Raw genomic sequence first — 57,671 nt, 5'->3', positions numbered from 1 at the left:
CGGCAAGCATTCAAGAAATGATGAGTCAACAAGAATTAATTTTAAATCATGAATTCTTTCCCCTGATTTTGGGTCTCGTTTTGTTAGGGGCTTTTACTAAGTCTGCTCAGTTTCCATTTCACATTTGGCTTCCGGATGCTATGGAAGCTCCTACTCCAGTCAGTGCATATTTACACTCTGCTACAATGGTTAAAGCCGGTATATTCTTAGTCGCCCGCTTTTTTCCAATGCTTTCAGTTTCCGAATGGTTTTTCATTATTGTATCTACAGTTGGTATCTTCACCTTATGCTGGGGATCCTATATGGCTGTGCGACAAACTGATTTAAAAGCAATTTTAGCATTCTCAACCATCAGTCAGCTTGGTATGATCATGGCAATGCTTGGATTTGGTACTGACCTTGCTATATTTGCTGCTGCGTTTCATATTCTTAACCACGCGACCTTTAAGGGCAGTCTTTTTATGGTAGCTGGAATTGTGGATCATGAGACCGGATCAAGAGATATTAGACGCTTAGGCGGCTTAATGACCTTCTTACCAATTACGGCTACGTTAGCATTAGTAGCCTCATTCTCGATGGCAGGGGTACCATTGCCGATTTTCAATGGTTTCTATAGTAAGGAAATGTTTTTCGAAGCCGTATATGATTTAGACGGTTCTGTTGCAGGTATTACTGCTTTACTGCAATCATTATTCCCTTACCTGGCTGTATTCGGGAGCATCTTTACTTTCGTTTACTCCATGTACTTTTTCTTTGGAACATTTAGAGGAAAGAACAACGTAGAAGAATTACCAAAGAAACCACATGAAGCTCCATTAGGAATGCTTGTATCCCCGATGATTTTAGTAGTGGGAGTAATTGTGATTGGTTTAATCCCAGATTTGATTAATAAGCCTTTTATTGAACATGCAGCCTCAGCTATAGGTGGCGCTGAAATCGCCAAAGACATTTATTTTTGGCATGGAATCTCTCCAGCTTTTATCATGTCAATAACAGTAATAGTATTCGGTACAATTTTATTCTTAGTCCGTCCTAAATGGACATCGATTTATAATGTTGTACCAGGAGTTTTAAGTTTAAACAAATTTTACGACGGGCTTGTTGACCGGACAGAGAGGTACTCAACATATATCACTAATGGTTATATGAACGGTTCATTAGGTCGTTATGTTCGCTTAATTCTAGCTGCTATATTAATTGTCACTTTTGGTGTTATGACGTTTACAGGCGGGTTTACAGTAGATACAAGTAATGTATCAGATATAACTGTTCATGAGCTTCTCATTGCTGTAGTGATGGTCATTGCAGCTTTCGGTACTATTGTATCGAATAATCGCATTGCAGCGATCCTTATCTTAGGTGTAGTGGGCTACGGTTTAGCAATGCTCTTTGTCGTTTATCGCGCACCTGATCTTGCTTTAACTCAGCTAATTGTTGAAACAGTTACTGTAGGCTTATTTTTACTAGTGTTTTATCATTTGCCTAAACTTGAGAAAACTAACGAATCTTCAATAACGAAATCTCTTAACATTATTATTTCTGTTGCGTTCGGGTTATTAATGACAATGGTTGCCATTTCTTCTCACAGTTCCAAGATGTTTGAAGCAATGTCGAGTTATTTCGTAGATAATTCCTATAAATTAGGTGGCGGAGATAATATTGTAAACGTCATACTAGTGGACTTTCGTGGATTAGATACGTTATTTGAAATTGCTGTACTAGGTATTGCAGCGATGGCGATCTTTTCATTAATTCGATTACGCGGAAAGAAAAAGGAGGAGTAAAACATGGAATTAGTTATGGCCGCTCTTGCCGGAATATTATTTATGACCGGCGTTTATAACCTCCTCCAAAAACAACTGCTCCGAATTGTGATAGGTACCGCCCTAATTTCTCATGGGGCTCACTTATTTATATTAACGATGGGAGAATTAAAAAGAGGGGCGCCTCCTATATTAACGGATGGAATTGAACAGTATACTGACCCTCTTCCTCAAGCTTTAATTCTTACGTCCATCGTTATCAGTTTTGGGGTGACAAGCCTGCTGCTCGTATTAGCTTACAGAGCTGCAAAGATAAATGGCACAGACAATATGGAGCAACTGAGGGGTAACGACTATGAGTAATTTATTAGCTTTAACGATTATATGGCCGTTAATCGCGGGAATTATTGCAGCTTTTCTAAACAATAAAAAACGAATAGTGCGACCTCTATCGCAGGTTTTTGCTGTTCTTAACTTAGTTTTAGCTGGTGTTGTGTTATACTTGGTTTCTATTCACGGCACGGTTGTGTTAGAAACTGGCAGCTACGAGGCACCATTTGGAATTGTAATTGTAGGAGATCTATTAGCTTTAACGTTAGTATTAACTACTAATATAATAGCTACTGCATGTGTGTTTTACGCACCTAAATCCTTAACTGAACAACAGGAATCGTTTTACTTCTACAGTTTTTTCTTTATGCTCATTTCAGGTGTCAGCGGAGCCTTTCTAACAGGTGACTTATTTAACCTTTTTGTTTTCTTTGAAGTTCTTCTCATGGCATCTTATGGACTTATTGTATTAGGTAACGGAAAAGCACAGCTTCGGGAATCTTTAAAGTATGTGCTGATCAATCTTTTTTCATCTATGTTGTTTGTTACAACCATCGCTTTTCTTTATTCGGTGGTAGGTTCAGTAAATATGGCTCAAGTATCTCAACGAGTTCAGGAAGTTGAACAACAAGGTGTACTTACAACGATTGCGATATTGTTCTTTTTTGTGTTTGCTACTAAAGCTGCCGTTTTCCCATTATACTATTGGCTGCCAAGACCTTACATTGTACCCAATCCGGTAGTGTCAGCTTTATTTGGTGCGCTGCTTACCAAAGTCGGTATTTATTCCATTTTAAGAGTATTTACCCTTATCTTTGTAGGCGAAGTAGATATCACTCATACAATTTTCATCTACCTTGCAGCCTTTACCATGATTTTTGGAGTTATCGGTGCTTTATCCACTCATAATATTAAACTCATTGTAGCTTATAATATCATCCCGGCTGTTGGATTTATGATGATGGGTATCGGCATCTTCTCTGAAGTATCACTAAGTGGTACAATCTATTATTTAATAAATGACATGGTTATTAAAGGAGCTCTATTCCTTCTGGTTGGCGCTATCGCCTATGTTGCTGGAACATCTGATTTAAGAAAAATGAATGGCCTTATTCACCACTATCCTACGCTTGGATGGTTCATGTTTGTTTCCACATTAGTATTGGCGGGTATTCCACCATTTAGTGGTTTTGTAGGAAAGCTGCTTCTTATTCAAGGTGGTTTAGCCAACGAAGAAATTATGGTTGTTATTGCTTCACTTGTATCAAGTCTGCTTATTTTATTCTCTATGATCCGCATTTTTATCAGAGGGTTTTGGGGAGAAAAGACAGATGCTCCGCCACACCCTGAACGCAGCGCCGCTGCCGGCAAGATGATATGGCCGATCGCTGTTCTTCTCTCAATCACTGTACTGTTAGGTGTTGGGGCTGAATGGTTTTATCCTCCTGTGGAATGGATGGGAGAATATTTAATGGATCCGCAAATGTATATCGATTCTGTGATAAAGGAGTAGACTATTTCATGCCATTTCAAATTTTGCTCAATATTATTATTGCAGTAATGTGGATGTTTTTAAGCGAGACATATAACTTCACTTCATTTTTAGTGGGCTATATTATTGGGATTCTAATGCTGTTTGTACTCCAGCGTTTTATACCTGATACTTTCTATATTAAGAGGGTGTTCAGTGTAGTAAAACTCATTATGTTATTTGTCCGAGAACTTTTGTTATCAAACATAGATATCGTGAAGCTGGCCTACAAGCCTAATCTAAATATACAACCAGGTATTTTCGCTTTACCGATTGATCTTAAAAGCAACTGGGAAATTACATTACTTGCAAATTTAATATCTTTAACGCCTGGTACATTATCACTAGAAATAAGTGAGGATTATTCTAAAATATATATTCACGCTATGGATGTTCCTGATGTGGAACAATCTATCAAGGATATAAAAGAAACTTTTGAAAAAGCCATTATGGAGGTGACCCGATAATGGAAGAGTCCGTTAGCTTCACAAAGACATTGATCGATATTTCGGCCACAATTGCCATTATAGGTGTCTCCCTTTCTGTAATGATTTTACTCTATAGAGCAATAAAAGGACCTACTAATCCAGATCGAGCTGTTGCTCTGGATGTCATTGGAGTTAATATTATGGCTTTAGCGGGAGTTATCGCCATTTTGCTTGTCTCCACACAGTTTAATGATGTAATTCTTTTAATCGGGATATTACTATTTATTGGTACAATTGCATTGGCAAAATTCTTAGAAAAGGGTGTTATTATTGAACGGGACATGGATTAGTATCATCTTTGATTTGCTCATTTGTATATCCCTGCTTCTAGGCACCTTCTTTCTTATTTCAGGCTCACTTGGGGTATTAAGGTTCCCGGACGTTTACACACGTCTTCACGCGGCTACTAAGAGCTCTACACTAGGGGTTGCTGGAATTTTAATTGGTGCTTTCCTCTTTATGTATGTAGAGCACGGGGTGGTCAGTGGAAAACTTCTCTTAGGAATCTTTTTTATCTTATTAACTGCTCCTGTATCCGGGCATATGATTGGCAGAGCCGCTTATCGAAGCGGGGTTCAATTATGGGATAAAAGTATCAACAATGAACATAAAGACGTCTATCAGCAAACTAAAGAAACAAGTAAGTAAGCAGCCTTTCAACGGCTGCTTTTTTATTTGGCTTCGTACAGGCACGAGAGAGCTTAAACCCACATACACTTGTCATAGGCAGATGCCCAAAATCCAAGGAGGTGTGTGCGTTTGAGCAGCTTAATTGCTTCAATTCTATATTTTTTTAAGGAAGCTTTATTTTTTGTCTCGTATGTGAAGAATCAAGCTTTTCCAAACCCTTTACCTAAAGAAGAAGAAGCGAAACAACTGCAATTGATGAAAGAAGGAAGCAAAGATGCAAGAGATAAACTAATTGAACATAATTTAAGACTTGTTGCTCATATCGTAAAAAAGTTTGAAAACACGAAAGAAGATTTCGAAGATTTGATTTCTATCGGGACAATTGGCTTGATTAAGGGAATTGAAAGCTATTCTACTGGGAAAGGGACTAAACTGGCTACTTATGCAGCGAGATGTATCGAAAATGAAATATTAATGCATCTTCGTTCCACAAAAAAGATGAATAAAGACATCTCTTTGCAAGATCCAATCGGTCATGATAAAGAAGGTAATGAATTAAATCTGCTCGATATCTTGCAAGCAGATGTTGTTGATATTGTAGAAGAAATTCAGCTTCATATGGAGATTGAGCAAATTAAAAAGTATATTACTGTACTTGATGACCGAGAAAAAGAAGTTATTGTTTTTCGTTACGGATTAAATGATGAAGACGAAAAAACACAGCGAGAAATAGCAAAAGAGTTAGGTATTTCTAGAAGTTATGTATCACGAATAGAGAAAAGAGCTCTAATGAAGATATTTCATGAGTTTTACAAACAAAGCAAATATGGGAATTCGTCGTAGACTTCCCCAAAATAAAAGCCACTGCGTTTTTGCAGTGGCTCTCGTTATTCTTCTCCCAGCTTTCGTTGCCAGTGATTTATTTTTTTTATAAAAATAAAAGCAGTAATTAATAAGACTGCTATAACTGCAAATAGATAATAATATGCGTTGGTCTTGTATTCATATAAGCTAATGATGACTCCAACGTACATATATCCACTTAGAATAAGGAGAGTCAACGTAAAGCGTCGGTAGTCTGCCAACTTCTTTTCTAATTGCTTGTTAGAATCCATTAACCCACCTCCTGTACGTTACTGATTGTAACATAGCAGCGGGATGATACCTGATGGTAATTTCTACTACTCTATTTCATCTAACATGCTTAGAATCATATTTGCTGCATTGTTTGCTGCTTTAGGCAAGAACTGATCAAATGAAATGGATGATTCTTTTCCAGCAATATCAGAGAGCGCGCGTATCACAACAAACGGTGTTTCATATTTATAACAAACTTGAGCAATCGCAGCAGCCTCCATTTCAGCTGCAATCATTTCTGGAAATTTTCCACGCACAAAGTTCACCCGGCTCTCTTCTTGCATGAAAGAGTCACCTGTCGCTATAATACCTCTTTTTGCTTTCGCATCCGTTGTTTTAACTGCCTTCATAGCCAGCTCAATTAAATCCTTATTTGCAGGATACATAGCTGGCAGCCCCGGGACTTGACCATATTCATATTTAAAGGCTGTGACATCTACATCATGATGTGTGACTAAAGAAGATATTACAACATCCCCGACTTCTAGATCTTTAGCGAATCCACCGGCAGAACCAGTATTAATCACACGATTGATCGAAAAACGTTCATGTAATATAGTTGTAGCGATTGCAGCGTTCACTTTTCCGATTCCTGATTTCAATAAAACCACAGAATGATTATGCAGTTCTCCTTCTATAAAGACACTATCAGCGGCGTGGTGTACTTCTCTTACTTTCATTTTACTTTTTAGTAATTCGATTTCTTCATCCATAGCCCCAATTATTCCAATTGCCATTTCACGTCTTCCCCTTCCACATCTGAACCCCTAGTTATAAGGATTATTATTCAATTCTTCAACTTGAACAGGACGATAACCTTCGCCATCTACCCACTCAATTAATACTCTGTAAACGGGATCCTGTGATTTTTCAGAAATGACTGCATTGACTCTTTCATTGCCGGCATTCTCTACTCGCCACTCAATCATGTTTGCAGAATCCACACCTGTTGCTACGCTTGCAGCTTTTATTATTTCATTCCAATCTTGAGAACCTTGTTGGAAAGTAGTTGTATGATTCCCTGAAGTATCTTGTTCAGTCCCAACGGGGTCCCAGTCCTGTGTAATTACACGGTCCACGTTCTCTTCAGAACCTTCCTCTACTTCCCGATTATCGTCTTCTTCCTCTGAAGATTCTTCTTCCTCGTTTTCGTTTTCTTCCTCTTCATCAGAACTTTCTTTTTCTTCTTTTTCTTTTTCTTCCTTTTCTTTTTCTTTCACTTCTAATTCCTGGCTATCTTCTTCACTTTCTTCTGAATCTTCGGTACTATTTTCTTCATTCTGTTCTTCATTTTCAGATTGAGTTGCTGTGTCTTCAGACTGCGGTCCACTTCCTCCGGTAAAAGTAAACAAACCTATATATACCATAAGCAATATTACTGCTGCGGCAGTTAATATAAGCGTGATTTTTTTTGTTTTGTTTCTTTTTTCAAATCTGCCGGATCTTGATGATCGCGTATGATTATTTTTCATTTCTTAATCCTCTCCTCTATAAAATTCATTATAGTTCATTCGTAGCGTTCATCCAACCTTAGACGGTTTAATATATAATCAAATAGAAAAGACAGGGGCTCACCCCCTGTCCTTACTGTAAAGTAACTGTAATAATCTTCACGTTAATTTCTCCACCTGGTGTAGCTACTGTCACTTTATCTCCTACTTCATGACCAATAAGGCTTTGTGCCATTGGGGAATCGTTTGAAATTTTCCCTTCAAACGGATCCGCTTCCGCACTACCTACAATGGTGTAGGTTTCTTCATCTCCATCAGGAAGTTCTTGAAATGTAACTGATTTACCCATAGAAACACGATCAGGGTTATCATTATCACTTTCAATAATAACAGCATTGCGAATCATATTCTCAACGGATTGAATACGAGATTCCACAAAAGCTTGTTCATCTTTGGCGGCATCGTATTCTGAGTTTTCAGAGAGATCTCCAAATCCACGTGCAATTTTAATACGCTCTACAACTTCTTTTCTTTTTTCATTTTTCAAATATTCTAGTTCTTGTTCTAGTTTTGTTTTGCCTTCTTCTGTCATGTAAAAGCTTTTTTCTTGGGCCATACCAACACGCTCCTTCTATCCGACAATGTTAATTGATTGTATTCAGGGTTTGATCCCTCTGAATTATTTACTCCAATTTGGACTTTGATGAGTAGTCGTACTTTTTGTCCATAAACTGCTTGTACACTTATATCTAATATAATTACATGCTGAGGGTGGATCGGAATTAATATAATGTATACATGCGTCAGGGTATCTAGAACTACTATCAAAAACTATGCCAGATTTTTTAAAACTTTTCAACTATTTTATTTGCTTAATTTCTGACCTTTTTCACGAAGCACTGTTTGAATCTTTGTTGCCATTAAATCAATAGCCACATGATTCTGTCCACCTTCAGGAATAATAATATCAGAATAACGTTTTGTTGGTTCAACAAATTGCAAATGCATCGGACGTACTACATTTATATATTGATCAATGACCGAATCTAACGTTCTTCCTCGTTCATTAATATCCCTCATCATACGTCTAATAATTCTTACATCGGCATCGGTATCAACGAATACTTTAATATCCATAAGATCTCGTAACCGCTCATCCTCTAGAACAAGAATTCCTTCCACAATTATAACCTCTTTTGGTTCTACTACTACCGTTTCGTTTGAACGTGTATGGATTTTATAATCGTATACAGGCTTCTGTACTTGTTGCTCATTAATAAGCTGCTTTAAATGATCAATTAATAAATCATTATCAAAAGCGAGAGGATGGTCATAATTTGTTTTTAACCTTTCCTCTAACGGGAGGTGACTTTGATCTTTATAATAATAATCCTGTTCCAACATCAAAATTGTCTTATCTGTAAATCTTTGAATAATTGAGCGGGTTACACTCGTTTTCCCTGACCCCGTTCCCCCAGCTACTCCAATTACTACAGGTTTATCTTTCATGTTATGGTTCTCCTTTCACCATCTCTGTATTTATGCTTTTACTGTTATTGCTACTCCATCACCAATAGGAACTATAGAAGTATGATAATAATTGTTATCTTTTAGTAATTGATTAAAGGTACGTACTTTACAAGCTAACTTTTGTAAACGTTCAGGTGCCTCCTCAGGATGCGCAACTGCCCCTTTAAACAACACGTTATCAGACACAATAATGCCACTGTCTTTTAAGAGAGGAGCATATAAATTAAAAAATTCTTCATATTTTCCTTTTGCCGCATCTATAAAAATCAGATCAAATAATCCAGAATTAACCACTTCATCTTTTACATCTAATGCATCGCCATGAATTAAATGAATTTGTTTTTCCTTGTCAAAAGTGTTAAAGTTCTTTTTTGCTTCTTCATAACGGACAGAGTCACGTTCAATGGTTATGATCTCTGCTTTCTGATAAGCTTCTAGCATTCTTAAAGCAGAATAACCAATGGCAGTCCCAATTTCAAGGATTTTACGTGGTTTATGAATTCGAATAAGCTGCATTAGAAAATCAATTCCTAAAGGTTCCATGATGGGTATTTTATGTTTAGCTGCGTATATTTCTAGATCTTTTATCTCTTTTGAAACAGGGGGCAGTAAAGATTGTAAATATTCTTCATTTTTCACAAATACTGACTCCTTTCTATCATCTACATCGCTTTACAACCCTATTATTTTAACATAAAAAAAAGAAGGAATGCGAGAAGTTGTTCGCATTCCTTGAAAAATTATTCAGGTGTATCGTCAGGTAAAGGCGTATCTTCATTATTATTATCAATATGTTCTTCTCTAAGCTTTTTGTGTTCCTCAAAATCCTCAGCATAGAAAATTTCACCTTCACTATTAGCCAGGAAGTACAAATAATCATTATCTGACGGGTTTATTGTTGCTTCCAATGAATTCGCATTAAAGCTTGAAATTGGACCAACCGGCAGCCCTTCATTTTGATACGTATTGTAAGGAGAATCAACTTCAAGATCCTCAAACAACACCCGGTCTTTATGTTCTCCAAGGGCATAAAGAACTGTAGGATCCGTTTGCAGCATCATATCTTCATCCAGTCGATTATAGAAAACTCCAGCAATATCTTTACGGCTATCTTCATTAGGGGCTTCGTTTTCTACTAAGGAAGCCATAGTTAATATCTCGTGAATCGTCAAGTCGCTTTCTTCAATCTCTTCACTTCTTTCTACTACAGTCGCTTCTGTTCTTGAAATCATTTCTTCAATAATTTGTTCAATTGTGGGATCTTCTACAAAATAGTCATAGGTGGTGGCAAACAAATAGCCTTCGAGAGGATAGCGTATATCCTCGTTAAGTACTTCATCACTCAATATAGCAGGATAATCTTCTATTAATTGATTAATGTACTCTTCATCATTTGCTTGTTCTAAAAATTCTTCTTTTGTAAAATCGAATTCCTCGGCATATAATTCAGCTATTTGTTCTAAATTCCGCCCTTCAGGAATGGTAACTCTTACAGTTGGTTCTTTTACAATTTTTCCAGTTTTTAAAGACTCAATTATTTCATCTAATGTCATAGATGCTGTGAAGCTGTAATCGCCTGCTTGAAAACCAGTTTCATTTTTAAACTTTGTGTAAAACCTAAAGATCAACTCGTTTTTTATTACATCATTATCTTTCAAAATACTCGCTATTTGAGATGTAGATGATCCAATAGGGACTTCTACGTTGATTTGGGATTCATCGTCAGGATCCACAGGCTGTAAGGATGACTTAATATATAAATAGCCTGAAATTAGAGCGATGATAAGTAAAACAGCTATTACGGCCAAAACGATAGTGACTATTTTCCGAACTGTACTCGCTTCTTCGCTTCGTTTTTTTAATTTTTCTTTGTAACTTTTCTTAAAATCTGACACCCAAGCTCCTCCTTCCGCCCGATTCATTATACTACAAATTATGAGCTTTTTTCTATGAATTTAGACATATTTCACGTTTTCGTGGTAATTGTTAATTCTTTATTAAAAAATGCGGATTAAAAAAGACTTGCAGTAAAATTACTGCAAGTCTTAAATGATTTTTATGTTAGATCCTCTTCAGTTAGAGTGTTTAACATCTCTTCAACCATTTCCCACTCTTCGTCTGATTCAATCTGATAGAGCGCTAAATCGTCTTCTTCGTTCCCTTTTTCTTCATATCTAAAAGCGAAAACTTCAACCTCATCGCCTTCTTTTTGTTCTGCCGGTACGACAGCAATATAAGACTGTTCTGTTTGTTCTACATCAAAAGTGAATAAAACTTCAAATAAATGTTCTTCTCCGTTTTCGTCCGGGATAATAATTCTCTCTTCTTTTTCTAGTGCCATGTGGTGGCCTCCTTTATTGTTTTGCATCCAAATAGCTTTGCAATATGATAACTGCAGCCATTTTATCAATAACTTTCTTTCGCTTTTGCCTGCTTACATCAGCGTCCAGCAATACTCGTTCTGCAGCCATAGTGGTGAGACGTTCGTCCCAATATCGCACACTAACTTTAAATTCCTTTTCAAGCCATTTTCCAAACCTTTGACTTGCCTCACCTCTAGGACCGATTGTTCCGTTCATGTTTCTTGGCAATCCTACGACTGCTTCAATGATGTCGTTCTCCTCGATAACCTTGCGTAGAGGCTCTTTGGCTGTCGTATAATTGTTCTCGTCCCATTTTAGCGTAGTCAGCCCTTGAGCTGTCCAGCCAAGTGCATCAGAGATGGCAAGACCAATCGTTTTTTCCCCCACGTCCAGTCCTAGTTTCTTCATTAACTATCCTCTTTATTATGTTCTAAATAAAATTTAACTAACTCTTCGATTAGTTCGTCTCTTTCCATCTTTCGAATTAGGTTCCTTGCATCGTTATGACGCGGAATATAAGCCGGATCGCCGGAAAGCAAATACCCTACAATTTGATTGATTGGGTTGTAACCTTTTTCCTGCAGTGAATTGTGAACAGAAAGTAACAGGGTTCTTACATCTTCGTCAAATGGTTCTTCTGAGAAATTAAAGCGCATTGTTTTGTCCATTGAACTCATCATTTGTCACCTCGCCCGAATTAGTCTTTGTTCTATTATATACCTAGTTTCTACCTTTTGTAAAAACTAGGCATGTTGCTTAACGTATTCTTTAGCGTATTCTAGGGCTTCTGAGATTTTAGAGGAATCTTTCCCTCCAGCTTGGGCCATATCTGGACGGCCGCCCCCACCGCCTCCGCAAATCGAGGCAGCTTGTTTGATTAGGTTACCTGCATGATAGCCTTTGTCAATTAAGTCTTTAGATACCCCTGCAATTAGTTGAACTTTCTCACCGTTGGTTGCAGCTAACAATAGAATTCCTGAATTAACTTGCTGTTTTAGGTCATCCATCATCGTTCGTAGTGAGTTCATATCTTTTACATCAACTTGTTTCGCGAGAACATTTACGCCATTAACTTCTTCTACATCGTGTAGAATCGATGAAGCTTCCATATTGGAAAGTTTTGAAGCCAGAGAATCATTTTCCCGTTGAAGTTCTTTTATTTCTTGATAAAGTGATTGAACTCTTTCTGGGATTAGTTCTGGTCTAGTTTTCAGCAAATAACCAGCTTCCTTTAGAACCGATTCTTTTTGACTCATATACTCATATGCACCTTTACCGGTTACTGCTTCAATCCTCCTTGTTCCAGCTCCTATTCCTGCTTCACTTACTACCTTGAATACTCCTATTTCAGCTGTATTAGAAACGTGGCAGCCCCCACAAAGTTCTAAACTATAATCTCCAACTTGAACCACTCGTACTTGCGCTCCGTATTTCTCACCGAAAAGAGCCATTGCGCCCTTTTCTTTTGCTTCTTCAATACTGCTATGTTCAATAACTACCGCGAGCGACTCCCAGATTTTCTCGTTTACAATTCTTTCAATTTGGTTTAACTCTTCTTCACTAAGGGAGCTGAAATGTGAGAAATCAAAACGAAGACGCTCAGGCGATACTAAAGAACCAGCTTGATTGACATGCTCTCCTAGAACATCCTTTAGTGCTTGATGTAACAAATGAGTGGCCGTATGATTTTTAACGATATAAGAACGTGTTTCTTGATAGACAGAAGCTTTAACATGGTCTCCTTTATGAACCGTTCCTTCTTTTACATACGCTTCATGCATGTGTTGTCCATTCGGTGCTGTTTGCACGTTTGTTACTTCCAAAACCGCTTGTTCGCTTTGCACAATCCCTTTATCTGCAATTTGACCTCCGCTTTCAGCATAGAAAGGAGTGTAATCCAAGAAGAAATAAACAGTCTCACCCTCACTTGCAGAACCGCTTATTTGATTATCGAGAATCAATTCGACTACTCGACCTTCTGCCTTCAAGCGGTCATACCCAACGAACTCACTTGCGACCTGCACATCGCCTAAGACTCCAGTTTGAACTTGCATACTGTCAGACTTTTGTCGTGCACTTCTTGCTCGTTCACGCTGTTTCTTCATTTCTTCCTGAAAGCCTTCTTCATCAATCGTAAAACCAGCTTCTGATACGTACTCTTCTGTTAACTCTTTCGGGAATCCAAAAGTGTCATATAATCGGAATACTTCTTTACCTGGAAAAATATTGCTCCCTTTTTTGGTTTCTTCTTTCATTATTGTAGACAATATGGCCAGACCTTCATTTAAAGTTTCATGGAACCGCTCTTCTTCTGTTTTAATAACGTTTTGAATAAAGTCCTGTTTCTTTTGTATATCTGGATAGAAGTCATTCATAATTTCAGCTACTTCTGGTACTAGCTTGTACATAAACGGCTCATCAATCCCAATTTGTTTAGCAAAACGAATTGCACGTCGCAGCAGGCGTCGCAGTACGTAACCTCTTCCTTCATTGGATGGTAGAGCTCCATCACTAACAGCAAAGCTTACCGTTCGCATATGATCGGCAATTACTTTAAACGCTGCATCTTGCTGCACATCTTCCTCATACTTACGTCCAGAAATAGCTTCAGTAGCTTTAATAATAGGTAGGAATAGGTCGGTTTCGAAATTAGTAGGCGTGTCTTGAATGACACACACCATACGTTCAAGTCCCATTCCTGTATCAATGTTTTTCTTAGGTAGAGGCGTATACGTATCATCTGGATTATGATTGAACTGGGAGAAAACTAAATTCCATATCTCAAGGTATCGTTCATTCTCTCCACCAGGATAAAGTTCAGAATCTTGAGGGTCATTCCCATACTTCTCTCCACGATCATAGAAGATCTCTGTGTTCGGTCCACTCGGCCCTTCACCAATATCCCAAAAATTTTCCTCCAGACGAATAATGCGTTGTTCTGGTACGCCGATTTTATCTCTCCAAATAGCATAGGCTTCATCATCTTCAGGATGAACCGTTACTGAGAGCTTTTCAGCATCAAATCCAATCCAATCATCACTAGTTAGAAATTCCCACCCCCACTCAATTGCTTCCTCTTTAAAGTAATTTCCGATAGAGAAATTCCCTAACATTTCAAAGAAAGTATGGTGTCTAGCTGTAAAGCCTACATTTTCAATATCATTGGTACGAATTGATTTTTGCGCATTTACAATCCTCGGATTCTCCGGGATAACTCTTCCGTCAAAATATTTCTTTAATGTGGCAACCCCGCTATTAATCCATAATAAGGAAGGGTCTTCATGAGGAACGAGTGATGCACTAGGTTCAACACTGTGCCCTTTTTCTTTAAAAAAATCTAAAAACATTTGTCTTACATCTGCTGAAGTTAATGATTTCACCTAAATTGCCTCCTTCATTAATTGATCTATCTTTATATGAACAAAAATATCCCGTCCCTGCACATTGGCAGGGACGGGATTGTAATCCGCGGTACCACCCTGATTATAGACATTCAGCGTCTATCACCTTAGACGTAAGTAACGGTACGTAAAACCGGCGGTGATTAACCGCACTCTGGAATAGCTTTCAACAAAGCTAGATTATTTCTCTTTCAGCCTGTGGAGAAATTTCTCTTTAATCCGCCTCTTGTTTACTTATTTCCTTCATCGTATTGATAAACGTTCATATAGTAATGGATAGCGTCATTATAGATAATTTGCGCTTATCTGTCAATGTTCATCCGTGCTTGATAAAATTCTTCAATTATTACTTTCAGGCAGGTTAATACAGGTACAGCCACTACCATTCCCGTAATTCCTGCAAGCTCACCCCCAGCTAACAAAGCAAAGATAATGAGGAGGGGGTGAGTGTGAATGCTTTTCCCCATAATATAGGGGGACAATAAATTCCCTTCAATGAGCTGAATAACCACAATAGCAATAACTGTAATGATTAAGGTTTTAATGGATAAAGTAATTGCTACAATAAGTGCTGGCACAGCACCAATAAGAGGCCCAAAGTAAGGGATAATATTAGTTATGCCGGCGACAACACCTAGTACAAGAGGATAAGGTAATCCAGCTGTCCAAAAGCCTAACGTCGCTAAAACTCCTACAAACAAACTAATTAATAATTGACCTCTTATATAACCACCTAGTGATTGATTGAGTTTCTTCGTTAAGTGAACGGTTTCCCTCTTCCACTTTCTTGGAATAAGACAGAGCATAGCGTTCATTATGGAGTGGTGGTCTTTTAAGAAATAAAAAGTCATTACAGGGATAACGGCTACAAGTACAATCACATTAAATATGCCGGACATACCAGCGATAATAGCCATTAACCTTGCATTCATCCAAGATTCCAGCTTGGCAAAGCTCTCTTCTAAACGTTCGTGGATGCCGTCTGGAAAACGTTCTGTTTGTTCATACATTTCTTTAGTCCAGTTCTCGTAAGCTTCTATTAAGTTTGGCAGTTGCTCATTTAATAGTTTGATTTGCTGAACTAAGTGGGGGTATCCGCGATATACTCCATAACCCACGAGCAGGAAAAAAGCTAGAAAAATAAGCAGAATTGAAATGGACCTTTTTAATCCTAACTCTTCTAAATATCGTACGAGAGGATGAAGCAGCATAGCTAAAACAATGGCAATAATAAAAGGCAGAAAAATCCTTCCTATTAACACTACAACGTGATCATAATGAGGAAACAGCCATGCTAAAAAAAGCAACATTAGTAAAACAGCGAAAAAGATGGATAAACGTATTCCCCACTTGATAATTCGCTTATTCATTATGATCCAGATTGATAGAAAATATCATTCAAAGAACTTAAACTGCCATCTTCTTCTATCTGATTTATATTAATTTTGCCTTTTTCCACGGAAAGCTCCAAACAACAATTCCAGCAGTAATAATGATCATTTCCAATGCGTCCGAGGTTTTTACTATCACAGTTTGGACATTTCATAGGTCAGACTCCTTTTTCCTGCTAGTCTGTCCCTGAAAATGTTAATTTATACCTTACATAAAATCATAAGGTGATAGTTCCGCTTCTTCCTCGTCCTCCATAACCTGAGGAACCGCATCTGACTGCAGCTTCTCAGCTAACGCAGTGAACCTTAAGTTCGTGTCCGTTGTTTGCACACCTTCAAGGAAAGCTCGTTCATCTCCACAAATTATTAGTGAATGCTTTGACCTGGTGATAGCTGTATATAATAGGTTTTTTCTCAGCATCCTCTTAAATCCTCGCACAACAGGTAGAATAACAACTGAGAATTCACTGCCTTGAGATTTATGAATAGATGTACAATACGCGTGCATGATGTTATTTAAATCCTTTTTTGGGTAAACGACTTCTTTCCCATCATACTCCACTACTACTTGTTCGACCTGATCTACGTTCTCTTCCGCTCGAAAAATAGCTACAATTTCACCAATATCCCCATTAAACACATGATCCTCTGGCTGGTTGACTAATTGGATCACTTTATCGCCTTTCCGATAAGTGATTTCTTTATAAACCAAATCTCTTTTTTGTTTACTTTTTGGATTGACTGCTTTCTGAATCTCTTCATTGAGCTTATGGATTCCTACTTCAGTACGGTACATTGGTGCGAGTACTTGCACTTCTCTTAATTCAATTCCTTTTTCTATTGCCTTTTGTACAATACTTGTTACTAAACTTTTCACCTGCTGCTCTCCTGCTGAAATAAAGTTGAAATCCTTATCCTTTCGAAGAGAACTTGCTTTGCACTCATTATTTTTTATTTCATGAGCCAACTGAATAATTCTTGAACCTTCTTTTTGACGATATACCTCAGTTAACTGAACAGAAGGAACATATTCAGATCTAATAATATCCGTCAACACTTGCCCAGGCCCAACTGAAGGAAGTTGATCTTCATCACCAACAATCAATACTTGCATACCTTGAGGAATGGCTCTAAACAATTGATTAGCTAACCAAATATCAACCATGGAGAATTCATCGATGATGAGTACTTTTCCCTCCAATTGATTATTTTGATTCTTGTCAAAGCTCTGATGACCATCCCACCCTAGTAAGCGATGAATCGTACTGGAAGGTAGCCCGGTTGATTCTGTCATTCGTTTTGCGGCTCGTCCTGTAGGCGCAGCCAACACAAATGGAAAAGGTTCGCCTTGTTCATAATCCCCCGGGTCAGTAGAAGTATCATTCAGCTTAGCGTAAGCTTGGATGATCCCTTTAATTACCGTAGTCTTTCCTGTACCAGGTCCTCCTGTTAATATCATCACCTGAGAATGCAGTGCTTTTTCGATCGCTCGGAATTGATCTTCACCGTAACTCATCGTTTCCTGCTCTTCTAAATCCCCAATTATTTTCAATAAATCTGCCTGGGTGTACTCTTCTTCTACTTCATTCTCAGTAATTCGTTCTAACTGATGACAAAAACCGTTTTCTGCGTGATAAAGAGAAGGCAAATAGACTCTTTCCTCCTCAATAAAAACAAACCGTTCTTCTGCTAACTCTAGGATTTGCTTAGATAATTCATCAAATGTAATCCCTTGTGAGTTTCCGCCATTTAAAAGTCCATCCACTTGCAGTAAACAATTCTCCGTCGGTAAATAAACATGGCCAGCGGATAAACTTTGCTGCAAAATGTATAGACAAGCGGCACGAATCCGGGTGGGGTGATCCTCAGGTAACTCTTGCACTTTAGCCATTTCATCTGCCCGATGAAAACCAAAGCCTTCTACATTAAAAACAAGCTGATAAGGGTCTTCTTCGATTATAGCTAAAGTTTGATCTTTAAAAGCTTCGTATATCTTTTGAGAAAGCTTTAAACCAAATCCATATTTATTAAGCTGAATCATAACATGTTCAAATCCCTGATGTTCTTTAAGAGAATCGATAAGCTGCTGTTTCTTTTCTTTCGCCAGCTTAGGAATCCGATCTAGCACTTCAGGTTCTTGAAGGATTTTAGAAATCGCCTGCTCTCCCAGCTCTTCTACAATGCGCTCTGCTGTTTTCTTACCTATACCATGAAATAAATCACTAGATAAGTAAACAACAAGACCTTCTTTTGTTTCAGGCATAATGCGCTGATAGAATTCTACTTGATACTGCTTACCGAACTTTTTATGTTCTTGAAAATCGCCTTGGAAGTAATAAGTTTCACCGTCTTCTAAAGGAGGAAAATGACCTTTGATTACTAAGCTTTTTTCCGAGAAATCTTCGTTTGTTTCAATGACGTGTATTGAAGCGATCGAGAAGTGCTCTGCTTCATTATGGAAGATCATCCGGTTCAATTCACCCTTCACAAAAGGTGTTTCATTTTCAGTTGTATCAGAAAAAAGCGTTCGTTCTTCCATTTTCAAGCTTCTCCTTTTTTGTTATTCACCATTTAAAGCTTGCTCGATTTTAGCTTTTCCATGAGAGGCCAGCATATGATCCTTATTACATTCTAGAGCTTTATCAAAATAATCAAGAGCCAGGGCAGCGTCTTCTTTATGCAAGGCGGCTACGCCTAAATTGTAGTAAGCATCACTATGGTTTTCTTCTAATTGTAGCACAGTCTTCATCGTTTCTTCAGCACCTTCAATTTGTCCATTTTGCGCTAAGCATAGTCCGTATTGAAACTGTATATCTACATCATCTGGATCCAGTTCTACTGCACGTAATAAATAAGGAAGTGCTAATTTAACATACTCTTGATGAACGAACGTCATGCCTAGCATAAAGTAAGCATCTGCTTGGTCCAGGCCTTTTTCTATAGCTTGCAAAAATTCGTTTTGCGCTTTAGTGAAATTTTCCTGTTCATAATATACAGTACCTAATCCGTAATAAGCCGTCGCCGCAGTATCATCTAATTCGATCGCCTTATTATAAAAGCGTTCAGCTCGTTCAAATTCATTTAAATGCATTAATAAATTTCCAAAATTAATATACCCAACAGGCTCTTTTGGGTTTTCTTCGATCGATTCAGTAAACAGCTTTGTCGCTTCTTCAAATTTTTGATTTTGCATAAGTTCAATAGCTTTTTCTAGTTTATTCATTGGTCTCCTCCTACTTAAAACAGCCATGCCCATAACATAATGGACATGGCTTAGTTGAATTATTTTATCCTACATAATCGAGCGTTTTATTTTCTTTTACTACTTGATCAATGGTACCCCCGCCAAGGCATACTTCTCCATCATAAAACACAACCGCTTGACCAGGTGTAACAGCTCGTTCGCATTCATGAAACTGAACATTATAGGTGCCATCACCGTTTGGTACCACAGTTACTGGACTGTCGTCTTGACGATAACGGAATTTAGCTGTACATTCAAACGGACATTCAGGAATTTCCCCTTTCGCCCAGTTCATATTGGCTGCGATTAAACCATCAGAATATAGCGCTTCATGATGGTATCCTTGACCTACATAAAGAATGTTCTCTTTCACATTTTTCCCAACAACAAACCACGGCTCTCCTGCTCCACCGATGCCTAAACCTTGACGCTGACCTAAAGTGTAGTACATTAAGCCATCATGCTGCCCTTTCACTTCACCCTCAAGAGTCTGCATTTCTCCAGGCTGAGCTGGAATATATTCGCTTAAAAATTCTTTAAAATTACGCTCTCCTATAAAACAAATACCAGTGGAGTCTTTCTTTTTAGCTGTTGCTAGGTCATGTTCTTCCGCAAGTCGTCGAACTTCTTTTTTCTCTAAGTGACCTAATGGAAACATTACTTTAGCAAGTACGTCTTGAGTCAATTGATTTAAAAAATAAGTTTGATCTTTGTTGTCATCAATGCCGCGAAGCATTTCGTAGGAGCCGTCAACTTTTCGGACTTGAGCGTAGTGTCCCGTAGCTAAATAATCAGCTCCTAAAGCTAAAGCATGATCTAAAAAGGCTTTAAACTTAATTTCTTTATTACACATTACATCAGGATTCGGTGTACGTCCTGCTTTATATTCGTCTAGAAAATACGTAAATACTTTGTCCCAGTATTGTTTCTCAAAATTCACAGCGTAATAAGGAATATCTAACTGATTACACACTCGAATGACATCTTCATAATCTTCCGTAGCTGTACAAACACCATTTTCATCCGTGTCATCCCAGTTTTTCATAAATATACCTACAACATCATAACCCTGCTGCTTGAGCAGCAAAGCAGAAACAGATGAGTCAACTCCTCCGCTCATTCCGACTACGACACGCGTATTTTTAGGTTCTTTCATTTTATTTCACCCTCCTAACTCAGTCTTTTTATAATTTGACTGATTCTCTTTGCTGCATCAACTAACTGTTCTTCGTTATTCGCTATACCAAAGCTAAACCTTATAGAATTTGTTGTTCTTTCATCTTCAGTCCCATACATTTCTGATAAAACATGGGAAGGCTCTACAGACCCAGCCGTACAGGCGCTGCCGCTTGATGCGGCTATTCCAGATAGATCAAAATTCGTAAGCAGAGTTTCCACATTCATCCCTGGAAAACTAATATTAATGATCGAAGGTGCACTCATTTTTTCAGTACCATTGATAGAAAAATTCACCTGTTCGCTCTCTAGTGTATCTATAAAAATATCTTTATAGCGCTTGAACATTTCTATTTTTTCCAGACGATCATTTTCCATGATTTTAACTGCCTTTTCAAATCCTGCTATACTTGGGAGATTTTCTGTACCTGCTCTGCGTTTACGCTCTTGTTCTCCTCCATGCTGTTGAGCATGAACGACAGTTCCTTCTCTTATATAGAGAAAACCCGTCCCTTTAGGACCATTGATTTTATGGCTTGATACCGCTAATAAATCGACAGGGAGAATTTGAGTATCTATCTCATATAACCCATAAGCTTGTACAATATCTGAGTGAAAATAAGCCTGATGGTCCTTAACTATTTCAGACAGCTCCTGAATCGGCTGAATCACACCTGTCTCATTGTTTACCATCATCACTGTAACTAATATTGTATCCTCTTTTATTAAGTTGTGAAGATCTTCAGATTTAACACGCCCGTCTTCATAAACAGGTAAATAACTAACTTCAAACCCTTGAGCCGTTAGATATTCCACAGCATGTAATGTCGCATGATGTTCAATCGGTGTAGTGATAATATGTTTTCCTTTGTGTTGATTCGCTATAGCAGTACCAATAACAGCTAAATTATCGGCTTCTGTTCCTCCACTAGTAAAAATGATTTCTTTTTCATCTGCATTTATGCTCTTGGCCACTGTTCTTCTAGCCTCATCTAAAAGTTTTCTTGATTTCCTTCCATACATATGCACACTCGAGGGATTCCCGAATGATTCTTTAGATGAGGACATCATAATATCAATGACTTCTGGATGAACTGGAGTGGTAGCTGCATGGTCTAAATAAATAGAATCCATTATCTCCACCTCCTAATTAAATATAAAACATATACGCATCTTGCGTTTGGTCATCTACATGATCTTTAAGATCTTCTAACGTTGTCGTGTCAAGTACGTCTTTAACAGCATCTCTCACTCTTTTCCATAAAGCTTGTTTTGCGGGCTCCTCATCTTCTATTCCTTCGACCGGGGTAATAGGACCTTCTAGTACTCGAATAACATCACCAGCCGTAATCTCATGGGGATCTTTTGTAAGCATATATCCACCATAAGCCCCCCGTACACTTTTCACTAAGCTTGCATTTCGCAAAGGAGCTATCAGCTGTTCTAAATAATGTTCTGATAACTCATTGTCTCTAGCAATTTGTTTTAATGAAATTGGACCATCTCCATACTTTCTAGCTAATTCGATCATTATGGTCAGGCCGTAACGACCTTTCGTAGAAATTTTCATATCCTTCACCTTTCTTTATTAAGAAGTTCAATAGTTGTTTTGATAACGGAAGAGCGTAACCAACAAAGGTTCCCAGAAATAGTGCAATAAAGACTGTGCCTATTCCTACAGGTCCTCCTAACATCCAGCCTGCTAAAGCAACAGTAATTTCAATTCCGTTACGTACCGTTGAGACCTTCCACTGCAGCCAATCGGTTAAGACTAACATTAAACTATCTCTTGGACCTGCCCCCATATCAGGAGCTACGTATAATCCAATACCTAATGCAATAATAATTGTCCCTAAAATAAACACTATAATTTTAGATAGCAGCCATTCAGGTTGTGGAAGCACCCAATTAAATAAATCAATAAAAACACCGATTAAAATCATATTTAAAATAGTACCTATTTGAGGGATTTTTCTTATAGCGACTGAACTAAAAATTACTATCACTATCCCTGCAATAACTGACCAAGTACCAACTGTTAATCCAAATTGTTTATATAAACCATAGTGAAATACATCCCATGGACCAATACCAAAGTCTCTTACTTGCATGGTTAACGATATTCCGAATCCTAATACCACTAAACCTACAATAAAAAAAGACCAGCGCAACCCGGCATTCGGGCGACTTGACCGATCATTCTTCATAGCTGACCTCTCCTATCTCATTATACCAAACGCTATTATAGCATGAACAGCAAGTCCCTTGCATTTTAACAGCTTTAGACATACGCTTAACGTGATTACCTATGTAAAGGAGCTGTCCCTCATGAGTGTTCAACCTTTAGCCTATCGAATGAGACCCTCATCTATTGAAGAAATCATAGGCCAAAAACATTTAATATCTGAAGGAAAAACAATAAATCGAATGGTTAAAGCAAACAGACTAGCTTCTATGATTTTATTCGGGCCGCCGGGAACAGGCAAAACCTCTATGGCTACTGCTTTAGCAAAGCATTTACAATTGCCCCATAAAACACTTAATGCAGTTACCGATAAGAAGAAAGATATGGAAATCGTAGTTGAAGAAGCAAAAATGCATGGAGCAATGGTCCTTATTCTGGACGAAGTTCACCGATTGGATAAAGCTAAGCAGGATTTTCTGCTCCCCCATTTAGAAAGCAACCGATTAACTATGATAGGGTGCACAACAAGCAACCCCTATCATTCAATCAATCCGGCAATTCGAAGCCGTTGTCATTTGTTTGAGCTCTATCGATTGGAGATAGAAGATATAAAAGAAGCCATTAACAAAGCTCTGCAGGACAAAAAAGAAGGGTTAGGGCATTTACCCCTACAGTTAACTAAAGAGGCAATTGACCACTTAGCATTAAGTGCTAATGGAGATCTACGAGCTGCTTTAAACGGCTTAGAATTGGCTGCTTTTTCAACACCAGAGAATAAAGAACAGAAAATCGTAATCGATTTAAATACAGCTGAAGAATGTATGCAGAAGAAAAGCTTTTCTCATGATAAGGACGGTGATGCTCATTATGATGTTTTATCAGCTTTTCAAAAGTCGATCCGTGGCAGTGATGTGAATGCTTCTCTACACTACCTTGCACGACTTATAGAAGCCGGCGACTTAGACAGTATAGCACGGCGGCTCGTTGTAATCGCATATGAGGATATTGGTTTAGCGAATCCCCAAGCCGGACCGCGAGCGCTGGCGGCAGTTGAAGCAGCAGAGCGATTAGGATTCCCAGAAGCAAGAATCCCTTTAGCCAATGCTGTAACAGAACTAGCCCTCTCACCTAAATCAAATAGCGCTTATAAAGCATTAGACGCTGCCTTAGCAGATATTCGTAAGGGTAATAGTGGAGATGTCCCTATTCATTTAAAAGATTCACATTATAAAGGAGCAGCATCGTTAGGGCGCGGAACAGAATACAAATATCCTCCCAACTATCCAAACTCCTGGGTGGACCAGCAATACTTACCCAATTCGCTTAAGTCCACAAATTATTATGAACCGAAAACTACAGGGAAATTTGAGCAAGCACTAAAACAAGTATTTGATAAAATTAATCAACAAAAATCGTAATCAAGTATATTATTTGTCTTCTTTGGTCACAATAGTAGCAAAATCTGACAAACTATTGTTCTAATAGTTCAACAGGAGGGTTATTATGCCAAAGGTAAGACAAGATGCTTGGTCTCATGAAGACGATCTACTATTAGCCGAAACGGTACTCCGTCATATTAGAGAAGGAAGCACTCAATTAAAAGCATTTGATGAAGTTGGAGATGTACTTAATCGTACATCAGCTGCTTGTGGTTTTAGATGGAACGCTGAAATTCGCCAGAAATATGAACAAGCTGTTGACCTTGCAAAGAAACAGAGGAAAGAGAAGAAGCGTAATGAAGCTTCATTTGCCCAGCCTGTCATGACAGCACAGCCACAAGTTAATAAGTCGCATGAACCGCCTAAGAAGAGTCAGGCAACCGTTATGGATCTGTCCCAGGTTATTTCTTATTTAGAAACACTTCAAGACAATGATTATAAACAAACGACTTTAAATGAAGAGATTCAGAAACTTGAAGAGGAAAATCAAAACCTTATTCAAACAAATCAAAAGCTTCAAAGTCAATTAGACTCATTAAAAGAAGACTACCAAGCCTTTATTTCAATTATGGATCGTGCTAGAAAAATGACAATGTTTGATGAACAGGACATTGTAAGTAAGCCGTTTTTCCGAATGGAAAAAAACGGGAACCTAGAACATTTAGCAAAATAGAAAGTGCGAGCTGTGTAAGCTCGCACTTTCTTTTCTTTCACATATAAAACAAAAAAACCAATCCCAATTGTGCCGTTGCATCATGAGTTTTGAACCCGCTCCAGGCAGGTGGGTGCCTTGCTTCACATTTCTTGCGTCCTCTGAACGTAATAAAGAGGCGTGCATTCCGTGTGAAGACGGCAGGCTCCCGTCTCAAAAATGTTCGGTCAAAACGTACATTCGAACAACGTACACATCAGGATTGGTTTGTTATTTTGTAATCAAATCATAGCATAAATTATTTTGCTTATCAAGCATGGAGATAACGATAATCTCTCCTACTTCAGTCCTGTTTTTTTCTTTTTAGCTTCAGATTGAGCTCATCTAATTGGGCTTCACTTACTTTTCCTGGCGCATCTGTTAATGGGTCCTGTGCAGAAGCGGTTTTAGGAAATAGAATCGTATCACGCAAGTTTGTTCTTCCCGCTAATAACATGATGAAGCGGTCAAACCCTAAAGCAATTCCCCCATGAGGTGGTGTACCGTATTCTAACGCTTCTAATAAAAAGCCAAATTGTTCTTCCGCTTCCTCTTTAGAGAAACCTAAAGCTTCAAACATGCGGTCCTGCATTTCTTTTTCATATATACGCAAAGATCCTCCACCTAATTCATATCCGTTTAACACAATATCGTAAGCTTCAGCTCTTGCTTCCTGAGGATGATCGATAATTTGGCTTACATCACCAGCAGCAGGCATCGTGAACGGATGGTGTGCTGCAAAAAATCTTTCTTCATCTTCATCGTACTCAAATAACGGCCAATCCGTCACCCATAAGAAATTAAATGTATTCGGATCAATTAACTCAAGCTTCTTACCTAATTTAAGGCGCAGCGCCCCCAAACTGTCGTAAACTACTGAAGTTTTATCCGCTACAAACAAAAGCAGGTCTCCTTCTTCTGCGTTCATTGCGCTAAATATTTGAGCCGCTTCTTGTTCGGAGAAGAATTTTGCAATCGGACCGTTTAATTGCCCATCCTTTACTTTAAGCCATGCCAAGCCTTTTGCTCCATACACTTTAACATCTTCCGTTAATTTGTCGATGTCTTTTCTAGAGAAATTATCAGCTTGGGATTTTACATTTAACCCGCTCACTTTACCGCCAGAGGCCACGGCTCCACTAAACACTTGAAACCCTGAATCTTTAACAATTTCTGAAAGAGTAATAAGTTCTAACCCAAATCGAGTGTCAGGCTTATCGGAACCGAACCGCTCCATTGCTTCATCGTATGGCATTCGTGGAAATGGGGTTGATATGCTAATTCCTTTTACTTCTTTCATTACTTTACGCATCATTCTCTCAGTCATAGCCATAATATCTTCTTTTGACATAAATGATGTTTCAATATCAACTTGGGTAAATTCTGGCTGACGATCCGCTCTTAAATCTTCATCACGGAAACAACGTGCAATTTGATAATATTTTTCAAAACCGGACATCATGAGCATTTGCTTAAAAAGCTGCGGCGATTGAGGAAGTGCATAAAACTCCCCTTCATGCACGCGACTTGGAACAAGATAATCTCGCGCACCTTCGGGAGTACTCTTTGTTAACATAGGCGTTTCCATTTCAAGATATCCTTCATCATTAAGGAAGTTGCGCATAACCTGCGTAGCCTGATGACGAAGCTTGAATGTATCTTGCATTTCTTTACGCCTTAAATCTAAATATCGGTATTTTAATCGAATATCTTCAGCTACCTCAGAATTCTCTTCTATCATAAATGGAGGCGTTTTAGCTTTGTTAAGAACTTGAATGTCATGAACAAGAACTTCTATTTCTCCTGTAGACATGTTTGGGTTAATCGTATTTTCATCCCGGATAACGACTTTGCCAATTACTTCAATTACATATTCACTGCGGATATCTTCTGCTGTTCTTAACGCTTCAGAAGATTCATCAGGGTTAAATACGATTTGTACTAAGCCAGAGCGGTCTCTTAAATCGATAAAAATTAATCCACCAAGGTCACGACGCTTTTGCACCCATCCTTTTAGTTTTACATTCTTTTCTCTATCGGCTGTACGTAATGTGCCACAATGTATGCGCTCCATTATTCGTTCCCTCCTGCAAGCTTTTCGTGTAAAAAATTAATAATCTGATCCAATGGTAATTCAATTTGTTCTCCTGATTTCATATCTTTAATGGAGACCGCATCTTGTTCAATCTCCCGCTCACCTAAAACAACAACATATTTAGCATTTAGGCGATCTGCTGCTTTAAACTGGCCTTTCATTTTTCGCTGTAAATAATCCTTATCTACTTGAACACCAGCCTGCCTAAGCAGATAGCTCAAACGAACAGCTTCCTTCTCCGCTTGCTCCCCTAAAGCTACAATATAACAATCTAAAGACTCTTCAATAGGAAGCTCAATACCCTCGGCCTCAAGCGCCATAAGTAAACGTTCTATGCTCATAGCAAAACCAATACCTGAAGTTTCTGGTCCGCCAATATCTTCTACCAGGCCATTATAACGCCCGCCTCCACTTAATGTAGTAATCGCCCCAAAACCTTCGGCCTCACTCATAATTTCAAAGGCCGTGTGATTATAGTAATCTAAGCCGCGAACTAGATTAGGATCGATCTCATAGGCAATTCCCATCGCATCTAAATGTGCTTTTACTTTTTCATAATACTTCTGAGAAGTTTCGTTTAAATAATCTAATATGGAAGGCGCTGTGGCCATTGCCGGATGATCTTTGTCCTTCTTACAATCAAGGACTCGCAGAGGATTCTGATCTAAACGAACCTGGCAGTCCGCACATAGCTCTTCTTTATGAGGAGAAAAGTGCTGAACTAGAGCTTTTTTATGATCTTCTCGGCTTTGTTTATCTCCCAGACTATTTAATACTAGTTTTAATGACCTCAACCCAAGTTCTTCGTATGCATTCATTGCTAAAGCCATAACTTCTGCATCTACGGAAGGGTCATCGCTTCCCAGTGCTTCAATACCAAATTGTACAAATTGCCTTAAACGCCCTTGCTGTGGACGTTCGTATCGAAACATAGGGCCAATGTAAAATAATTTGGTCGGCTGGTTAGGCAGCCCGAACAATTTGTTTTGAACAAAAGAACGGACTGTAGAAGCTGTACCCTCTGGACGAAGAGTGATACTGCGTCCGCCCCGATCCTCAAAAGTATACATTTCTTTTTGTACAATATCCGTACTATCTCCTACTCCCCTTTGAAATAATTCCGTATGCTCAAAAATCGGGGTACGAATTTCTTTATAATTATAGCGACGACAAATGTCAGTTAACTGCTTTTCAACATACTGCCATTTTTCTGACGTTCCTGGTAGAATATCCTGAGTTCCTCTAGGGGCTCTCATTTCAATTTCCTCCTTAACAAAAGCTCATATTTTTTCAATAAAAAACTCCCGTCCCTTTCTAATCATGATTAGAAAGGGACGGGAGTTTGATCCCGCGTTGCCACCCTAATTGAGACTAAGTTAAGCCTCCACTTTAAACAGTTAACGCCTGTGTACGATCCCATTTACTGCCTCAGCGAAGGTTCAATAGAATACCTAAGAAATGTCTTTCATTTGAATGGTGTAAGAAATGCTCCCAGCCAAAAGGCATTTCCTCTCTGTCTACACACAAAAATCAAACTACTTTTTTCCTCATCGGTTTAATCGATTCATTTAGAATTATGGATACTATCATAAGGTTTTTACTAACGTTATGTCAAGTTTAGAGAAAAATAATTCCCTTTTTAAATTTTTTGACGAAAGAAGAAGGTATATCACCTTTTTTGTCGAAATGTTATATGCATTACAAAATATTGGAGGTGGATCCATAAAAATGAAAGGTTGGCTGGCATTATTATTTATTTTGACTGGTTTGATTTGGGTTATGCCGGCGACAGCCCACGCAGATACCGCAGACGTTCAAGTAAATAACTTAAACGTAAGATCAGGGCCAAGTCTTTCTGATTCCGTTTTGGGCAAAGTCCAAAAAAACGAATCTTATTCAGTCGTTGATAAAAAAAGAGACTGGATAAAGATCAAATGGAACAATAAGACAGGGTGGGTTGCTAATTGGCTGGTTCAAATCAAGAAAGACGAATCTGTGGTATCTAAAGTAAATTATTTACGGGTTCGTTCAAAAGGCAGTTTAACTGCCAGTGTCCGAGGTTACTTAATGAAAAATGAAAAAGTGACCAAGGTCGGTGAAGCTGGAAGTTGGATAGAAATTGATCGTTCAAAAGGTTCCTCGGGTTGGGTACATAAGGATTATTTAAGTACATACAACAGCGGACAATCGAACAATAAGCAAGCTTCTACTAACAGCCAAACATCACTTGGCAAAGTAAACGTGGCTACAGCTGTATTGAATGTAAGAAGCAAACCTACAACAAACAGCTCAATTTTACAACAAGTAAGAAAAGGCAGCAGCTTTGAATATCTAGAAGAAAAACAAGGCTGGTACAAAATCAAACGTAATGGAAATAAAACGGGCTGGGTAGCAGGCTGGTTAGTAACCAAGAACAACAGCTCTTCTTCACAACCTAAAGCTGAAGAGGAAACAAAGGTAACGATGCAATATAATGCTACAAATTTGAGGTCAGGTCCTTCTACGAATTACAAGATTCTGGGAAGAGCAAATAAAGGTGACAAATTCAATGTAATTAGTAAAGAAGGCAAATGGTATAAAATCTCTTACAAAAACAGCCATGCCTATGTAGCGGGATGGATTGTAGATGAAGATAATTCATCCACTCCAACCCCTGTGTCTTCATCTTCTCTTTCAGGTAAAACAATTGTTGTTGATGCCGGACACGGCGGATTTGACCCAGGAGCGATTGGTCGAAGTGGAACATATGAAAAGACTCTTACCTTGCAGACCGCTCAAAAACTTAAAGCAACGTTAGAAAGAAATGGCGCAGACGTCGTTATGACTCGTGCTAATGATTCTTACTTATCGCTTTCAGCCAGGACGGCTCTTTCGAATGCTTCAAAGGGTGACGCATTCATAAGTGTTCATTATAATAGTGTGCCCCAGTCCATTAAGGCTACTGGTATTAACACTTATTTTTACAGTTCTAATACGCGAAAGTTAGCTTCTAACGTACAATCTGGCGTTACTCAAGCAACTGGTCTCAGAGACCGTGGCATACGTCAGGGTAATTTTCATGTTATACGAGCTAACAACAAACCATCGATTATGGTCGAGCTCGGATTTATTTCTGACGCAGATGAAGAAAAAGTAGTGAAAAGTTCAAACTATCAAAGTAAAGCTAGCCAGGGTATTACAAATGGCCTAATTCAATACTTCAAATAAAAAATCAAGGGATTTAATCCCTTGATTTTTTAACGTTCTCTGCTATCTAAAATGAGCGTGACAGGACCACTATTGGTTAAGCGGACATCCATCATTTCTCCAAACTGCCCAGTTTCCACATGAATTCCTTCATTTTCTACTAGTTCATTGAAATTCTCATATAATTGTAAGGCTTGCTCTGGTTTTGCTGCTTTCATAAAATTTGGTCTTCTTCCTTTACGTGTATCACCATAAAGTGTAAATTGGGAGATAGAAAGCATGGAGCCGCCTACATCTTTCAATGAAAGGTTCATTTTCTCTTCCTCGTCTTCAAAAATTCTTAGGTGAGGAATCTTAGATGCTAAATAACGCGCATCTTCTTCTGAATCATCTTGAGTTACTCCAAGTAAAATAACCAGACCTTGTTTTATTTGCCCTACAGTCTTTTCTTCTACAATTACACTCGCTTCAGCCGAACGCTGTATTACTGCTCTCACTACTCATTCCCCCGTTATTGCATCACCCGACGCACCGTATAGACATCATGAATTTGTTTAATGCGTTCTACAATTTTTCTTAAATGATCTGTGTTTTGAATAAGAATGGTAATATGAATAGTCGCCATCTTATTGCGATCTGATTTTCCGGATACTGCTGTAATGTTCGTTTTAGTTTCGTTTACAGCTTGGAGCACTTCGTTAAGCAAACCTCGTCGGTCATAACCCCAAATTTCCAAATCCACGTGATATTGTTTGGTATCACGTGGACCTTTCTCCCAGTAAACGGGCAGGAGGCGCGTTTCTGCTTCTTCGGTTTGTACATTTGGACAATCTGCCCTGTGAACAGATACTCCTCTTCCCTTTGTAATGTAACCGACGATTTCATCACCCGGCACTGGATTACAGCATTTCGATAAGCGGACAAGGAGGTTATCCACCCCTTCTACACGTACTCCAGAATCCTTTTTGCCTCTTGAAGAAGAAGTTTTAATCTCAGTAGTAGAAACATCAGCTAAAGTCTGTTCCAAGTCTTGTTCTTTTTGAATTTGTTTGCGCAGCTTCTCCGTTAAACGTGTAGCTATTTGGGAAGCTGTGATCCCTTGATAGCCTACTGCCGCAAACATATCTTCTTCATTTGCAAAATTGAACTTTTCAGAGACACGATCCATATTCTCCGAAGTAAACACTTCTTTTGGCTGTAAGCCCATGTTTCGTATTTCACGTTCAACCAATTCTCGACCTTTACCAATGTTCTCTTCTTTACGCTGCCGTTTAAAGAATTGTTTTATCTTATTTTTAGCTTGAGATGTTTGAGCCAGTTTAATCCAATCTTTAGAAGGACCGTAAGAATGTTTGGAAGTCATCATTTCCACAATGTCCCCAGTATTTAGCTTATAATCTAACGGTTCCATTTTCCCGTTCACTTTTGCTCCTATAGTTTGATTACCGACTTCTGTATGGATTCGATAAGCAAAATCAATAGGTACGGAACCTGAAGGAAGCTCTACCACTTCCCCTTTAGGTGTAAAAACGTACACCATATCCGAAAACAGGTCCACTTTTAACGATTCCATGAATTCTTCAGCATCATGTGTTTCACTTTGAGAATCTAGAATTTCTCTAAACCACGTTAATTTTTCTTCGAAAGAATGAGTTGAAGATGCTTGTTTACCTTCTTTATAAGCCCAATGAGCTGCTATACCATACTCTGCAATTTCGTGCATTTCATGTGTTCGTATCTGAACCTCAAGAGGGTCCCCCTTAGGACCAATTACAGTGGTGTGCAAGGATTGATACAAATTAGGTTTCGGCATGGCTATATAATCTTTAAACCGGCCCGGCATAGGTTTCCAGCACGTATGAATGATACCAAGCACAGCATAACAGTCTTTAATACTATTAACTAGTATCCGCACAGCTAACAAATCATAAATTTCATTAAACTGCTTATTTTGCAACACCATTTTACGGTAAATACTATATAAATGTTTTGGTCTTCCATTCAAGTCAGCCTCAATATTAACATCCTTCAATTGAGTTCTAATTTCATTCATAACATCATCAATGTAATATTCTCTTTCATTTCGTTTTTGTTTCATTAAATGTACAATGCGATAATACTGTTGAGGGTTTAAATATCGTAACGCTGTATCCTCAAGTTCCCATTTAATGGTAGAAATCCCGAGTCTATGTGCAAGTGGAGCAAAGATTTCTAATGTTTCATTTGAAATTCTCCTCTGCTTCTCGGATGGCAAATGCTTAAGCGTTCGCATATTATGAAGACGATCCGCCAGTTTAATTAAGATAACCCTCATGTCTTTAGCCATAGCTACAAACATTTTTCTATGATTTTCTGCTTGCTGGGCTTCTTTCGATTTATATTTGATTTTTCCTAGCTTTGTTACGCCATCTACGAGCATGGAGACTTCTTCCCCAAACTCTTTTTCTATATCTTCTAATGTAAAATCCGTATCTTCTACTACATCGTGAAGAAATCCGCCAGCGATTGTCTCGGGATCCATTTCCAAATTCACGAGAATCCCCGCTACTTGAATGGGATGAATGATATAAGGCTCTCCCGATTTTCGATACTGCTCGCTATGAGCCCGATTGGCATACTCAAAAGCCCTGCGGATAAACCCCAGATCGTCCTCATTCATGTATTGACTAGCCTGCTCTATCACTTCTTCGGCAGTTAAAATTTTATCCTTCGCCATTCGATCACCCTGATTTCTCTAAGCTTCCTAAAATATGATGGTTTGTGTTTCATTATCAAAAAAAGTTCATAAAAAGTAAAGAAAAAACGTTTAAAAAAAGGATGGTTAAAACAAAGAGCGCCCTAGATTAGGGCACTCTTTACTCTTAATATTGCATTAACGTTAAAACATCATATCCCTCTAACTTATCACGGCCATCCAAGTATGTTAATTCTACAAGGAAAGCGCACCCAGCTACAACTCCGCCTAATTGTTCTACCAGGTTAATAGTCGCTTCTATAGTTCCACCTGTAGCTAATAGGTCATCGACAATAAGTACACGCTGGCCGGGCTTAATTGCATCTTTATGAATCGTAAGGACATCTTTTCCATACTCCAAACCATAATCTACTTTAATGGTTTCTCTAGGCAGTTTTCCTTCTTTACGGACAGGGGCAAATCCAATCTCAAGAGCATAAGATACAGGACAGCCTACAATAAAGCCTCTCGCTTCAGGTCCTACAATTATATCAATTTCTTTGTCGCGAGAATATTCTACAATTTCATCAACTGCAGACTTAAATGCTTTTCCATTGTCCATAAGCGGTGTAATATCTTTAAACCGAATGCCTTTCTTCGGCCAATCTTCTACAATTGCAATATGTTGTTTATAATCCATTGAAAACTTCCTCCTTGATGGGCTCACGCTGCTGATTGAACCAATCCTTTAATTCTTTATAAGTAGAATAGTAAAGAGCTTGTTCTACAGCTAATTGCTCTTTTCTTTCTTGATAGATTGTTGATTCAGTAAGATCTTTCTGCTGTGGCTTTGACTCGATGGTCACAAGACCATCTTTTATTTTAACAAAACCAAGCTCAAAAAACACCTGGGAAATAAAATTAATCATATCTCCATTCCATCCTTTACGCGCAGAAAGCAATTCCCGGTCTTTATTTAAATTAAATGACTGTCGCTTCATTAGCATACCATAAAACCATTTAAAATGATCTCTTGTAGGCCATGAAGTAAAGAAAGCACTATCCTCTACTTGATAGCATGCGTAAATGTTGTCAGGCGCTAATCTTTGAACCACATGAGATAACTGTGCAAGGCTAGGCGGAAGATCTAATAGTACAAGACCGTGTAAAGGAAAAGATTGAAAGCTTTCAATCTCTTTTCCATTAATAACTGGTAATTCGTGCGGAGCGTTTTGTGCATTATTAAACGTTAAAGCGACAACATGCTGATCGTTAGGAAATCCAAGTTTTTTTTCAAGATGCTTGGACCCTCTAAAATCAAACAATTGCCAGGTTTGTACTTTTAAATCTTTAATCATTATTTGTACATTCTGTCTTCCGTTCCATTCATTAATCCCAAGTTCGCCGATGACTTCAAGTTCAGAAGCCGGGGATATCCTTGTATATAAATCTCCCATTCCGAACGCAATGCCATCAAGCTTCTTTTGGTTTTTCTTAAACATTAACTTTAAGTGATTTTGTCTACTGCCGATTAATCTTATTTCTTTCGCTTTTTCTTTAATATGGAAAAGTGGTTTAGGATTTCCCATGCCAAAAGGACGGAGTTTATTTATTTCTTGGATTTGTTCAAGAGTAACTTCTTCCATATCAACATTCATTTCAACGTTAAGTACTTGGTGATAGTCGTCATCAGATAATTTATCTTGAGCTTTTTGGCACAATTGACTTCGTACTTCCTCTATATTATCTGTATTTAAAGTCATACCGGCTGCTTGAGCGTGACCTCCAAAGTGAATGAATTGCTCCCTTATTTCCATGCAATTTTGAAATAAATCAAAAGCATCGATACTCCTTGCTGAACCTTTTGCCTCGTTCTTATCAGAGTCTATCCCCAGCACAATTGCCGGACGGTCAAATTGACGAACTAATTTTGAAGCGACTATTCCAAGTACGCCAGGATTCCACCCTTCTTTAGCAACGACTATTACTTCTTCTAGAGGCTGCTCTCCACTTATTAACAGCTCTTCTGCTTCTTTAGTAATATCCGTGACAATCTTTTGTCTCTTTTGATTAAGATCATTTATATATTCTGCTAACTGACTCGCTTCATATGAATCTTCTGTTAAAAACAAGTCGACGGCAGGTGAAGCATCCTCAAGCCTGCCAACAGCGTTCACACGAGGTCCAATACTAAATCCCACTGTTTCTTCTTCTATTTCTCCATCTATACTGCATACGTCTTTTAGAGCTTTAAATCCTATACGATTAGTTTGATTTAAAGCCTGGAGTCCCAAGAAAACAAGAGCACGATTTTCATCCTTTAATGGAACCAGGTCTGCTATTGTTCCTATTGCCACCATGTCCAACAAATGATGAGGCATCTCCTTTAATAGAGCTTGTGCAAACTTAAAAGCAACTCCAACGCCGGCTAATTCTTTAAATGGATAATTTTTAGACGTTTTTGGATGAATAATAGAAAAAGCGTCAGGCAGTGATTCTTGAACTTCGTGGTGATCTGTAATGATTAAATCAATTCCAGCTTCTTTTGCTACGTTTGCTTCATGAATGCCTGCAATTCCATTATCTACCGTAATAATTATACTAAACCCATCTTGAGCAGCTTGAAGAAAAGCTGCTTCATTTGGCCCGTATCCTTCCGTGAAACGATTAGGAATATAATAGTCACAAATAGCACCTGCTTCTCTCAGTGCTTCAACCATCACCGTTGTAGAGCTGACACCATCTGCATCATAGTCACCGTAGACTAATATGTGCTCATTTCGTTCGATGGCTATCCGTACTCTTTCTACAGCTTCTGACAATCCATCTAGCAGAAAAGGGTCGTAAAGGTCTTCCTGAGATGGATGAAGGAATCTTTTTACTTCTTCAGGCTTCGTAATACCTCGCCTATTCAACAATTGACTTGTTAATGATGAAATGTCTGGAAGATTATTAGAATACCCATCCGTTGAATTATCATTATATGTAAAGTTCCATTTTGTTTTGCTTTTTAACATAAGTTCACCCCTGACTAATCTATTATACAAGACGCCATCAGGGGGAGCAAACACGATTATTTACTGCGAGATCCCTTACCTTCATCTAAGGAGGTTATTTTTTGTTTTTTTACATCACTTCGTTTTGGTGTCTTCGCCTTCTCAGAAGAGGAAGTATTTTGACTACGCAAATTTTTATTTTCTCTTTTTAACCGATAAAACCTCACGGCACCCACAGATGCTGTTATGAGTCCACCCATTAGTACAGAACCTAAAATTACTAGTATTAAAGGTGCTTCTCCTGTACCAAAAAGGTAATTCACTTGAACGGATCCTACATTAATAACAGCAAAAACAGAGATCAAAATTGCAATTATAAGTGCAAAGATAAAGTACGTTTGACCTTTCAATGACAAGTCCTCCTTCACTATGGTCTTCACATAAAGGTATACCCTTTTTTGAAAAAAGGTAATCAAACATAAAAAGACCGCCTTTAACAGACGGTCTTCCAAATTAAACTTGAGGTCCTCCAGTATTTTTCTTCTTAATATATTCAATCGGTTTATTCTTAATATTCTTCCCTCTCCAAACCAGCCATAATTGAGCCGCAATAAAGAGCGAAGAGTATGTTCCCGCAGTAAGACCGACTACTAAGGCAAATGCAAAGTTTGTGATAGAAGAAGCTCCAAATATAAACAGCATAGCAGCAGCAAATACTACTGTTAACACTGTGTTTAAACTTCTAGCCATCGTCTGGAGTAAACTGTCATTTACCACTTTAGCTAATTCCTTGAAAGATTTAACTTTTTTCTTGAATTTTAAGTTCTCGCGGATTCGATCAAATGTTACGATCGTATCATTAACAGAATAACCCACAATAGTTAAAATTGCCGCAATTATCGTAATATCAAATTCGAGCCTTGTAATACTGAAAAGCGCTATAATAAAGAACGCATCATGCAGTAAAGCAAGAATTGCAGTAATTGCAAAAAAGAGTTCAAACCTGAAGGTTACATAAATAATTATTCCTATCGAAGCATACAAAACAGCTAACGCTGCATTTTTAGCAAGTTCTTGTCCTACAATAGGTGAAACAGTACTAACATTTGGACTGCTGCCGTATTCCTCAGAAAAATAATTTTGAATTTCAGCTATTTTATCTTGTGAGAGTTCTGAATCAAAACGAGTAACGGCAATATCATTATTTTCCCCAGAAAGTACTACTTGTTTTGGTGATACGTTTAACTCGTTTTCAAATGCTTCTTCTATTTCTTCTGTAGATATACTTTCTTCAGCCAGTATTTCTACACGAGAGCCACTAGTGAAATCTATACCTAAATTCAACTTGAAAATTCCTAAAGCGATAGCCCCTGCTGCTAATAATGCTAACGACAGAGCAAAGAACCTCTTCCGATACTTAATTAAGTCCAATTTCCGGTTCATAAATTTAGGCTCCACTTCTTCTCCTTCATCCAGAGAGTGGATTTGATCTTTCTTCACCCCAAACCAACCTGGACGCTTTGTAAGAAAGCGGCTTTTAACCCAGAGACCAAGCAGCAGCCTTGTGCCGTACACAGCAGTAACAAAGCTTACTAATATGCTAACAATTAACATCGTGGCAAACCCTTTAACGGAACTAGTTCCGAAAATAAAGAGCACAGTAGCTGCAATAAGCGTTGTAATGTTTGCATCTAAAATCGTCGCTAAGGAGCGTTTATTCCCTGACTTAAAGGCAGCCATAATCGATTTACCAGACTTTAATTCTTCTTTTATCCGCTCATACGTAATAATATTCGCATCAACCGCCATACCCACTCCAAGAATTAGTGCTGCGATTCCTGGCAGAGTGAGCACACCGTTGAGAAGTTCAAATACGACTAAAATGAGATAAATATAGGCCGATAAAGTAATAACGGAAATAATACCCGGGAAACGATAATAAAAAAGCATATAAAGGAAAATTAAGGCGACTCCAATAAAGCCTGCATAAATCGTCTTCTGCATCGCTTGTTCTCCAAATTGCGCTCCTACGGAGGTTGAATATGTCTCTTCAAGCTCCACAGGAAGAGAACCTGCATTTAAAATATCTGCTAATTGTTGAGCCGATTCTTGCGTGAAATCCCCTTCAATCTGGACCGTGTTGCTCCTGATACCTTGACTTACTTGAGGAGCGGAAACATACGCCGGATCCTCAGATCCATACTCTTCTTCAAATGCAATATCTTCATCATAATCTAACCAAATAACAAGTAAATTCGGAGGATATGTAGCACCTTCGACAGGTTCCTTATTAGCAATTTCCTGAGTTACATCATAGAATTCTGACGCACTCTTCACCTCTAAAGTAACAATGGGAGCATTATTTTGGTCGTATGACTGCTGAGCACTGCCTTCCCTAATATCGCTGCCATCCATGTATTCATTACCCTCTACATCCCGAAATGACAACTGAGCAGTGGTTGAAAGAAGCTCCCGAGCTTCTTGCTGATCTTGAACGCCTGCTAGTTGAACTCGAATTCGATCTCCACTTTCTATGGAGATATTGGTTTCACTAATACCTAAAACATCGACGCGCTCATATAATGATTGAACAGTTGATTCCAATACTTGCTGACTTACTTCTTGATTTTCATCAATCGTTTCCACATCATATAAAATTTCAAAACCACCTTGAAGATCTAAGCCAAGGTTTATATCTTTTGTGACTCCTGTGACCGTTGTACCAATCGTAGCTGCTACTAAAATAACGGCTAGAAAAAAGGCAACAATCCGCCCTCTTTTCACCATATCATTCTTTGCCTCCTTCTACTTTCAACGAACTTTCTTATGTAAATTATCATCCAAATCTTTGTTTCCCTATACAATTTTACTACTTTTTTTATATTTAACAATTCTAAAGTTACTATTCAGTTTCTGAAGACCCATGCCGTATAGCTTCTATTGATGCCATAAGATCATCATTTTGATAAGCCTCCACTGTAATAAAACTTACATACTGATTGTTACTAAGGTGAAAAATATCTTGAACCACTTCATAAAGCCTTTTTTGTGGGTTGTTTTTCCAAATTTTCTTCTGCATACATTGCCACACATCTTCTACACTAGCCTTTTTATAGCCTATAAGTCTAAACTCGTTTGCCTTACTTACAAGCACCGGCCAAATGGTTTCTTTCCATTGGCTCGCGGGTTTCAATTCTTCCATGTCCTGGCACTCCTTTTAAAAAGTTGTGGAATAGGATCGCTAAATCCTTGTCATGCCTTGTCCATCTCATTGCATATACTTCATTGTATATGAATTTTATTCCTTTGAGAAGGCGGATTCCTACGATGACAAAACAAACCTTTTTACACGGTGCCTTAATTTTAGTAGCTGCTGGACTCATCACCCGGCTGTTAGGTTTTATTAACCGAATCGTAGTTGCTAGAATTATGGGAGAAGAAGGAATGGGACTTTACATGATGGCTCTCCCCACTCTAATATTAGTAACAACAATTACGCAGTTTGGGCTGCCTGTAGCGATTTCCAAACGGGTGTCTGAAGCAGAAGCAAAAGGTGACGAATTACAAATCAAGCGAATATTGATTGTATCTCTTACCATTACCGGGAGCTTAAGTGTCTTATTTACTGCAGGATTATTTATATTTGCACCAGTTGTAGCCAAATATTTCTTAACTGACGTTCGCGCGCTGGCTCCCTTGCTAGCCGTCACTCCTATTATACCAATCACAGCGGTTTCTGCTGTATTAAGAGGATATTTTCAAGGCCGTCAAAACATGAAACCGCAAGCCATATCTCAAGTCATTGAGCAAATCGTCCGTATTACTACTGTGGCATTCTTAACAAAATTATTCTATCCATACGGTGTTCAGTACGCAGCAGCTGGGGCTATGATCGCTGTTATCATAGGTGAATTAGTTTCCCTTTTATATATGACGAGACAATTTGCTATCCATAAAACATTTAAGTGGAGAAAGGCATGGAAGAAACATATTCAAGAAGGTAAAAGTACGCTTCAACAATTAATGACGATTGCTCTTCCTACTTCTGGCAGTCGTTTAATAGGATCTCTTACTTATTTCTTTGAACCCATTCTTGTCGCACAAAGTTTAGCAATTGCTGGATTTACTGCAATTGAAACAACAAAACAATATGGTGGACTTACAGGATATATTTTACCTTTATTGTTTCTGCCTACATTTCTTACCCATGCCCTTGGTGTTTCACTCGTTCCTTCAATTAGTGAATCAGCAGCTAAACAACAATACGTTACAATTAATTATCGTATTTTACAAGCCATAAGGCTTTCTCTTGCTTCCGGCGGCTTAATCACTGTCATTTACTTCCTATTCCCAGTTGCTACATTATCGATTGTTTATGGTACGAACCAAGGAGGGTTTTTACTGCAATTTATGGCACCTTTCTTCTTGATGCATTACATTCAAACTCCTCTTCAGGCAAGCTTACAAGCTCTGGACCTGGCCAAAGCCGCCATGTGGAATACTTTAATCGGAGCAGCCATTAAATTTATAGTACTAGTTGCTTTAAGTACACGCCCAGAGTTTGGAATAAATGGAGTGGCTATCGCTATGGTTGTAGGTGCAGTAATTGTGACCCTTCTCCATTTATCTGCTCTTATTCGAGCGACGAGCTTTGTTTTTCCTTTTAAGATGGTAGGACGTTTTAGTTTGATATTAATTACAACTGGAGGTATTGGTTTCTTTTTGCATGGTCAAGAATTCTTTCCTTCCAGTCCATTATCGGAGTTGTTATGTATTGGAGTTATACTCACTTTCATTTATTTGTTCCTTTTATTCAAGTTAAAATTATTAACTAAAGATGAGTGGAATTTAATCCCGTGGCACAAATTGAAAAAACAATAGCCAGAATTTTTTCTGGCTATTGTTCCGGGTCATAAGGAAACTGTTCTAAACTTCTTTTTAAAACATGGACCGCTGTTACACAATCAGTTAAACTTGTCCATTCTTCAGGATTGTGGCTTACTCCATTCTCACTCCGTGCAAACAGCATAGCAATAGGGAAGTGGCGACCTATAATCATAGCATCATGAGCTGCTCCACTAGGCAGCTCTAAAGCCTCTAAATTCATTTCTTCCACAGAATTTACTAGTATCTGCTTCAGCTTTGGATCAACAGGGACTGGTTTTACCTTTGTTTTTACGTTATGTTTTAATAATACATTCTGCTCATCAGTAAATTGGTGAGCCTTTTTAATAATACTGTCGACTAACTGATCCCGATTTTCTTCATCAATATCACGAACATCTACAAATAATTTAACTTCTCCAGGAATAACATTAACTCCATTTGGGAAAACATCTAATTTTCCTACTGTTGCAACGGCTGTACCCCTAGTCATGTCAGGGAGTTCATGGATAAAAGCACCCGCAGCTACTAAGGCATCCCTTCGATCATTCATAGGAGTGTTTCCCGCGTGAGCTGCTTCACCGATAAAACGAAGTTCAATCCATGAGGGGCCCGCAATGCCCGTCACAACTCCTACAGGCTGAGCCGCTCTTTCAAGCTGTTTTCCCTGCTCTATATGAACTTCTAAAAAGGCATAAATGTCCTCACGTTTGGCATTACCGATTGTTTGTAGTGATAAGTCTACTTGCTGCATAACCTCTTCAAAACTTTTCCCTTCATGGTCTTTTAATTGAGCTAAATGATCTTTACTTAGTTCTCCGACTACAGCTTCGCTTCCTGTAAACCCTCTGCCAAAACGTGAGCCCTCTTCATCTGAAAATACCACCACTTCAAAAGGAAACGGAGGCTGATAGCTTTGCTCATTCCAGCTTGAAGCAACTTCTAATGCCGCTACAACGCCTAAAGTTCCGTCAAAGTGCCCCCCTTCAGGTACGGTATCAACGTGAGAACCTGTTAAGACGGCTGGTCCATTTTGTTTACCTAACCTACCGAAGACATTACCTGCTTCATCCTCCTTTACTATTAAGCCTGATTCTTTCATCCAGCCCTTCACGAGCTCTTTCGCCTTCTGTTCTTCCTTTGAGTATCCAGGACGATTGGAACCCCTTTTTTCGGTCATCCCCACAACAGACAATTGGTAAATCCTGTCTGCTACACGTTCACCACTTATACCATTATTATCACATGAAAAATCATAAGAAGATAAAAGTCTTTCTTTTAAATCCGCCATTGTATCACTCCGATCTATCTACATTGGACCATAATCAATCAATTGAGCAATAATAAGAAATATTACAGCTAACCCATACCAAACAATTAACAGCGGAAAAATAAACTTCACCCATTTTTCCCACCTCACACCGGCAATTGCTAAAGTCGCCATAAAATAGCCGGACGTAGGATAAAAGATGTTTGAAAAACCGTCCCCTAGCAGGAATGCTAATACTGCTGTTTGTCTCGTCACCCCTGATAAGTCTGCTAAACCAGTCATAATAGGCATGGAAACCATTGCTTGTCCACTACCTGAAGGGATGAGAAAGTTCATTAAACCTTGAACAACCAGCATAACAGTAGCCGTCATCGAGTCAGGAATCATACTAACGGCTTCACCAAACCCATAGATAATCGTATCCATGATTTGGCCTTCTTCCAGCACTACTGCGACCGCTCGAGCAACACCTACAACCATTGCACCTAATAAAATCTTTTTAAATCCTTCATTAAATGATTCAGCAATCTCGCTGGGCTTTAACCCCCCTACGAGTCCTGTGACGATTCCAATGAGCGCATATAGTCCGGTCAATTCACGGAAATACCAACCAAATTGAATAAGTCCGTAAACAAGGACTCCAAAGAATAATATCAGAGTTAAGGAGGCATATTTTTGCTTTTTTGTTGTCGTTAAAGGCTGGTCATTAGCCGTTTGAAATTCTTCTTTAACATCTTCACCATATACAATGCTCAGCTTAGGATCCTCTTTAACCTTTTTAGCATATCTCCAGACGTACATTATTCCTAAGGTAAGTATAATAGCAAGAATCAGCATACGATAGCTTAACCCTGAATAAAAAGGGAGTTCTGCAATTTGTTGTGCTGTCCCTAAGTTAGCAGGAACAGTAAGAGCTACAGCAAAACCTGCGATTGTTGAAACGAGTACAATACCGGTAGCTGTTATTTTATCGAAACCCAGTTTTAAAATTAAAGGCATAATTGCAGGTAAATAAATTAAGCTAAGTTCGACCTGACCGGTAATTGTTGTAAAAAGACAAAAGGGAAGCATTAGAGTAGGAATAATTAATAACCCTTTATTCGCAAACCTTCTAGCTAATTTATCAACACCAATATCAATAACACCGGTCCGCTCAATAACTGCGAACATCCCGCCAATCATAATAATTCCAAAAATAATCTCTGCTGATTGAATCAGCCCTTCTGGAATTGCCAGCATAAAATCCATAAAGTAGACAGGTGCTGCTTCAATATAAGCAAAGGTTCCAGGTTGAACTACCATTGCCCCACTTGAATTTTCAACTCTTTCAAACTGACCTGCAGGTACGATGTACGTTGCTAAAGAAGCGAGTACTATCATAATAAATAAAATAACATAAATGTGTGGAACAATTCCCTTTCTCTTATCTTCACCATCAATTTTTCTACGTTGATCCTTCATTATTAACCTCCTTTATATGTTTATAATTAAATAAAAAAATACATCCTTCGAGGTTGTATTTTTTCAAATTATAAATGAATTCTGATAATTATCAATAGAATATTTTTACTTTCTTTTTAAACCAACTTTATTTCTGTTCATCTGCTTCGTCCATACAAATTTCACCTTCTAAATTAATCGTACATAATGAAATTTCCTCAACCGACTGAAATCCCTTTTTCTTAATTTCATTCATTAGCCAGTCCTTGTTTTTTTGTATCTCTTTTAAGCCAGCATATTGAACATTGCCGTCTTCTATAAGAACAACAGCATAGTCAGACGTCTCATTCTCTTTATTTTTGAACACTGATAATTTACCCGAGGGTTCTAAAATGGCGAAATCAACGTCCGCTATATGTTGAATTTCTTGTTCTCTTAACTGGAGAAGCAAATCAGAAAAGTTATATCTCTGTCTTCTCATTTCACGTTCATCTATTTTACCATGCTTAATTAATACAGAAGGCTTCCCATCAAACCAATCCCTGAATTTTTTACTTCTTAATGATAAAGCAGCACTTGCCCATTGAATGGTAAGGAGAACAGCCATCGGAACGATTGCTCTCCAAATTGAATCATCGGGTTTCTCAATTAAAAAAACAGCAATTTCAGCCAGCATAATAAACACAACTAGATCCATGACACTAAGCTCGCCAATTTCGCGTTTACCCATAAGCCTAAAAATAACTAAAATTAAAAAATATGTGACAAGTGTTCGAATGAGCAGTTCAAAAACCATAATTGTCATCAGCCCTTCTTAAACTCTACATGTTTAAGATGACCTATCCTTCAATTTCTATGATAAAAATGGAATTAAATATCTTAAGAAAATATAAAGCGTACAAATACATAACGATAAAATAAGAATGGGTATGCCATATAGCGCAAATTTAAGAAATGGGATTGGTTCTTTGTAGCTCGCCGCAAGCCCTGCTACTACTACATTTGCTGAAGCACCTATTAGCGTGCCGTTCCCTCCTAAACAGGCACCTAAGGCTAAAGACCACCAAATTGGATCAACATTCATCATTCCATAACCTTGAAGCTCTTGAACAACTGGGATCATTGCAGCAACAAATGGTATATTGTCTACTACACCAGAGAGAATACCTGAACTCCATAACATCAGCATAGAAGTAAACGGTAAATCTCCGTCAGAGACCCACACCATCGCCCGAGCTAACTCATCTATCAATCCTACAGTTTGTAACCCTCCCACTAACATAAATAGTCCCATAAAGAAGAATAGTGTAACCCATTCCACTTCTTGAAATACATGTTCTACGTCGAGAAGATGATCAGTAGTGAATAGAAGTAATAACGCCCCACTAACAGCTATAGTAGTAATATCCATGTGTATAAAGGGATGAAGCATAAATCCTGCGATCGTTAAAAAAAGAACAGAGAGGGATCGCACCAACAGTTGATTCTTCTCTAAATGCTCATTAGCATCTTTTTTCATAAAATCTAAAGCTAATTTTTCATTGTAATGCAATTGATTTTTAAAAATTAAAATAAGGATGATTAACGTTACAGTAAAAACAAGCAAAACAACTGGACCCATATTATTAAGAAAGGATAAAAATGTAAAATGTTCCACAGCCTGTCCGATCATTATATTAGGCGGATCTCCTATTAGTGTCGCTGCTCCCCCTATATTTGAAGCAAATATCGTAGTAACGAGATAAGGAAAGGAAGGTAGTTGTAGTTGTTTTACTAATGATAGTAGAACGGGAACAAATAAAAGTACTGTCGTCACATTATCAAGAAGAGCAGAGCCCAGCGCTGTAAACAAAGCTGAGACAATGAGCAGCGGAACTGGCCGACCTTTTACTAACTGAGCAAGCCGAATAGCAACGTAAGTAAAAATCCCTGTCTTTTTCGTAATCGATACTAAGACCATCATCGAAAACAGCAAAGCAATCGTATCCCAATCAATAAAACCAAATGCTTCCTCCCATTCATACACATTGCATATTAGAAGAAGCACCCCTCCCGTTAATGCAACAGTAGCTCTGTTCCATTTTTCTACCATAAGCAAACAATAACTTATTAAGAAAATAATGATTGTAAGCAAAGTGGTCATAAATCTCCCCCATTAAACGTGCTTTTTTTATATCTATTCAAAAGCTCGTCTAAATATCTACTTCTATCCTCTTTATGTTGTTGCATATAGTTAGGAAAACAGGCTAAATAAGGGGGCGGACGAAATGAAAACTTTTTTGCAAGGAGTTCTTGGGTATGGGGTCGGTTCCATTTTCATTTTAATGATTCTATTCTCAGCGATTTTAGCCAGCTTGCTGCGGTTTACCGCTATGGATACAGACACCTTAAATCAAATTTCTTTAATAGCTGGCTTAACTATCCTCGCTTTTGGAGGATTATTGGCAGCATATAAAGGACAGAAGAAAGGGTGGCTGACAGGTCTGCTAACTGGAATCGTGTTTATTGTCATTATTATGTTGTTTCAAATTATCTTTGAGAACCGCTGGGTCTCTGTTGCCCAGCTGAGTTACTTTGGAGGGCTGCTCTTAGCTGCTTCGCTTGGAGGCATGATTGGAGTCAACATGCCAAACAGAAGTACACAATAGTAAAAAAGAACAAATAAAAAAACCCAGCAGAAGGGTTTTTCTAACAAAATATGTAGATAAGCTGAGGTCTGTCTCTTGTAAGGACAGACCTTACTCGCATTATCCTTAGTCCTGGTTCAGCTTCTCTCTAACTGAAGAACGGTCAAATTTAAGCTGAGAGCCATCCTGTACGCTAACGATTAAAGTACCTTCATCAATAGCGTGAATCGTGCCGTGCAGGCCTCCAATTGTGATAACTCTATCTCCCTTTTGCAACTCCGACTGCATATTCTGAACTTGCTTTTGTTTCTTTTGCTGTGGCCGGATTAGCAAGAAATAGAAAATGACAAACATTAAAATAATCGGTAATAACCCTAATAATGTGTCCATTCGTATCCCCCTTTCTAAAAGTTCTTTGCGTTTGGTTTGTTGAAACCATACTGTTCAAAGAATTCTTCTCTAAAGTCCCCGAGTCGATCTTCTCTAATGGCTTCACGAACTCGCCCCATTAATTTTAACAGAAAATGAAGGTTATGATAAGTAGTAAGCCTAAAACCAAACGTTTCATTCGCTTTTACTAAATGACGGATATAAGCCCGGCTGTAATTGCGGCATGTATGGCAATTACAATTCTCATCGATCGGGCGGAAATCGCGGGCGAACTTGGCATTTCGAACCACTAATCTTCCTTCTGAAGTCATAAGCGTTCCATTCCGCGCAATTCTCGTTGGCAACACACAATCAAACATATCAATCCCTCTTACAGAACCATCTATAAGAGAGTCCGGTGAACCTACGCCCATAAGATATCTTGGCTTGTGATCTGGTAGAAGCGGTGTTGTAAAATCAAGTACTTTATTCATCACATCTTTTGGTTCACCTACTGAGAGGCCTCCAATGGCATACCCGGGGAAATCCATGGATGTTAAGTCTATTGCGCTTTGACGACGCAGTTCTTCATACTCTCCACCCTGCACAATTCCAAATAACCCTTGATCATTAGGACGTTTGTGACCTTCTAAACAACGTTCAGCCCAGCGGCTTGTTCGTTCAACCGACTTTTTCATATAGTCATATTCAGCAGGATAAGGAGGACACTCATCAAAAGCCATCATTATATCTGCACCTAAAGAGTTTTGTATACCCATTGCTTTCTCCGGGGATAGGAACAACTTCTCTCCACTAATGTGGTTTCTAAAGTGCACCCCTTCCTCTTCAATTTGCCTTAGGTCACTCAAACTGAAGACTTGAAAACCGCCCGAATCAGTAAGGATAGACCCATTCCAATTCATAAATTTATGAAGTCCGCCTGCTTCCTCTACAATGTCCTCTCCTGGTCTGAGCCATAGATGGTACGTATTCGATAAAATAATTTGTGCACCCATTTGGTCTAGTTCCTCAGGACTCATAGTTTTAACAGTAGCCAGCGTGCCAACAGGCATAAACATTGGTGTTTCAAAGGACCCGTGAGGGGTGTGAACTCGCCCAAGTCTCGCTCCAGTCTGTTTACAAGTTTTTATTAATTCATAAGTAATTGCCATGTTTTCGTTCCTTTCTTACAAGCCATCTCATTAAAAAATAAACATTGCATCGCCAAAACTAAAGAACCTGTAACTTTCGTCAACGGCTTTTTGGTAAGCATCAAGTATAAAGTCCCGCCCAGCAAACGCACTGACTAGCATAATCAGGGTAGATTTTGGTAAATGAAAGTTTGTAATTAGTCCATCGATTGCCTGCAACTGATAAGGTGGATAAATAAAAATATCTGTCCATCCGCTGGCTTCCTTAAATTTCCCATGATCACGTACGATCGTCTCTAACGTCCTAGTAGAGGTGGTTCCTACAGAAATGATTCGACCGTTGTTTTTCCTAATTTTATTTAATTTTTTCGCTGATTCATCACTTAACTGATAGAACTCAGCGTGCATTTCGTGTTCCTCAACATTATCGACACTCACTGGGCGGAACGTTCCAAGCCCCACGTGCAATGTCAAATAAACCATTTCCACCCCTTTTTTTTCAAGCTCTTCAATCAGCTCGTTCGTAAAGTGCAAACCTGCTGTAGGCGCAGCAGCAGACCCTTCCTCCCTTGCATAAACCGTTTGATACCTCTCCTGATCGGATAATTGTTCTTTTATATATGGAGGAAGCGGCATCTCTCCTAAAGATTCCAAAACTTCGAGAAAAATCCCATCATATGAGAATATAACTTTTCGACCTCCATGCTCTTGAATTTCTGTGCATTCAGCAACAAGCTGTCCATTTCCAAAAACAATTCGAGTGCCTTTTTTCACTTTTTTTGCCGGCTTTACAAGTACTTCCCATTCATCACCTGATGTTTGATGCAGAAGTAGAACTTCAATTTTTCCGTCCGTGTCTTCTTTGGCACCATATAGCCTTGCTGGAAGAACACGAGTGTCATTAAGAACAAGACAATCTCCCTTTTGCAGATAATTTGTAATGTCCGAAAAACGTTGGTGCTCTATATTTTTTTTCTCACGATCAAGTACCATAAGCTTAGAAGAAGTTCGATCCTTCAAAGGAACTTGAGCAATTAATTCCTCTGGTAAATGAAAATCATATGCATTAATATCCATGTGAAGCTCCTATTCTTGCTCTATCGCATTTTACTAAAAAAATAAGTGTCAACACAACACTTACTATAATGGAAGTCATAATTGGAAAATATACCGTCACTGGCCCCTTCTTAAAACTAACATCCCCAGGTAGTTTGCCAAACAAACTCCATATTAAACCGATAACAATAAATACAACCCCTATTACAATAAAGACTTTACCCATGCCCGTCAAGAGCTCGGCACCTCCCGGTTAAAGTGTGCGTATGCTTTAGGAGTGACGACTCTCCCTCGAGGAGTACGCTGAATGAAGCCGGTTTGCAGCAGAAATGGCTCATATACATCCTCGATGGTTTGAGATTCTTCACCTATGGTAGCAGAAATCGTATCAAGACCGACAGGGCCTCCCCTGAAGCTGTCGATAATGGCTAAAAGAAACTTATGATCAATGTGATCTAAGCCTTCTCCATCCACTTGCAGCATTTTTAGAGCTGTTTGTGTTGTATCATTTGAAATAACCGATTCTCCTCGTACTTGTGCAATATCCCTCACTCGTTTAAGCAAGCGATTCGCAATCCTCGGGGTGCCTCTTGAGCGGCGAGCGACTTCAGCAGCCGCTTCACTATCTATTCCAATATGAAAAATATCTGCTGTTCTTTCTACAATGGCACACAGTGCTTTAGTGTCATAGTAATCTAATCGGCTGTGTACACCAAAACGGTCTCTTAATGGTGCGGAAAGCAGCCCTGCACGAGTAGTAGCACCCACTAAAGTAAATGGCGGCAGATCCAGTCTGACCGACCGAGCACTTGGACCCGTCCCCACTACAATATCTAAGCAAAAGTCCTCCATCGCGGGGTATAATATCTCTTCCACTGAACGCGGCAACCGATGAATTTCATCAATAAAGAGTACATCTCCAGCCTCCAGGGAGGAAAGAATAGCAGCTAAATCTCCCGCACGTTCGATAGCTGGGCCGGCTGTTGTTCGAAATTGTACATTCATCTCATTCGCAATAATCGAAGCGAGCGTCGTCTTACCCAAGCCAGGCGGCCCGTACAAAAGTGTATGATCTAAAGGTTCTTCGCGCATCTTAGCCGCTTCAATGAAAATGTGCAGATTCTCTTTCGTTTTATCTTGCCCAATATATTGACGCAGCCATTCTGGGCGTAAACTCAACTCTATATCCCGTTCCGTCTCTTGTTGTTCTCCAGAGATCATCCGGTCTTCCATTCTTTATACCTCCTTTCCATTATACTTTCATTAGTAACTGTAAACCCTGCCTGATATAATCATCCACACTACTGTGATTTGCTTTGACTAGTTCAGGCTTAACCGTTTTAAGCTCTTTATCCGAATAGCCTAAGGCTTTCAATGCTTCCAGTGCTTCATCAATATACTCTCTTTTCTGCTTATCTGATCCAGCCTCTTCGAAGAAGATCGTTTGTTCATTTTGCTCATCAGGCAGCCATACGATCAGCTTGCCTTTTAAATCTAAAATCATTTGGCGGGCTGTTTTTTTTCCTACTCCAGGAAACCTCGTTAAATATTTATCATCTTCTTGTTCTATTGCAGAAACAAACTCTGGCACACTGACACTGCCTAAGATTGCGAGAGCTCCTTTAGGTCCAATTCCTGACACGTTCAACAGTTTAGCAAATAACAACTTGTCTTCCTTTTTCTTAAAGCCGAACAGAAGTTGTTGGTCTTCTCTTACGTAATGATACGTATGAACTTTAATCTCTTTATGTAAGTCTGATTGAAAGCTAAATGGATTCGCACATAAGATTTCGTAGCCCACTCCCTGCGTTTCAATCGCAATTGCTTCTTCGTCAATTGATGTTACATTCCCTTTTATATAGGCGATCATGGTGCATTCCCCTCTATTTTCGAATTAATAATCTACATTTCATTGTAACACACAAGCACATGTTCGCATAAGCACGAACCCATAGAAAAAAACCGCCATCTTTCAGCGGTTTTCTACTTTTCACGTGCGTTCAAGTTGGCGTTGAAAAACAATTTCACCGATTCTCTGCTCTTCTACAACCCAGCCATCATATTGAGTCCAAAAATCCTCCATTGCCCATATCTTTTCACTTTTCACCTTGGTATCTATTAATTCTTCCTGGTCATACGTTTTAAGAATAACTTTTAATTCTAATGGCTCTAAATACGCAAAGGCTGGAATAGCTTTATTAAAAGTTGAAGAACTGGCATAACTATGATGGCTGGCATCCTTCTCTATATTGGCCGAAGCCGGCTGAAGAGCCATACCTATGATCATAATAATTGTCATCCAAATAGTGTACACAATTTTACCTCCTCATAAAGAAGCTGTTGTCTCTAGTATGCTCAGAAACAACAGCTTTTATAAGAGGTATTACATTATGATAGTTTCTCTAATACTTCTTCATCGGCATCTAGATTGTGATACACCTCTTGAACATCATCATTATCTTCAAGCATATCAATTAGAGTAAGCATTTTGGAGACAACCTCTTCATCTACATGCGTATAAGTAGTAGGGAACATTGTTACTTCTGCAGTCTCAAATGTATGCTCATTATCTTCTAAAACGGATTTCACTTCACTAAAATCTTCAGGAGCAGTAAAGATTTCGAATTGATCTTCCCTAGATTCTAATTCTTCACCGCCTGCTTCAATGACCTCTAAAAGTAATTCCTCTTCATCAATTTCTGTACTTGTACGATCGATGACTAAATAACCTTTACGGTTAAACATAAATGCTACACAACCATTTTCCCCAAGGTTGCCGTCATTCTTATTAAATGCATGGCGAACTTCTGCTGCCGTACGGTTCTTATTATCCGTTAACACTTTCACCATTACTGCAACACCGCCAGGCCCATACCCTTCATAGATGAATTCTTCGTAATTCACCCCATCAAGATCTCCTGTTGCTTTTTTAATGGCCCGGTCAATATTATCATTGGGCATATTATTTGATTTTGCTTTATCTACAGCTATACGGAGGTTTGCATTCATTTCCGGATCTCCGCCGCTTTCTCTGGCCGCCATAAATATTTCTCGGGCGTGTTTCATAAACAGTTTACCTTTTTTTGCATCTTGAGCGCCTTTACGACGCTTAATATTATTCCATTTGGAATGACCAGCCATAGGTATCTCCTCCCTTGGAGCAATTCTTTTCCTTTCTCAATATACCACATAAATCATTCCAAATTAAATGGGTATCGTTCTACTCATTCTCTTTAAAAAAGTCTCTAATACGCTCTCTTACTTTATCAGGAGTTTCATCTGCAGCTTTTCTGGCATTAACATCTTTCTTTTTCTCCCAAGAGTTAATGTTTGTATAAACGACCACTGGTAGATCGGTAACAGCCTGAGCTTTTTCTAATACTTTCTCCTCAATATCATCATCTCGCCAGTCATATGGATTTACCATTACCGCAACATACGCTTTTTCTCCATTCGTAAAAGCCTGTGTCATTGTAATTTCTTTAAGTTCGTTAACCTCTTGAGTAATAGCCATCGACTCTTCGTTATTAAATGCATTATCATGCGAACGATTGGTTTTAGAATATTTAGTTTCTCTCATTTCATCTTGACTCGTCCGTTTAAAGTATTGATCTTCTCCCGTCGGAATTTGGCTGCCTTCCTTTTTTCCGTCATCCTCCGTATACTCTATGGGCTGATACAATTCTTCCCCTTGACTTTCATTAGCTTTATCAGGAATATCATTGCCACAAGCACTAACCAGCATAACGAAACCAATAAAAATTGTCACTTTATAATACATAAAAAACATTCTCCTTTTTCCATACTATGTGAAAAAGGAGAATGTTTTAGTCTGTTAATTTTAGGGATTTATCGCGGCGGACCAGGAGCAATATTACGTTTATGAGCTGTACGTTTATGCATGGATTCAATGATCTTCCGGTCTTTATCAGGTATGCTCTCCCCTTTTAAATGACGATCAATCATATCATAACTGGTACCCATTTCATTTTCGTCTGTTTGGCCTTCCCACAACCCAGCGCTAGGCTTTTTATTTACAATTTCATCTGGTACTCCTAAGAACTGAGCCATCTCACGAACTTCACCTTTAGTTAAATTTACCAGGGGTACTAAATCAACTCCCCCATCACCAAACTTAGTAAAGTAGCCTGTATACCATTCAGCTGCATTATCCGTGCCCACAACTAAATAACGATGATTTGTAGCTACCGTGTAAAGGGTACTCATTCTTAGGCGGGCTCGCAGATTTGCATCAGCTATTTTTTCTTGTTCATCGTTATACGCTTCATTTAACTTTAATTGTTTGACTATGTTCCGAAACATAACGTCATGAGTTTCTGTAAGATCCACCACCATCGATTGAATATCACAAGAATCTATTACTTTTTGCGCGTGGTCTTGATCTTCTGGATTACTTTTACATGGCATAATAACTCCTAACGAATGTTCAGGGTATGCACGCTTTATTAAATGAGCTACTACTGCTGAGTCAATGCCTCCACTTACACCTACTAAAAGTCCATCAACATTTGCTTGCTCGGCTTGCATTCTCAACCACTGCACGATTTTATCAACTTTTTGCTCCACCTGAATGTTCATCCTTTCACACTTAAGATAGTATTTATCTTAGCATGAATTCTGTATACCGGACAAACGGTTTCCGACGCAGCCATGCTTCTTCAAATTTATCTAAATGGCTGGAAAGCGAGCCATCACCTCTTCTATACTTATTATAACCGTATAACCACTCCCGAATTAAATCAGCTGGCACTAATATGCCGCTCAACCAGATTTGCGGAAATTCTACTTGGTGGAAGAGTTTAAAAAAAGAAGTCTTTTTATCCTCAAGAAAAGGCAGAAAACGATGGGCTAACTGAATTTCGTCATATACCTTAGGCCCCACATGAAGAAGGTCAAAGTCTATCATTTTCACTCGGTTACTGGTATCAACAATGAAGTTATGATGGGCGACATCTCCATGCAGCCACTGGTGCTTTTCCCAGGCGTCCCTCTCCATCTCTCCCCATTGAAAAAGTGAAAATGCATAGAGCAGGCGTTCTGTTGTCGTATAAACCTCTTCAAAAAAGGTTTTTTTATTATAACTAATAAATATCTCTTGTGTCGTCTTAAACTGTTCCAAGCGGCGTTCCCATTTAATATAAAGAGGATCTCTAGGTATTGACATCATTTCTATGCCCTCAGAGGTGCGGTGGAATTTCCTCAAACAACTATAAACTTTCAACCGATCTTCTTTTTCATTAAAATCTGCATGTCGCCCTTCAATCCATTCAAATAATCCCCACTCACACCCAAGCTTACTAACGCTCTTTTCTCCAGTAGGAAATTTAGATGGTCTAGCAGCTAATTCACTAGCATGATTCCAATTTTGAAAAAAATCTATTTGCTGCAATAAAATATTAGAGCGACGATAACCCTTTAATAAATAGCACCGATCCCCTACCCAAATTTTATAAATTTTTGGTTTTATCTCAACCATTTTCTTAACATGTAAGTCTTTTCTATTCCCCAACCATTTAAAAAGGCGATCCGTGTAAGAATCGCCTTTATTTAAGTTAGGTGTCATCTCCATCATCATCCTGCCACGATTCGTTTTCTTGCCAGTTATGCACTGGTGGCTGTTGGACAGGTTGTGTGAAAAAGCCTCTCATTTGATCATTCCCATTCATCATGGGGTGAGGATACCAACCATTCATATTAGGTGCCATCATTTGGGGATTGGGCTGGTTTTCAAAGCTCATATACTCATTCATAGGCTTCTTCGCTCCACACCCGCAGTCTCCCTCTCCTTCACCCATCATATACTCGGGTGACGACTCCTCATTATGCATCCCTTGAACATATGGCATTGGCTGGTTACCCATTGGATGATGCATCATCGGTTGATTACCCATTGGTTGGTGCATCATAGGATGGTTAACCATTGGATGATTGGGCATAGGGTAATTCATTGGCTGGTTCATTGGTTGGTTCATTGGCTGATGATGCATCCCCATTACAGGGTAAGGAGGGCACCAGAAATAATCCCATGGGCTCGAATGATACGGCATATGCATTGGAGGACAATATGGAAGTGCTTGAGCATGAGGCTGGTTTTCGTGTTTAGGCTGGTAGTATTCCGTACTTTCCTCATGCACTTCTTCCATTTGTTTTGCTTTTACATTCTCCTTAGCCTTTATTTGCTCTTTAGCTTTCCCTTTTATCTTTCCTTTTGGTTTTCCTTTTTCCGGCATAGGCATTTGAGGCAAGTGGAAAGTAGTATAATAATTTTGCATGTGCTGGTCCATAGGCATTTGAATTGGCATATTCATTTGAATCGGCATCATTGGCTTTTCCATTATTGGAGCAGGCTTCGGCATTTTTTCGTCCTCTTTGATCTGAGGCATCGGCTTTGGTGCAGGTTTTGGTTTCGGCATTTCTTTTTTAGGCATCTCTTTCTTTGGCGTCTCTTTTTTAGGCATTTCTTTTTTAGGCATTTCCTTCATTGGCATTTCTTTTTTAGGGGCTTCTTTCTTTGGTGCTTCTTTTTTTACTTGTTTTTTTCCTTGAGGAACTTTAATCTTCATCCCCGGCATGATCATATCAGGATTAGATAATTGAGAGTTCACTGACTTTAATTCCTCAAAGTCCACCCCATATTTTTTTGAAATTTTCCACAACGTATCACCTTTTTGCACAACGTGAATTCTCACAATTGCAACTCCTTTCCTATGATCTACAAAGTATAAGAGCATAATCGTTTCCTAACACTTTATGCATAGACGAGGAAAAGAATGATAAATGAGCCTGATGTTTTTCTATATTAATAGTATCCCTATTCATATTTGACGAATAAAAAAACAGAGTTTAGGAAATCCTAAACTCTGTTTTTTATTTACTATTGGCAAACTGGTGATGGAATTTCTATTTGGTAGCTAGGGTAAGTACCTAAAAGCTTTAACTTACAGCCTAACGCTTCAAGCTCAGCTTTAACGCCGGGAAATAAAACATCATCATACGGCTGGTCGACATCAATTAGAAAGAAATAATTTCCTAACCCTGTTTTCATAGGACGGGATTCAATTTTAGATAAGTTCATTTTCCTCCACGCGAAGGCTGCAAGTACTTGGTGAAGCGCTCCAACGAAGTCTTTCGGCAAAGTGACCATTACGGTGGTTTTTTGTGTTGCGATTGGATGGTCTTTTACTTCAAGCTTTCTTTTGGTTTTTTGAACAACTGCAAAGCGTGTATGGTTATTGTCATAATCATGAATATTTGGGGTTAAAATATTTAATCCATTTTCTTCAGCCGCCAGGTGGTTCCCAATAGCAGCCACCTGGACTCCTTTTTCTACAACTATTTCCGCTGCTCTGCCAGTCGAAGCCGTGTAAGATAGTTCTGTATTAGGATAATTTTTATATAGATATTGATGACATTGCGCAATAGCATGACTATGCGAATAAATATGGGTGAGTGCTTCACCGTTATAATCGGGATGTACGAGTAAGTGCTGACGAATAGGAACGGTCAACTCAGCAATGACGGATTGATCCACTTGATGAATTAAATAGTCAATCGTCAAATGAACGGAACCTTCTATCGCGTTTTCTAATGGAACAACACCCGTATCAATTTCCCCTCGCTCTACTGCATCCAAGCAAGCGGGGATACTGTCAAAGCTAACAAATGAGCCCTGCTCAAATAAAGCGTCTACTGCCATTTTCGTAAAGGTACCTTTAGGCCCCAAATAACCTACTCGTTGCATATGTGTAACTCCTTCTTTCTAAGCCCCAGAACTAAGTATCTCTACTCGATCGACAAAGTCCAATTTATGAAGCCTTTGTAGTAATTGTTCAATTGAATATATCATACCAGTTGTATTTAAAGATAGTGTAACATTTGCTTTCCCTTGTAAAGGTATCGTCTGGTGAATAGTTAGCACGTTACAGCCTGACTCAGCTACTGCTATTAATAAATTAGACAACGTTCCTGTTCTATCCTCTAAATGAAAAAACAATGTTATCATTTGTTCTTTAACCATTGCTTGAAATGGAAAGACTGCATCCCTATATTTATAAAAAGCACTTCTAGAAAGACCTACTTCCTGCACCGCTTCAAAAATAGAAATAGCCTTCCCTCGTTCAATAAGCGCTTTCGCATCAATCGTTTTCTTCATTGCTTCAGGCAGTATATCACTACGGACTAAATAAAACTTCTCATTATAATCCGCCATCACTTAGCACCTCATTAATCAACAAATTCAAATTCATAATCGAGCAATCTCACCGTATCGCCATCTTTGGCTCCTCGTTTTCTAAGCTCTTCATCGACACCCATGCCGCGCATTTGACGAGCAAATCGATTGATGGATTGATCACGTGAGAAGTCCGTTTTTCTAAAGACTGATTCGATTTTTTCACCATAGAGCACATAGGCTCCGTCATCAGCTCTTGAAATTTTAAACGGTGCTTCTTCTTTCTCGTATTTATAGATTACTCTTTCTTCAATTTCCTCAATTTCTTCGGTATCCTGTTTAGGAAGTTCATCAAGTTTATCAGCTACCGCATATAGAAGTTCATCAATCCCTGTTCGAGTCGCTGTTGAAATAGGGTAGATCGTAATGTCTTCGTCTGCTTTCTGTTTAAACGCTTCTAAATACTTATCAGCTTCAGGTAAATCCATTTTATTTGCCACAATAATTTGCGGACGTCGAGTTAATCGTTCATCGTAAGAAGACAGTTCATTGTTTATTGTTACATAGTCTTCATATGGGTCACGTCCTTCTAATCCGGACATATCAATTACATGCAGAAGGAGACGTGTCCTTTCCACATGTCGTAAAAATTGATGTCCTAACCCTACACCCTCATGCGCACCTTCGATTAAGCCCGGGAGGTCGGCCATGACAAAACTGCGGTGATCTTGACTTTCTACTACACCTAAGTTAGGGGATAATGTAGTAAAATGGTAATCGGCAATTTTAGGTTTTGCAGCGGTCACAGTTGAAAGAAATGTTGATTTACCTACACTAGGGAAACCCACAAGACCAACATCTGCTAACAGCTTAAGCTCTACCTGAACATCTAACTCCTCGCCAGGTTCTCCATTTTCTGCGATTTCTGGAGCTGGATTTCTAGCAGTGGCAAATCGAGCATTTCCACGTCCGCCTCTACCTC

General features: G+C 38.7%; 59 protein-coding genes, 1 other RNA gene and 2 other annotated features (2 of these 62 running past the window's edge). Of the genes, 12 read left to right on the top strand and 48 right to left on the bottom strand.

Annotated features, from left to right (window positions below; translation table 11 throughout):
- From ACGTNH_RS08885 to sigK, 7 genes are all read left to right on the top strand, one after another.
- On the top strand, nucleotides 1-1,784 hold the 3' portion of the coding sequence (locus ACGTNH_RS08885) for a Na+/H+ antiporter subunit A (protein WP_394586369.1). The gene continues 550 nt to the left of window position 1, outside the view; 1,784 of the gene's 2,334 nt are visible here — the last part of the coding sequence; its start codon lies off the left edge, out of view; the stop codon is at nucleotides 1,782-1,784.
- Nucleotides 1,785-1,787: 3 nt separating this feature from the next.
- Entirely contained in the window at nucleotides 1,788-2,126 is a 339-nt protein-coding gene (locus ACGTNH_RS08880) for a Na(+)/H(+) antiporter subunit C (protein ID WP_394586368.1), read from the top strand.
- The gene (locus ACGTNH_RS08875; RefSeq protein WP_394586367.1) at nucleotides 2,119-3,606 is read left to right on the top strand and encodes a Na+/H+ antiporter subunit D; all 1,488 of its coding nucleotides are present in this window, start codon (nucleotides 2,119-2,121) and stop codon (nucleotides 3,604-3,606) included. The genes ACGTNH_RS08880 and ACGTNH_RS08875 overlap by 8 nt, the downstream gene beginning before the upstream one ends.
- 8 nt (nucleotides 3,607-3,614) lie before the next feature.
- Complete coding sequence (locus tag ACGTNH_RS08870; RefSeq protein ID WP_394586366.1) at nucleotides 3,615-4,091, top strand: Na+/H+ antiporter subunit E; 477 nt, start codon at nucleotides 3,615-3,617, stop codon at nucleotides 4,089-4,091.
- The gene (locus ACGTNH_RS08865) at nucleotides 4,091-4,402 is read left to right on the top strand and encodes a Na(+)/H(+) antiporter subunit F1 (RefSeq protein ID WP_394586365.1); all 312 of its coding nucleotides are present in this window, start codon (nucleotides 4,091-4,093) and stop codon (nucleotides 4,400-4,402) included. The genes ACGTNH_RS08870 and ACGTNH_RS08865 overlap by 1 nt, the downstream gene beginning before the upstream one ends.
- The gene (mnhG, locus tag ACGTNH_RS08860) at nucleotides 4,383-4,760 is read left to right on the top strand and encodes a monovalent cation/H(+) antiporter subunit G (RefSeq protein ID WP_394586364.1); all 378 of its coding nucleotides are present in this window, start codon (nucleotides 4,383-4,385) and stop codon (nucleotides 4,758-4,760) included. Before ACGTNH_RS08865 ends, mnhG begins: the two co-directional genes overlap by 20 nt.
- Nucleotides 4,761-4,871: 111 nt before the next feature.
- Nucleotides 4,872-5,585: an RNA polymerase sporulation sigma factor SigK gene (gene sigK / locus ACGTNH_RS08855; RefSeq protein ID WP_394586363.1), complete on the top strand. Its 714-nt coding sequence runs from the start codon at nucleotides 4,872-4,874 to the stop codon at nucleotides 5,583-5,585.
- A gap of 44 nt (nucleotides 5,586-5,629) precedes the next feature.
- Here the strand turns inward: sigK and ACGTNH_RS08850 are convergent, their stop codons facing one another.
- The 19 genes from ACGTNH_RS08850 to ACGTNH_RS08760 all read right to left on the bottom strand — a co-directional run bounded on the left by ACGTNH_RS08850 (nucleotide 5,630) and on the right by ACGTNH_RS08760 (nucleotide 22,642).
- Nucleotides 5,630-5,857 carry a YrhC family protein gene (locus ACGTNH_RS08850; protein ID WP_394586362.1) on the bottom strand — a complete coding sequence of 76 codons (228 nt, stop codon included), beginning with the start codon at nucleotides 5,855-5,857 and terminating at the stop codon, nucleotides 5,630-5,632.
- 66 nt (nucleotides 5,858-5,923) lie between these two features.
- Nucleotides 5,924-6,616, bottom strand: a complete 693-nt coding sequence (gene mtnN / locus ACGTNH_RS08845) for a 5'-methylthioadenosine/S-adenosylhomocysteine nucleosidase (protein ID WP_394586361.1) — start codon at nucleotides 6,614-6,616, stop codon at nucleotides 5,924-5,926.
- 30 nt (nucleotides 6,617-6,646) lie between these two features.
- Complete coding sequence (locus ACGTNH_RS08840) at nucleotides 6,647-7,351, bottom strand: YrrS family protein (protein WP_394586360.1); 705 nt, start codon at nucleotides 7,349-7,351, stop codon at nucleotides 6,647-6,649.
- 112 nt (nucleotides 7,352-7,463) lie between these two features.
- The gene (greA, locus tag ACGTNH_RS08835) at nucleotides 7,464-7,946 is read right to left on the bottom strand and encodes a transcription elongation factor GreA (RefSeq protein WP_394586359.1); all 483 of its coding nucleotides are present in this window, start codon (nucleotides 7,944-7,946) and stop codon (nucleotides 7,464-7,466) included.
- A 248-nt stretch (nucleotides 7,947-8,194) separates the two neighbouring features.
- Entirely contained in the window at nucleotides 8,195-8,839 is a 645-nt protein-coding gene (gene udk, locus ACGTNH_RS08830; protein ID WP_394586358.1) for a uridine kinase, read from the bottom strand.
- A 30-nt stretch (nucleotides 8,840-8,869) separates the two neighbouring features.
- Entirely contained in the window at nucleotides 8,870-9,499 is a 630-nt protein-coding gene (locus ACGTNH_RS08825; protein WP_394586357.1) for an O-methyltransferase, read from the bottom strand.
- A 101-nt stretch (nucleotides 9,500-9,600) separates the two neighbouring features.
- The gene (mltG, locus tag ACGTNH_RS08820; protein ID WP_394586356.1) at nucleotides 9,601-10,755 is read right to left on the bottom strand and encodes an endolytic transglycosylase MltG; all 1,155 of its coding nucleotides are present in this window, start codon (nucleotides 10,753-10,755) and stop codon (nucleotides 9,601-9,603) included.
- Between the two features lie 161 nt (nucleotides 10,756-10,916).
- Complete coding sequence (locus ACGTNH_RS08815) at nucleotides 10,917-11,201, bottom strand: DUF1292 domain-containing protein (RefSeq protein WP_101844373.1); 285 nt, start codon at nucleotides 11,199-11,201, stop codon at nucleotides 10,917-10,919.
- Between the two features lie 13 nt (nucleotides 11,202-11,214).
- Nucleotides 11,215-11,631, bottom strand: coding sequence for a Holliday junction resolvase RuvX (gene ruvX, locus ACGTNH_RS08810; RefSeq protein ID WP_394586355.1), 417 nt, complete (start codon nucleotides 11,629-11,631; stop codon nucleotides 11,215-11,217).
- The gene (locus tag ACGTNH_RS08805; RefSeq protein ID WP_188375613.1) at nucleotides 11,631-11,900 is read right to left on the bottom strand and encodes an IreB family regulatory phosphoprotein; all 270 of its coding nucleotides are present in this window, start codon (nucleotides 11,898-11,900) and stop codon (nucleotides 11,631-11,633) included. Before ACGTNH_RS08805 ends, ruvX begins: the two co-directional genes overlap by 1 nt.
- 66 nt (nucleotides 11,901-11,966) lie before the next feature.
- Entirely contained in the window at nucleotides 11,967-14,603 is a 2,637-nt protein-coding gene (gene alaS, locus ACGTNH_RS08800) for an alanine--tRNA ligase (protein WP_394586354.1), read from the bottom strand.
- Nucleotides 14,604-14,669: 66 nt separating this feature from the next.
- Nucleotides 14,670-14,880 (bottom strand) — a binding site (T-box leader).
- A 46-nt stretch (nucleotides 14,881-14,926) separates the two neighbouring features.
- The gene (locus ACGTNH_RS08795; protein ID WP_394586353.1) at nucleotides 14,927-15,994 is read right to left on the bottom strand and encodes an AI-2E family transporter; all 1,068 of its coding nucleotides are present in this window, start codon (nucleotides 15,992-15,994) and stop codon (nucleotides 14,927-14,929) included.
- Nucleotides 15,994-16,170 (bottom strand): YrzR-like zinc ribbon domain, encoded by a 177-nt coding sequence (locus ACGTNH_RS08790; RefSeq protein ID WP_188375610.1) that lies wholly within the window; start codon nucleotides 16,168-16,170, stop codon nucleotides 15,994-15,996. Before ACGTNH_RS08790 ends, ACGTNH_RS08795 begins: the two co-directional genes overlap by 1 nt.
- 53 nt (nucleotides 16,171-16,223) lie before the next feature.
- On the bottom strand, nucleotides 16,224-18,554 hold the full coding sequence (gene recD2, locus ACGTNH_RS08785; protein ID WP_394586352.1) for an SF1B family DNA helicase RecD2: 2,331 nt from the start codon (nucleotides 18,552-18,554) through the stop codon (nucleotides 16,224-16,226).
- 21 nt (nucleotides 18,555-18,575) lie between these two features.
- On the bottom strand, nucleotides 18,576-19,238 hold the full coding sequence (locus tag ACGTNH_RS08780) for a tetratricopeptide repeat protein (RefSeq protein ID WP_394586351.1): 663 nt from the start codon (nucleotides 19,236-19,238) through the stop codon (nucleotides 18,576-18,578).
- Nucleotides 19,239-19,302: 64 nt separating this feature from the next.
- Nucleotides 19,303-20,415 (bottom strand): tRNA 2-thiouridine(34) synthase MnmA, encoded by a 1,113-nt coding sequence (gene mnmA, locus ACGTNH_RS08775; protein WP_394586350.1) that lies wholly within the window; start codon nucleotides 20,413-20,415, stop codon nucleotides 19,303-19,305.
- A gap of 14 nt (nucleotides 20,416-20,429) precedes the next feature.
- The gene (locus ACGTNH_RS08770) at nucleotides 20,430-21,569 is read right to left on the bottom strand and encodes a cysteine desulfurase family protein (RefSeq protein WP_394586349.1); all 1,140 of its coding nucleotides are present in this window, start codon (nucleotides 21,567-21,569) and stop codon (nucleotides 20,430-20,432) included.
- Nucleotides 21,570-21,585: 16 nt separating this feature from the next.
- Nucleotides 21,586-22,005 (bottom strand): cysteine metabolism transcriptional regulator CymR, encoded by a 420-nt coding sequence (gene cymR / locus ACGTNH_RS08765; RefSeq protein WP_188375605.1) that lies wholly within the window; start codon nucleotides 22,003-22,005, stop codon nucleotides 21,586-21,588.
- Nucleotides 21,950-22,642, bottom strand: a complete 693-nt coding sequence (locus ACGTNH_RS08760; protein WP_394586348.1) for a YczE/YyaS/YitT family protein — start codon at nucleotides 22,640-22,642, stop codon at nucleotides 21,950-21,952. Before ACGTNH_RS08760 ends, cymR begins: the two co-directional genes overlap by 56 nt.
- Nucleotides 22,643-22,763: 121 nt before the next feature.
- On the opposite strand from ACGTNH_RS08760, the gene ACGTNH_RS08755 reads away from it, so the two are divergent.
- Both ACGTNH_RS08755 and ACGTNH_RS08750 read left to right on the top strand, forming a co-directional pair.
- Nucleotides 22,764-24,038 (top strand): replication-associated recombination protein A, encoded by a 1,275-nt coding sequence (locus ACGTNH_RS08755; protein WP_394586347.1) that lies wholly within the window; start codon nucleotides 22,764-22,766, stop codon nucleotides 24,036-24,038.
- A gap of 85 nt (nucleotides 24,039-24,123) precedes the next feature.
- Nucleotides 24,124-24,732: an RsfA family transcriptional regulator gene (locus ACGTNH_RS08750; RefSeq protein ID WP_394586346.1), complete on the top strand. Its 609-nt coding sequence runs from the start codon at nucleotides 24,124-24,126 to the stop codon at nucleotides 24,730-24,732.
- A gap of 56 nt (nucleotides 24,733-24,788) precedes the next feature.
- On the opposite strand, the gene ssrS is transcribed toward ACGTNH_RS08750, so the two are convergent.
- From ssrS to hisS, 3 genes are all read right to left on the bottom strand, one after another.
- A non-coding RNA gene (gene ssrS, locus ACGTNH_RS08745) (6S RNA) lies at nucleotides 24,789-24,977 on the bottom strand.
- 77 nt (nucleotides 24,978-25,054) lie between these two features.
- Nucleotides 25,055-26,824 carry an aspartate--tRNA ligase gene (gene aspS / locus ACGTNH_RS08740; protein ID WP_394586345.1) on the bottom strand — a complete coding sequence of 590 codons (1,770 nt, stop codon included), beginning with the start codon at nucleotides 26,822-26,824 and terminating at the stop codon, nucleotides 25,055-25,057.
- Nucleotides 26,824-28,107: a histidine--tRNA ligase gene (gene hisS, locus ACGTNH_RS08735; RefSeq protein WP_394587677.1), complete on the bottom strand. Its 1,284-nt coding sequence runs from the start codon at nucleotides 28,105-28,107 to the stop codon at nucleotides 26,824-26,826. The genes aspS and hisS overlap by 1 nt, the downstream gene beginning before the upstream one ends.
- 65 nt (nucleotides 28,108-28,172) lie before the next feature.
- Nucleotides 28,173-28,405: a binding site (T-box leader), on the bottom strand.
- A 168-nt stretch (nucleotides 28,406-28,573) separates the two neighbouring features.
- On the opposite strand from hisS, the gene ACGTNH_RS08730 reads away from it, so the two are divergent.
- Nucleotides 28,574-30,052, top strand: a complete 1,479-nt coding sequence (locus ACGTNH_RS08730) for an N-acetylmuramoyl-L-alanine amidase family protein (RefSeq protein ID WP_394586344.1) — start codon at nucleotides 28,574-28,576, stop codon at nucleotides 30,050-30,052.
- Between the two features lie 29 nt (nucleotides 30,053-30,081).
- Here the strand turns inward: ACGTNH_RS08730 and dtd are convergent, their stop codons facing one another.
- The 7 genes from dtd to ACGTNH_RS08695 form a co-directional block, all read right to left on the bottom strand.
- A complete protein-coding gene (gene dtd, locus ACGTNH_RS08725) occupies nucleotides 30,082-30,528 on the bottom strand; it encodes a D-aminoacyl-tRNA deacylase (RefSeq protein WP_394586343.1) in 447 nt (148 codons plus the stop codon).
- Between the two features lie 14 nt (nucleotides 30,529-30,542).
- Complete coding sequence (locus ACGTNH_RS08720; RefSeq protein WP_394586342.1) at nucleotides 30,543-32,747, bottom strand: RelA/SpoT family protein; 2,205 nt, start codon at nucleotides 32,745-32,747, stop codon at nucleotides 30,543-30,545.
- Nucleotides 32,748-32,892: 145 nt separating this feature from the next.
- A complete protein-coding gene (locus tag ACGTNH_RS08715) occupies nucleotides 32,893-33,405 on the bottom strand; it encodes an adenine phosphoribosyltransferase (protein ID WP_394586341.1) in 513 nt (170 codons plus the stop codon).
- Complete coding sequence (gene recJ / locus ACGTNH_RS08710) at nucleotides 33,395-35,722, bottom strand: single-stranded-DNA-specific exonuclease RecJ (RefSeq protein WP_394586340.1); 2,328 nt, start codon at nucleotides 35,720-35,722, stop codon at nucleotides 33,395-33,397. The genes ACGTNH_RS08715 and recJ overlap by 11 nt, the downstream gene beginning before the upstream one ends.
- A gap of 56 nt (nucleotides 35,723-35,778) precedes the next feature.
- Nucleotides 35,779-36,111, bottom strand: a complete 333-nt coding sequence (locus tag ACGTNH_RS08705) for a LapA family protein (RefSeq protein ID WP_394586339.1) — start codon at nucleotides 36,109-36,111, stop codon at nucleotides 35,779-35,781.
- Nucleotides 36,112-36,214: 103 nt separating this feature from the next.
- A complete protein-coding gene (gene secDF, locus ACGTNH_RS08700; protein ID WP_394586338.1) occupies nucleotides 36,215-38,488 on the bottom strand; it encodes a protein translocase subunit SecDF in 2,274 nt (757 codons plus the stop codon).
- Between the two features lie 115 nt (nucleotides 38,489-38,603).
- Nucleotides 38,604-38,903 (bottom strand): post-transcriptional regulator, encoded by a 300-nt coding sequence (locus ACGTNH_RS08695; protein WP_394586337.1) that lies wholly within the window; start codon nucleotides 38,901-38,903, stop codon nucleotides 38,604-38,606.
- A gap of 125 nt (nucleotides 38,904-39,028) precedes the next feature.
- On the opposite strand from ACGTNH_RS08695, the gene spoVB reads away from it, so the two are divergent.
- On the top strand, nucleotides 39,029-40,582 hold the full coding sequence (gene spoVB / locus ACGTNH_RS08690) for a stage V sporulation protein B (RefSeq protein WP_394586336.1): 1,554 nt from the start codon (nucleotides 39,029-39,031) through the stop codon (nucleotides 40,580-40,582).
- 16 nt (nucleotides 40,583-40,598) lie between these two features.
- Here the strand turns inward: spoVB and ACGTNH_RS08685 are convergent, their stop codons facing one another.
- The 4 genes from ACGTNH_RS08685 to ACGTNH_RS08670 form a co-directional block, all read right to left on the bottom strand.
- Nucleotides 40,599-41,876, bottom strand: coding sequence for a Zn-dependent hydrolase (locus ACGTNH_RS08685; protein ID WP_394586335.1), 1,278 nt, complete (start codon nucleotides 41,874-41,876; stop codon nucleotides 40,599-40,601).
- A gap of 18 nt (nucleotides 41,877-41,894) precedes the next feature.
- Nucleotides 41,895-43,316, bottom strand: a complete 1,422-nt coding sequence (locus ACGTNH_RS08680) for a YfcC family protein (RefSeq protein WP_394586334.1) — start codon at nucleotides 43,314-43,316, stop codon at nucleotides 41,895-41,897.
- Between the two features lie 127 nt (nucleotides 43,317-43,443).
- Nucleotides 43,444-44,100 (bottom strand): DUF421 domain-containing protein, encoded by a 657-nt coding sequence (locus ACGTNH_RS08675; RefSeq protein WP_394586333.1) that lies wholly within the window; start codon nucleotides 44,098-44,100, stop codon nucleotides 43,444-43,446.
- Between the two features lie 48 nt (nucleotides 44,101-44,148).
- Nucleotides 44,149-45,438: an ArsB/NhaD family transporter gene (locus tag ACGTNH_RS08670; protein ID WP_394586332.1), complete on the bottom strand. Its 1,290-nt coding sequence runs from the start codon at nucleotides 45,436-45,438 to the stop codon at nucleotides 44,149-44,151.
- Nucleotides 45,439-45,562: 124 nt separating this feature from the next.
- Here ACGTNH_RS08670 and ACGTNH_RS08665 point away from each other — a divergent pair, with 124 nt between their 5' ends.
- A complete protein-coding gene (locus tag ACGTNH_RS08665) occupies nucleotides 45,563-45,943 on the top strand; it encodes a TIGR04086 family membrane protein (protein ID WP_394586331.1) in 381 nt (126 codons plus the stop codon).
- Nucleotides 45,944-46,048: 105 nt separating this feature from the next.
- On the opposite strand, the gene yajC is transcribed toward ACGTNH_RS08665, so the two are convergent.
- From yajC to obgE, 15 genes are all read right to left on the bottom strand, one after another.
- Nucleotides 46,049-46,312 carry a preprotein translocase subunit YajC gene (gene yajC, locus ACGTNH_RS08660; RefSeq protein ID WP_188375586.1) on the bottom strand — a complete coding sequence of 88 codons (264 nt, stop codon included), beginning with the start codon at nucleotides 46,310-46,312 and terminating at the stop codon, nucleotides 46,049-46,051.
- Nucleotides 46,313-46,326: 14 nt separating this feature from the next.
- Nucleotides 46,327-47,463, bottom strand: a complete 1,137-nt coding sequence (gene tgt, locus ACGTNH_RS08655) for a tRNA guanosine(34) transglycosylase Tgt (protein WP_394586330.1) — start codon at nucleotides 47,461-47,463, stop codon at nucleotides 46,327-46,329.
- A gap of 30 nt (nucleotides 47,464-47,493) precedes the next feature.
- A complete protein-coding gene (gene queA / locus ACGTNH_RS08650; RefSeq protein ID WP_394586329.1) occupies nucleotides 47,494-48,519 on the bottom strand; it encodes a tRNA preQ1(34) S-adenosylmethionine ribosyltransferase-isomerase QueA in 1,026 nt (341 codons plus the stop codon).
- Nucleotides 48,509-48,724 carry a DUF2905 domain-containing protein gene (locus ACGTNH_RS08645; protein WP_394587676.1) on the bottom strand — a complete coding sequence of 72 codons (216 nt, stop codon included), beginning with the start codon at nucleotides 48,722-48,724 and terminating at the stop codon, nucleotides 48,509-48,511. Before ACGTNH_RS08645 ends, queA begins: the two co-directional genes overlap by 11 nt.
- A gap of 5 nt (nucleotides 48,725-48,729) precedes the next feature.
- Nucleotides 48,730-49,731: a Holliday junction branch migration DNA helicase RuvB gene (ruvB, locus tag ACGTNH_RS08640; RefSeq protein ID WP_394586328.1), complete on the bottom strand. Its 1,002-nt coding sequence runs from the start codon at nucleotides 49,729-49,731 to the stop codon at nucleotides 48,730-48,732.
- Nucleotides 49,732-49,750: 19 nt separating this feature from the next.
- Nucleotides 49,751-50,368 (bottom strand): Holliday junction branch migration protein RuvA, encoded by a 618-nt coding sequence (gene ruvA, locus ACGTNH_RS08635; RefSeq protein WP_394586327.1) that lies wholly within the window; start codon nucleotides 50,366-50,368, stop codon nucleotides 49,751-49,753.
- Between the two features lie 120 nt (nucleotides 50,369-50,488).
- Nucleotides 50,489-50,812 (bottom strand): BofC N-terminal domain-containing protein, encoded by a 324-nt coding sequence (locus tag ACGTNH_RS08630; RefSeq protein ID WP_394586326.1) that lies wholly within the window; start codon nucleotides 50,810-50,812, stop codon nucleotides 50,489-50,491.
- Between the two features lie 74 nt (nucleotides 50,813-50,886).
- Entirely contained in the window at nucleotides 50,887-51,639 is a 753-nt protein-coding gene (locus ACGTNH_RS08625) for a YebC/PmpR family DNA-binding transcriptional regulator (protein ID WP_394586325.1), read from the bottom strand.
- A 79-nt stretch (nucleotides 51,640-51,718) separates the two neighbouring features.
- Entirely contained in the window at nucleotides 51,719-52,279 is a 561-nt protein-coding gene (locus ACGTNH_RS08620) for a YhcN/YlaJ family sporulation lipoprotein (protein WP_394586324.1), read from the bottom strand.
- Nucleotides 52,280-52,347: 68 nt separating this feature from the next.
- Entirely contained in the window at nucleotides 52,348-53,085 is a 738-nt protein-coding gene (gene nadE / locus ACGTNH_RS08615) for an NAD(+) synthase (protein ID WP_394586323.1), read from the bottom strand.
- Between the two features lie 34 nt (nucleotides 53,086-53,119).
- A complete protein-coding gene (locus ACGTNH_RS08610) occupies nucleotides 53,120-54,082 on the bottom strand; it encodes a phosphotransferase (RefSeq protein WP_394586322.1) in 963 nt (320 codons plus the stop codon).
- Nucleotides 54,072-55,208: a SafA/ExsA family spore coat assembly protein gene (gene safA, locus ACGTNH_RS08605; RefSeq protein WP_394586321.1), complete on the bottom strand. Its 1,137-nt coding sequence runs from the start codon at nucleotides 55,206-55,208 to the stop codon at nucleotides 54,072-54,074. Before safA ends, ACGTNH_RS08610 begins: the two co-directional genes overlap by 11 nt.
- Nucleotides 55,209-55,393: 185 nt before the next feature.
- Complete coding sequence (gene pheA / locus ACGTNH_RS08600; RefSeq protein ID WP_394586320.1) at nucleotides 55,394-56,260, bottom strand: prephenate dehydratase; 867 nt, start codon at nucleotides 56,258-56,260, stop codon at nucleotides 55,394-55,396.
- Nucleotides 56,261-56,278: 18 nt separating this feature from the next.
- Complete coding sequence (gene thrR / locus ACGTNH_RS08595; protein ID WP_188375574.1) at nucleotides 56,279-56,728, bottom strand: transcriptional regulator ThrR; 450 nt, start codon at nucleotides 56,726-56,728, stop codon at nucleotides 56,279-56,281.
- Nucleotides 56,729-56,742: 14 nt separating this feature from the next.
- On the bottom strand, nucleotides 56,743-57,671 hold the 3' portion of the coding sequence (gene obgE, locus ACGTNH_RS08590) for a GTPase ObgE (protein ID WP_394586319.1). It continues 355 nt past the right edge of the window; only the last 929 of its 1,284 coding nucleotides appear in the window; its start codon lies beyond the right edge, outside the window — the gene reads right to left on this strand; its stop codon occupies nucleotides 56,743-56,745.

This window comes from Halobacillus sp. B23F22_1 (genome assembly GCF_043497005.1).
Lineage (GTDB): Bacteria > Bacillota > Bacilli > Bacillales > Halobacillaceae > Halobacillus_A.
Note: the sequence above shows the minus strand (reverse complement) of the source record. Positions and strands in the feature narration are given on the sequence as shown.

What these genes read in the sequence shown, in the direction of transcription:
- ACGTNH_RS08625 (WP_394586325.1), bottom strand. Translation starts at nt 51,639, where the DNA reads ATGGCTGGTCATTCCAAATGGAATAATATTAAGCGTCGTAAAGGCGCT.
- mtnN (WP_394586361.1), bottom strand. Translation starts at nt 6,616, where the DNA reads ATGGCAATTGGAATAATTGGGGCTATGGATGAAGAAATCGAATTACTA.
- ACGTNH_RS08720 (WP_394586342.1), bottom strand. Translation starts at nt 32,747, where the DNA reads ATGGCGAAGGATAAAATTTTAACTGCCGAAGAAGTGATAGAGCAGGCT.
- ruvA (WP_394586327.1), bottom strand. Translation starts at nt 50,368, where the DNA reads ATGATCGCCTATATAAAAGGGAATGTAACATCAATTGACGAAGAAGCA.
- ACGTNH_RS08815 (WP_101844373.1), bottom strand. Translation starts at nt 11,201, where the DNA reads ATGGCACTAGAAAAAGAAGAGAGAATTATTATCCCGGACGAAAACGGA.
- ACGTNH_RS08680 (WP_394586334.1), bottom strand. Translation starts at nt 43,316, where the DNA reads ATGAAGGATCAACGTAGAAAAATTGATGGTGAAGATAAGAGAAAGGGA.
- ACGTNH_RS08610 (WP_394586322.1), bottom strand. Translation starts at nt 54,082, where the DNA reads ATGACACCTAACTTAAATAAAGGCGATTCTTACACGGATCGCCTTTTT.
- ACGTNH_RS08695 (WP_394586337.1), bottom strand. Translation starts at nt 38,903, where the DNA reads ATGGAAGAATTGAAACCCGCGAGCCAATGGAAAGAAACCATTTGGCCG.
- ACGTNH_RS08870 (WP_394586366.1), top strand. Translation starts at nt 3,615, where the DNA reads ATGCCATTTCAAATTTTGCTCAATATTATTATTGCAGTAATGTGGATG.
- ACGTNH_RS08730 (WP_394586344.1), top strand. Translation starts at nt 28,574, where the DNA reads ATGAAAGGTTGGCTGGCATTATTATTTATTTTGACTGGTTTGATTTGG.
- ruvB (WP_394586328.1), bottom strand. Translation starts at nt 49,731, where the DNA reads ATGGAAGACCGGATGATCTCTGGAGAACAACAAGAGACGGAACGGGAT.
- greA (WP_394586359.1), bottom strand. Translation starts at nt 7,946, where the DNA reads ATGGCCCAAGAAAAAAGCTTTTACATGACAGAAGAAGGCAAAACAAAA.
- secDF (WP_394586338.1), bottom strand. Translation starts at nt 38,488, where the DNA reads ATGGTGAAAAGAGGGCGGATTGTTGCCTTTTTTCTAGCCGTTATTTTA.
- udk (WP_394586358.1), bottom strand. Translation starts at nt 8,839, where the DNA reads ATGAAAGATAAACCTGTAGTAATTGGAGTAGCTGGGGGAACGGGGTCA.
- cymR (WP_188375605.1), bottom strand. Translation starts at nt 22,005, where the DNA reads ATGAAAATTTCTACGAAAGGTCGTTACGGCCTGACCATAATGATCGAA.
- ACGTNH_RS08670 (WP_394586332.1), bottom strand. Translation starts at nt 45,438, where the DNA reads ATGACCACTTTGCTTACAATCATTATTTTCTTAATAAGTTATTGTTTG.
- ACGTNH_RS08850 (WP_394586362.1), bottom strand. Translation starts at nt 5,857, where the DNA reads ATGGATTCTAACAAGCAATTAGAAAAGAAGTTGGCAGACTACCGACGC.
- recJ (WP_394586340.1), bottom strand. Translation starts at nt 35,722, where the DNA reads ATGTTAAAAAGCAAAACAAAATGGAACTTTACATATAATGATAATTCA.
- mnmA (WP_394586350.1), bottom strand. Translation starts at nt 20,415, where the DNA reads ATGAAAGAACCTAAAAATACGCGTGTCGTAGTCGGAATGAGCGGAGGA.
- ACGTNH_RS08760 (WP_394586348.1), bottom strand. Translation starts at nt 22,642, where the DNA reads ATGAAGAATGATCGGTCAAGTCGCCCGAATGCCGGGTTGCGCTGGTCT.
- thrR (WP_188375574.1), bottom strand. Translation starts at nt 56,728, where the DNA reads ATGGCGGATTATAATGAGAAGTTTTATTTAGTCCGTAGTGATATACTG.
- ruvX (WP_394586355.1), bottom strand. Translation starts at nt 11,631, where the DNA reads ATGAAGAAACTAGGACTGGACGTGGGGGAAAAAACGATTGGTCTTGCC.
- pheA (WP_394586320.1), bottom strand. Translation starts at nt 56,260, where the DNA reads ATGCAACGAGTAGGTTATTTGGGGCCTAAAGGTACCTTTACGAAAATG.
- recD2 (WP_394586352.1), bottom strand. Translation starts at nt 18,554, where the DNA reads ATGGAAGAACGAACGCTTTTTTCTGATACAACTGAAAATGAAACACCT.
- tgt (WP_394586330.1), bottom strand. Translation starts at nt 47,463, where the DNA reads ATGGCAATTACTTATGAATTAATAAAAACTTGTAAACAGACTGGAGCG.
- aspS (WP_394586345.1), bottom strand. Translation starts at nt 26,824, where the DNA reads ATGGAGCGCATACATTGTGGCACATTACGTACAGCCGATAGAGAAAAG.
- queA (WP_394586329.1), bottom strand. Translation starts at nt 48,519, where the DNA reads ATGGATATTAATGCATATGATTTTCATTTACCAGAGGAATTAATTGCT.
- ACGTNH_RS08750 (WP_394586346.1), top strand. Translation starts at nt 24,124, where the DNA reads ATGCCAAAGGTAAGACAAGATGCTTGGTCTCATGAAGACGATCTACTA.
- ACGTNH_RS08875 (WP_394586367.1), top strand. Translation starts at nt 2,119, where the DNA reads ATGAGTAATTTATTAGCTTTAACGATTATATGGCCGTTAATCGCGGGA.
- ACGTNH_RS08645 (WP_394587676.1), bottom strand. Translation starts at nt 48,724, where the DNA reads ATGGGTAAAGTCTTTATTGTAATAGGGGTTGTATTTATTGTTATCGGT.
- ACGTNH_RS08780 (WP_394586351.1), bottom strand. Translation starts at nt 19,238, where the DNA reads ATGAATAAACTAGAAAAAGCTATTGAACTTATGCAAAATCAAAAATTT.
- ACGTNH_RS08805 (WP_188375613.1), bottom strand. Translation starts at nt 11,900, where the DNA reads ATGAGTTCAATGGACAAAACAATGCGCTTTAATTTCTCAGAAGAACCA.
- ACGTNH_RS08770 (WP_394586349.1), bottom strand. Translation starts at nt 21,569, where the DNA reads ATGGATTCTATTTATTTAGACCATGCAGCTACCACTCCAGTTCATCCA.
- ACGTNH_RS08795 (WP_394586353.1), bottom strand. Translation starts at nt 15,994, where the DNA reads ATGAATAAGCGAATTATCAAGTGGGGAATACGTTTATCCATCTTTTTC.
- ACGTNH_RS08880 (WP_394586368.1), top strand. Translation starts at nt 1,788, where the DNA reads ATGGAATTAGTTATGGCCGCTCTTGCCGGAATATTATTTATGACCGGC.
- ACGTNH_RS08755 (WP_394586347.1), top strand. Translation starts at nt 22,764, where the DNA reads ATGAGTGTTCAACCTTTAGCCTATCGAATGAGACCCTCATCTATTGAA.
- ACGTNH_RS08715 (WP_394586341.1), bottom strand. Translation starts at nt 33,405, where the DNA reads ATGGATTATAAACAACATATTGCAATTGTAGAAGATTGGCCGAAGAAA.
- ACGTNH_RS08840 (WP_394586360.1), bottom strand. Translation starts at nt 7,351, where the DNA reads ATGAAAAATAATCATACGCGATCATCAAGATCCGGCAGATTTGAAAAA.
- ACGTNH_RS08675 (WP_394586333.1), bottom strand. Translation starts at nt 44,100, where the DNA reads ATGACAATTATGGTTTTTGAACTGCTCATTCGAACACTTGTCACATAT.
- ACGTNH_RS08685 (WP_394586335.1), bottom strand. Translation starts at nt 41,876, where the DNA reads ATGGCGGATTTAAAAGAAAGACTTTTATCTTCTTATGATTTTTCATGT.
- ACGTNH_RS08865 (WP_394586365.1), top strand. Translation starts at nt 4,091, where the DNA reads ATGGAAGAGTCCGTTAGCTTCACAAAGACATTGATCGATATTTCGGCC.
- ACGTNH_RS08620 (WP_394586324.1), bottom strand. Translation starts at nt 52,279, where the DNA reads ATGTATTATAAAGTGACAATTTTTATTGGTTTCGTTATGCTGGTTAGT.
- ACGTNH_RS08790 (WP_188375610.1), bottom strand. Translation starts at nt 16,170, where the DNA reads ATGAAATGTCCAAACTGTGATAGTAAAAACCTCGGACGCATTGGAAAT.
- yajC (WP_188375586.1), bottom strand. Translation starts at nt 46,312, where the DNA reads ATGGACACATTATTAGGGTTATTACCGATTATTTTAATGTTTGTCATT.
- spoVB (WP_394586336.1), top strand. Translation starts at nt 39,029, where the DNA reads ATGACAAAACAAACCTTTTTACACGGTGCCTTAATTTTAGTAGCTGCT.
- ACGTNH_RS08665 (WP_394586331.1), top strand. Translation starts at nt 45,563, where the DNA reads ATGAAAACTTTTTTGCAAGGAGTTCTTGGGTATGGGGTCGGTTCCATT.